The sequence below is a fragment of the Peptoniphilus hominis (ex Hitch et al. 2025) genome (assembly GCF_040096015.1).
Taxonomy (GTDB): Bacteria; Bacillota; Clostridia; order Tissierellales; family Peptoniphilaceae; genus Peptoniphilus_A; species Peptoniphilus_A hominis.
Genome location: NZ_JBBMFO010000014.1, coordinates 1 through 47,963, shown reverse-complemented (window position 1 = coordinate 47,963; position 47,963 = coordinate 1). Strand labels below are relative to the sequence as shown.

The 47,963-nt window shown below is 34.9% G+C and carries 62 protein-coding genes; 6 read left to right on the top strand and 56 right to left on the bottom strand.

Annotated elements, in window-relative coordinates; genetic code table 11:
- Positions 1-112: 112 nt before the first annotated feature.
- The 15 genes from WMO19_RS05680 to WMO19_RS05610 form a co-directional block, all read right to left on the bottom strand.
- Positions 113-1,081 carry a 2-hydroxyacid dehydrogenase gene (locus tag WMO19_RS05680; RefSeq protein ID WP_349170650.1) on the bottom strand — a complete coding sequence of 323 codons (969 nt, stop codon included), beginning with the start codon at positions 1,079-1,081 and terminating at the stop codon, positions 113-115.
- A gap of 360 nt (positions 1,082-1,441) precedes the next feature.
- The gene (locus tag WMO19_RS05675; protein WP_349170649.1) at positions 1,442-1,951 is read right to left on the bottom strand and encodes a transcription repressor NadR; all 510 of its coding nucleotides are present in this window, start codon (positions 1,949-1,951) and stop codon (positions 1,442-1,444) included.
- A 7-nt stretch (positions 1,952-1,958) separates the two neighbouring features.
- Positions 1,959-2,804, bottom strand: a complete 846-nt coding sequence (gene nadC, locus WMO19_RS05670; protein WP_349170647.1) for a carboxylating nicotinate-nucleotide diphosphorylase — start codon at positions 2,802-2,804, stop codon at positions 1,959-1,961.
- Complete coding sequence (locus WMO19_RS05665; RefSeq protein WP_349170646.1) at positions 2,776-4,038, bottom strand: L-aspartate oxidase; 1,263 nt, start codon at positions 4,036-4,038, stop codon at positions 2,776-2,778. The genes nadC and WMO19_RS05665 overlap by 29 nt, the downstream gene beginning before the upstream one ends.
- Position 4,039: 1 nt before the next feature.
- Positions 4,040-4,957, bottom strand: a complete 918-nt coding sequence (gene nadA / locus WMO19_RS05660; RefSeq protein ID WP_349170645.1) for a quinolinate synthase NadA — start codon at positions 4,955-4,957, stop codon at positions 4,040-4,042.
- Between the two features lie 217 nt (positions 4,958-5,174).
- Complete coding sequence (locus WMO19_RS05655) at positions 5,175-9,176, bottom strand: FtsX-like permease family protein (RefSeq protein WP_349170643.1); 4,002 nt, start codon at positions 9,174-9,176, stop codon at positions 5,175-5,177.
- Positions 9,177-9,183: 7 nt separating this feature from the next.
- Positions 9,184-9,885 (bottom strand): ABC transporter ATP-binding protein, encoded by a 702-nt coding sequence (locus WMO19_RS05650; protein ID WP_019124943.1) that lies wholly within the window; start codon positions 9,883-9,885, stop codon positions 9,184-9,186.
- Between the two features lie 93 nt (positions 9,886-9,978).
- Positions 9,979-10,380 carry a hypothetical protein gene (locus tag WMO19_RS05645; protein WP_288167034.1) on the bottom strand — a complete coding sequence of 134 codons (402 nt, stop codon included), beginning with the start codon at positions 10,378-10,380 and terminating at the stop codon, positions 9,979-9,981.
- Positions 10,367-10,969 (bottom strand): YhfC family glutamic-type intramembrane protease, encoded by a 603-nt coding sequence (locus WMO19_RS05640; protein ID WP_288167035.1) that lies wholly within the window; start codon positions 10,967-10,969, stop codon positions 10,367-10,369. The genes WMO19_RS05645 and WMO19_RS05640 overlap by 14 nt, the downstream gene beginning before the upstream one ends.
- A 146-nt stretch (positions 10,970-11,115) precedes the next feature.
- Positions 11,116-11,571 carry an SsrA-binding protein SmpB gene (smpB, locus tag WMO19_RS05635; protein ID WP_019124946.1) on the bottom strand — a complete coding sequence of 152 codons (456 nt, stop codon included), beginning with the start codon at positions 11,569-11,571 and terminating at the stop codon, positions 11,116-11,118.
- A complete protein-coding gene (gene rnr / locus WMO19_RS05630; protein WP_349170641.1) occupies positions 11,564-13,666 on the bottom strand; it encodes a ribonuclease R in 2,103 nt (700 codons plus the stop codon). Before rnr ends, smpB begins: the two co-directional genes overlap by 8 nt.
- Complete coding sequence (locus WMO19_RS05625) at positions 13,666-14,838, bottom strand: D-alanine--D-alanine ligase family protein (RefSeq protein WP_349170639.1); 1,173 nt, start codon at positions 14,836-14,838, stop codon at positions 13,666-13,668. Before WMO19_RS05625 ends, rnr begins: the two co-directional genes overlap by 1 nt.
- A gap of 4 nt (positions 14,839-14,842) precedes the next feature.
- Positions 14,843-16,396, bottom strand: coding sequence for a UDP-N-acetylmuramoyl-tripeptide--D-alanyl-D-alanine ligase (locus tag WMO19_RS05620; protein WP_349170637.1), 1,554 nt, complete (start codon positions 16,394-16,396; stop codon positions 14,843-14,845).
- A 9-nt stretch (positions 16,397-16,405) separates the two neighbouring features.
- A complete protein-coding gene (locus WMO19_RS05615; protein ID WP_349170636.1) occupies positions 16,406-17,176 on the bottom strand; it encodes an alpha/beta fold hydrolase in 771 nt (256 codons plus the stop codon).
- Positions 17,163-17,627, bottom strand: coding sequence for a hypothetical protein (locus WMO19_RS05610; RefSeq protein WP_349170635.1), 465 nt, complete (start codon positions 17,625-17,627; stop codon positions 17,163-17,165). Before WMO19_RS05610 ends, WMO19_RS05615 begins: the two co-directional genes overlap by 14 nt.
- 106 nt (positions 17,628-17,733) lie before the next feature.
- On the opposite strand from WMO19_RS05610, the gene WMO19_RS05605 reads away from it, so the two are divergent.
- Complete coding sequence (locus WMO19_RS05605; RefSeq protein ID WP_019124952.1) at positions 17,734-17,973, top strand: glutaredoxin family protein; 240 nt, start codon at positions 17,734-17,736, stop codon at positions 17,971-17,973.
- Positions 17,974-18,005: 32 nt separating this feature from the next.
- Here WMO19_RS05605 and WMO19_RS05600 read toward each other — a convergent pair whose 3' ends face one another.
- From WMO19_RS05600 to WMO19_RS05570, 7 genes are all read right to left on the bottom strand, one after another.
- Positions 18,006-18,911 (bottom strand): hypothetical protein, encoded by a 906-nt coding sequence (locus WMO19_RS05600; protein ID WP_349170634.1) that lies wholly within the window; start codon positions 18,909-18,911, stop codon positions 18,006-18,008.
- Between the two features lie 194 nt (positions 18,912-19,105).
- Complete coding sequence (locus tag WMO19_RS05595) at positions 19,106-20,092, bottom strand: 3D domain-containing protein (RefSeq protein WP_349170633.1); 987 nt, start codon at positions 20,090-20,092, stop codon at positions 19,106-19,108.
- Positions 20,093-20,474: 382 nt separating this feature from the next.
- Positions 20,475-21,104 (bottom strand): NUDIX hydrolase, encoded by a 630-nt coding sequence (locus WMO19_RS05590; RefSeq protein WP_349170632.1) that lies wholly within the window; start codon positions 21,102-21,104, stop codon positions 20,475-20,477.
- Positions 21,094-22,134: a patatin-like phospholipase family protein gene (locus WMO19_RS05585; protein WP_349170630.1), complete on the bottom strand. Its 1,041-nt coding sequence runs from the start codon at positions 22,132-22,134 to the stop codon at positions 21,094-21,096. Before WMO19_RS05585 ends, WMO19_RS05590 begins: the two co-directional genes overlap by 11 nt.
- A complete protein-coding gene (mscL, locus tag WMO19_RS05580) occupies positions 22,131-22,550 on the bottom strand; it encodes a large conductance mechanosensitive channel protein MscL (RefSeq protein WP_316719175.1) in 420 nt (139 codons plus the stop codon). The genes WMO19_RS05585 and mscL overlap by 4 nt, the downstream gene beginning before the upstream one ends.
- Before the next feature lie 10 nt (positions 22,551-22,560).
- Entirely contained in the window at positions 22,561-22,980 is a 420-nt protein-coding gene (locus WMO19_RS05575) for a deoxycytidylate deaminase (protein WP_019124958.1), read from the bottom strand.
- Complete coding sequence (locus WMO19_RS05570) at positions 22,977-23,555, bottom strand: ribonuclease H family protein (protein ID WP_349170629.1); 579 nt, start codon at positions 23,553-23,555, stop codon at positions 22,977-22,979. Before WMO19_RS05570 ends, WMO19_RS05575 begins: the two co-directional genes overlap by 4 nt.
- Before the next feature lie 86 nt (positions 23,556-23,641).
- Here WMO19_RS05570 and WMO19_RS05565 point away from each other — a divergent pair, with 86 nt between their 5' ends.
- The 4 genes from WMO19_RS05565 (at position 23,642) to WMO19_RS05550 (ending at position 29,072) form a co-directional block, all read left to right on the top strand.
- Entirely contained in the window at positions 23,642-24,532 is an 891-nt protein-coding gene (locus tag WMO19_RS05565) for a fructose bisphosphate aldolase (protein ID WP_349170627.1), read from the top strand.
- A gap of 732 nt (positions 24,533-25,264) precedes the next feature.
- Positions 25,265-26,908, top strand: a complete 1,644-nt coding sequence (locus WMO19_RS05560; RefSeq protein WP_332087598.1) for a tryptophanase — start codon at positions 25,265-25,267, stop codon at positions 26,906-26,908.
- Positions 26,909-26,979: 71 nt separating this feature from the next.
- On the top strand, positions 26,980-28,320 hold the full coding sequence (locus WMO19_RS05555) for a sodium-dependent transporter (protein ID WP_349170626.1): 1,341 nt from the start codon (positions 26,980-26,982) through the stop codon (positions 28,318-28,320).
- A gap of 176 nt (positions 28,321-28,496) precedes the next feature.
- Complete coding sequence (locus tag WMO19_RS05550) at positions 28,497-29,072, top strand: hypothetical protein (RefSeq protein ID WP_349170624.1); 576 nt, start codon at positions 28,497-28,499, stop codon at positions 29,070-29,072.
- Positions 29,073-29,114: 42 nt separating this feature from the next.
- Here the strand turns inward: WMO19_RS05550 and gloB are convergent, their stop codons facing one another.
- Positions 29,115-29,804: a hydroxyacylglutathione hydrolase gene (gene gloB / locus WMO19_RS05545; RefSeq protein WP_349170622.1), complete on the bottom strand. Its 690-nt coding sequence runs from the start codon at positions 29,802-29,804 to the stop codon at positions 29,115-29,117.
- A 126-nt stretch (positions 29,805-29,930) separates the two neighbouring features.
- Between gloB and WMO19_RS05540 the strand changes: the two genes are divergently transcribed.
- A complete protein-coding gene (locus tag WMO19_RS05540; protein WP_349170620.1) occupies positions 29,931-30,464 on the top strand; it encodes a hypothetical protein in 534 nt (177 codons plus the stop codon).
- Between the two features lie 442 nt (positions 30,465-30,906).
- Here the strand turns inward: WMO19_RS05540 and groL are convergent, their stop codons facing one another.
- The 33 genes from groL to rpsJ form a co-directional block, all read right to left on the bottom strand.
- Entirely contained in the window at positions 30,907-32,529 is a 1,623-nt protein-coding gene (gene groL, locus WMO19_RS05535; protein ID WP_349170618.1) for a chaperonin GroEL, read from the bottom strand.
- 11 nt (positions 32,530-32,540) lie between these two features.
- The gene (locus WMO19_RS05530; protein WP_349170616.1) at positions 32,541-32,822 is read right to left on the bottom strand and encodes a co-chaperone GroES; all 282 of its coding nucleotides are present in this window, start codon (positions 32,820-32,822) and stop codon (positions 32,541-32,543) included.
- A gap of 172 nt (positions 32,823-32,994) precedes the next feature.
- Entirely contained in the window at positions 32,995-33,618 is a 624-nt protein-coding gene (locus WMO19_RS05525) for a methylated-DNA--[protein]-cysteine S-methyltransferase (protein WP_349170614.1), read from the bottom strand.
- A gap of 45 nt (positions 33,619-33,663) precedes the next feature.
- Positions 33,664-34,005 carry a 50S ribosomal protein L17 gene (gene rplQ / locus WMO19_RS05520; RefSeq protein WP_019124971.1) on the bottom strand — a complete coding sequence of 114 codons (342 nt, stop codon included), beginning with the start codon at positions 34,003-34,005 and terminating at the stop codon, positions 33,664-33,666.
- Positions 34,006-34,015: 10 nt separating this feature from the next.
- The gene (locus WMO19_RS05515) at positions 34,016-34,963 is read right to left on the bottom strand and encodes a DNA-directed RNA polymerase subunit alpha (RefSeq protein ID WP_019124972.1); all 948 of its coding nucleotides are present in this window, start codon (positions 34,961-34,963) and stop codon (positions 34,016-34,018) included.
- Between the two features lie 26 nt (positions 34,964-34,989).
- Positions 34,990-35,385, bottom strand: a complete 396-nt coding sequence (gene rpsK / locus WMO19_RS05510) for a 30S ribosomal protein S11 (protein WP_019124973.1) — start codon at positions 35,383-35,385, stop codon at positions 34,990-34,992.
- 12 nt (positions 35,386-35,397) lie between these two features.
- Positions 35,398-35,760 carry a 30S ribosomal protein S13 gene (rpsM, locus tag WMO19_RS05505; RefSeq protein ID WP_019124974.1) on the bottom strand — a complete coding sequence of 121 codons (363 nt, stop codon included), beginning with the start codon at positions 35,758-35,760 and terminating at the stop codon, positions 35,398-35,400.
- 11 nt (positions 35,761-35,771) lie between these two features.
- Positions 35,772-35,885, bottom strand: a complete 114-nt coding sequence (gene rpmJ, locus WMO19_RS05500) for a 50S ribosomal protein L36 (protein WP_010244353.1) — start codon at positions 35,883-35,885, stop codon at positions 35,772-35,774.
- A gap of 23 nt (positions 35,886-35,908) precedes the next feature.
- The gene (infA, locus tag WMO19_RS05495; protein ID WP_005957367.1) at positions 35,909-36,127 is read right to left on the bottom strand and encodes a translation initiation factor IF-1; all 219 of its coding nucleotides are present in this window, start codon (positions 36,125-36,127) and stop codon (positions 35,909-35,911) included.
- An 18-nt stretch (positions 36,128-36,145) separates the two neighbouring features.
- Positions 36,146-36,400, bottom strand: coding sequence for a KOW domain-containing RNA-binding protein (locus WMO19_RS05490; RefSeq protein ID WP_349170610.1), 255 nt, complete (start codon positions 36,398-36,400; stop codon positions 36,146-36,148).
- Between the two features lie 3 nt (positions 36,401-36,403).
- Positions 36,404-37,045, bottom strand: a complete 642-nt coding sequence (locus WMO19_RS05485) for an adenylate kinase (protein ID WP_349170608.1) — start codon at positions 37,043-37,045, stop codon at positions 36,404-36,406.
- A 9-nt stretch (positions 37,046-37,054) separates the two neighbouring features.
- Positions 37,055-38,335, bottom strand: coding sequence for a preprotein translocase subunit SecY (gene secY, locus WMO19_RS05480; RefSeq protein ID WP_019124977.1), 1,281 nt, complete (start codon positions 38,333-38,335; stop codon positions 37,055-37,057).
- Positions 38,335-38,784, bottom strand: a complete 450-nt coding sequence (rplO, locus tag WMO19_RS05475; RefSeq protein ID WP_019107904.1) for a 50S ribosomal protein L15 — start codon at positions 38,782-38,784, stop codon at positions 38,335-38,337. Before rplO ends, secY begins: the two co-directional genes overlap by 1 nt.
- A gap of 13 nt (positions 38,785-38,797) precedes the next feature.
- On the bottom strand, positions 38,798-38,974 hold the full coding sequence (gene rpmD / locus WMO19_RS05470; RefSeq protein ID WP_019124978.1) for a 50S ribosomal protein L30: 177 nt from the start codon (positions 38,972-38,974) through the stop codon (positions 38,798-38,800).
- Between the two features lie 10 nt (positions 38,975-38,984).
- On the bottom strand, positions 38,985-39,491 hold the full coding sequence (rpsE, locus tag WMO19_RS05465) for a 30S ribosomal protein S5 (RefSeq protein ID WP_019124979.1): 507 nt from the start codon (positions 39,489-39,491) through the stop codon (positions 38,985-38,987).
- A gap of 13 nt (positions 39,492-39,504) precedes the next feature.
- Positions 39,505-39,867 (bottom strand): 50S ribosomal protein L18, encoded by a 363-nt coding sequence (gene rplR, locus WMO19_RS05460; RefSeq protein WP_070610406.1) that lies wholly within the window; start codon positions 39,865-39,867, stop codon positions 39,505-39,507.
- 15 nt (positions 39,868-39,882) lie between these two features.
- Entirely contained in the window at positions 39,883-40,419 is a 537-nt protein-coding gene (gene rplF, locus WMO19_RS05455; RefSeq protein WP_019124981.1) for a 50S ribosomal protein L6, read from the bottom strand.
- A gap of 14 nt (positions 40,420-40,433) precedes the next feature.
- Entirely contained in the window at positions 40,434-40,829 is a 396-nt protein-coding gene (gene rpsH, locus WMO19_RS05450; RefSeq protein ID WP_019124982.1) for a 30S ribosomal protein S8, read from the bottom strand.
- Between the two features lie 29 nt (positions 40,830-40,858).
- On the bottom strand, positions 40,859-41,044 hold the full coding sequence (locus WMO19_RS05445; RefSeq protein ID WP_019107910.1) for a type Z 30S ribosomal protein S14: 186 nt from the start codon (positions 41,042-41,044) through the stop codon (positions 40,859-40,861).
- Positions 41,045-41,055: 11 nt separating this feature from the next.
- Positions 41,056-41,601, bottom strand: a complete 546-nt coding sequence (rplE, locus tag WMO19_RS05440) for a 50S ribosomal protein L5 (protein ID WP_019124983.1) — start codon at positions 41,599-41,601, stop codon at positions 41,056-41,058.
- An 11-nt stretch (positions 41,602-41,612) separates the two neighbouring features.
- Entirely contained in the window at positions 41,613-41,921 is a 309-nt protein-coding gene (rplX, locus tag WMO19_RS05435; protein ID WP_019107912.1) for a 50S ribosomal protein L24, read from the bottom strand.
- Between the two features lie 14 nt (positions 41,922-41,935).
- Positions 41,936-42,304, bottom strand: coding sequence for a 50S ribosomal protein L14 (rplN, locus tag WMO19_RS05430; RefSeq protein WP_019124984.1), 369 nt, complete (start codon positions 42,302-42,304; stop codon positions 41,936-41,938).
- Between the two features lie 23 nt (positions 42,305-42,327).
- Positions 42,328-42,582 carry a 30S ribosomal protein S17 gene (gene rpsQ, locus WMO19_RS05425; RefSeq protein ID WP_019124985.1) on the bottom strand — a complete coding sequence of 85 codons (255 nt, stop codon included), beginning with the start codon at positions 42,580-42,582 and terminating at the stop codon, positions 42,328-42,330.
- A gap of 4 nt (positions 42,583-42,586) precedes the next feature.
- Positions 42,587-42,793 (bottom strand): 50S ribosomal protein L29, encoded by a 207-nt coding sequence (gene rpmC, locus WMO19_RS05420; RefSeq protein WP_070610404.1) that lies wholly within the window; start codon positions 42,791-42,793, stop codon positions 42,587-42,589.
- Positions 42,783-43,214 carry a 50S ribosomal protein L16 gene (rplP, locus tag WMO19_RS05415; RefSeq protein WP_019124987.1) on the bottom strand — a complete coding sequence of 144 codons (432 nt, stop codon included), beginning with the start codon at positions 43,212-43,214 and terminating at the stop codon, positions 42,783-42,785. Before rplP ends, rpmC begins: the two co-directional genes overlap by 11 nt.
- 17 nt (positions 43,215-43,231) lie before the next feature.
- The gene (gene rpsC, locus WMO19_RS05410) at positions 43,232-43,996 is read right to left on the bottom strand and encodes a 30S ribosomal protein S3 (protein WP_019124988.1); all 765 of its coding nucleotides are present in this window, start codon (positions 43,994-43,996) and stop codon (positions 43,232-43,234) included.
- Positions 43,997-44,007: 11 nt separating this feature from the next.
- Entirely contained in the window at positions 44,008-44,343 is a 336-nt protein-coding gene (gene rplV, locus WMO19_RS05405) for a 50S ribosomal protein L22 (RefSeq protein WP_019124989.1), read from the bottom strand.
- 11 nt (positions 44,344-44,354) lie between these two features.
- A complete protein-coding gene (rpsS, locus tag WMO19_RS05400) occupies positions 44,355-44,639 on the bottom strand; it encodes a 30S ribosomal protein S19 (protein ID WP_019107919.1) in 285 nt (94 codons plus the stop codon).
- Between the two features lie 12 nt (positions 44,640-44,651).
- Entirely contained in the window at positions 44,652-45,482 is an 831-nt protein-coding gene (gene rplB, locus WMO19_RS05395; RefSeq protein ID WP_349170604.1) for a 50S ribosomal protein L2, read from the bottom strand.
- An 18-nt stretch (positions 45,483-45,500) separates the two neighbouring features.
- Complete coding sequence (rplW, locus tag WMO19_RS05390) at positions 45,501-45,788, bottom strand: 50S ribosomal protein L23 (protein WP_019124991.1); 288 nt, start codon at positions 45,786-45,788, stop codon at positions 45,501-45,503.
- Positions 45,788-46,411, bottom strand: a complete 624-nt coding sequence (gene rplD / locus WMO19_RS05385; RefSeq protein ID WP_070610401.1) for a 50S ribosomal protein L4 — start codon at positions 46,409-46,411, stop codon at positions 45,788-45,790. The genes rplW and rplD overlap by 1 nt, the downstream gene beginning before the upstream one ends.
- 17 nt (positions 46,412-46,428) lie before the next feature.
- Positions 46,429-47,061 carry a 50S ribosomal protein L3 gene (gene rplC / locus WMO19_RS05380; RefSeq protein ID WP_019124993.1) on the bottom strand — a complete coding sequence of 211 codons (633 nt, stop codon included), beginning with the start codon at positions 47,059-47,061 and terminating at the stop codon, positions 46,429-46,431.
- Positions 47,062-47,119: 58 nt separating this feature from the next.
- Positions 47,120-47,437 carry a 30S ribosomal protein S10 gene (rpsJ, locus tag WMO19_RS05375; protein ID WP_005957385.1) on the bottom strand — a complete coding sequence of 106 codons (318 nt, stop codon included), beginning with the start codon at positions 47,435-47,437 and terminating at the stop codon, positions 47,120-47,122.
- Positions 47,438-47,963 lie beyond the last annotated feature (526 nt).

Here is a 47,963-nt window from a genome sequence, read left to right as displayed (position 1 = left end):
TTCTTTTTTAAATTCATAACTATATTTCATAAAAATACCCTCCTTACTGGTTTGTCCAGTAAAGAGGGTACATATAATTTCTTGATGGGATTTTTAATAAAATTAAATCTTATTAATTGAAAAGTTCCTTATTTACGATATGATTTATTTTTACACCTTCTATAAAATTAATAATATCTTCTGAAATCATCGGGATTATTACATCACTTATATCAGCCGTTCCTCCGCCAATATGAGGTGTTACTATTATATTAGAGTTTTTTAAAAGTTCATCGTTCTTGTCTAATGGCTCATTTTCAACAACATCTAAACCAGCACCTAGTAATTTACCTGAAGTAACAGCTTTTAATAATTCCATATCATCAATTAACCCACCTCTAGATGTATTAATTAATATAGCTCCTTTTTTCATAATATTAATTTCATCTTTTCCAATTAAATGAAAGTTGTTTTTTGTTAATGGAACATGTAAAGTTACAATATCTGATGTTTTTATTATTTCTTCAAAATTTTTAAATTCTAAATTATAAATTTTTTCTTGATCTCGGCTTAACCTATATTCATCATAGTATTGCGTCTTTGCTCCAAAAACTTGAGCATACTTAGCTACTCTTCTTCCGATATTTCCTGCTCCAATAATACCTAAAGTCTTATTATTTAATGAATAAGATTCATTTATAAATGTGTTTTTACTCCATATTCCATTTTTAAGACATTCCTGATGAGATAATAATTTTCTGCCAACTGCAAGCATTAACATTATTGTTAATTCTGCAACAGAATAAGCATTCGCTCCAGGAGTATTAGTCACTATGATTCCTTTTTTGCTTGCATAATCCACATCGACCGAATCATAGCCCGCTCCCCATCGCATAATAATTTTTAAATTTTTATTATTATCTATAATTTTTCTAGGTGCTTTAAAAACTCTTAATATAAGAATATCAGCATCTTTCATTGAATTATATTCTTCTTCATTTTCTACTTTCACAAAATCAAAAGAATCTCTATTTAGTGCAGCTTTTAATCTTTCAAAGGTCCCTTGCGGATATTTACCTGCTAAAACAACTCTGTATTTCAAACTGATTTCTCCTTTTTTAATAGCTATAATTCTTCTCCATAAAATCAATTAAACTCTACTTATTCTTAAAAATATAATTGAATAAACTTTTTCTTTTCAGCATAATAATATCAGTTTATATTTATAAAATCTAACAGACTTTTTATAGCTTTTTAACAATATTTATTTGTCATTAAATACTTTTTGCTCTATGAGATATTTATATAAATATTTAAATAAAAACCTTGTAATCAAAATGTTTTAAACTAGTCTAAAATAACTTTTAAAAACAAAAAAGCACAAGACATATATCTTGCGCTTTCTTAATAAGTTTAGTTTTTAAATTTTTTATATTGCCTTTACTGAGAGAAAAGCATATTTTTATTCCTCTATTAAAAATCCAAGTTCCTTTAAGACAAGTTCAATTTCTTCAATAACTTCTTCATTTTCACTAACAACTGTGTGGAAGTGAACTCCACCAGTAAGTACATCTAAGGGCTTTGACTTTTCTTCCTTCATTTTTTCTAAAAATATTTTTACATCTCGCCTAGAGGAGCAGTTTAAATCCTTTTTTATTTCTCCATAAACCTTGTGGTGAACTATTACATCTTTCACTCTTCCGCCAAGGTCTACAATGGCATTTAATTCTTTATTTATATCTTTATCGCTGTGTTTAACTTTAAAAACTTTTTGAGTTCTCTCTTCGTTTAAATAGTAACCCCTATTAGTTGAAACAATATCCTTTCCACTAGCTCGAAGTATGGCTATATCTTGCACTATTACTTGCCTAGTTACATCAAATTTTTCTGCCAACTTTTCTCCTGATATTGGCTTTTGATTGTCATATAAAAATTTTAATAGGTCATCTCTTCGTGTTTTTGGTTCCTTCATATCTTCCTCAATAGATTTTTAAATTTTTCATGGATAAGTCTAGGACTCCTGCCTGGTAAGTTATGGCACCAGATGAAATATAATCAATGTCTAAATCTTTATAGTCATTAATATTTTCAAGGCTAATATTTCCTGAGCACTCGATTATTGCCCTCTTATCAATAAGCTTAGCGGCTTCTTTTATTTCTTCTATATTCATGTTGTCTAACATAATTATATCAGCTTTAGCTTCTAATGCTTCTTTCACTTCATCTAAATTTTCTACTTCAACTTCAATTTTTTTGACAAAGGGATTTAGGCTTCTTACTTTTTCTATGGCATTTTTTATTCCACCAGCAGCATCTATGTGATTGTCCTTTATCATAATTCCGTCAGATAAATTATATCTGTGATTGTAGGCCCCGCCAAGAGTTACTGCATATTTTTCCAAAATTCTCATGCCTGGTGTAGTCTTTCTAGTGTCTAAAATTTTTACAGAGTCACTATTAAGGGAATCTACCATTTTTTTAGTATAAGTGGCAATACCGCTCATCCTTTGCAAATAATTTAGGGCAGTCCTTTCGCCTTCTAAGATTGCCCTAGCTTTTGCCCTTATTGTCCCCACTAAGTCAGAATTATTTACCTCATCGCCATCAGAAAAATTAAATTCAAAGCTTGCATCTTCATCTAATATTTCAAAGACTCGCTTAAATACATCAAGACCTGCAATAATTCCCCTATCCTTTGAGATTAAACTTACTTCTCCCTCTTCATCTTTTAAAATTGCATCTGTAGTGATGTCGCCACTAGTCATGTCTTCTCTTAGAGCAGAAATAATATACTTATCAATCACTATTGGCTTTAGCTCTCTCATCTTCTCTTATCCTTTCAAAAATAATAACACGATCTTTTTCTTTATCAATCTTTCCAGCATCAATTTGAAAATCTATTTTTCTATCTTCAAGTTTATTTTCATTTAAGTAATCTGCCAAAAGTCTTCCAAAAACTACACACTCTAAAAGTGAGTTGCAGGCAAGTCTATTGGAGCCATGAATACCAACATTTCCTGCTTCTCCAACTGCGAAGAGTCCCTCTATATTAGTTCTTCCCTTAATATCACATTCTATGCCGCCCATAGTGTAGTGTTGACATGGAACAACGGGAATATTTTCATATCTTGCATCTATTTGCCTATCTTTTAATTCCTTAAATATCATTGGAAATCTCTTTGGAATTTTGTCTTCACCTAGTGGTTTCATGGACAAGTATTCAAAGTCTACCTTTTCTTTTTTCATTTCCCTTAATATTGCCTTTGCCACAATGTCTCTAGGCTTCATTTCGTCGGTGAATCTCTCCTTTTTGTGGTTTAATAGGAGAGCGCCCTCACCTCTTGCAGATTCAGAAATCAAAAATTGTCTCTCTGCCCCTTCTTCATATAGGGAAGTTGGATGAAACTGAATGTAGGAAATATCCTTTAACTTGACACCATTTTTTATAGCCATGGCATATCCATCACCACATATATGAGGGAAATTTGTGCTCCTATCAAAAAGTCCGCCTAGTCCACCAGTTGCAAGAACAACATTTGTAGAAATAAAAATTTTATCTAAAGACCTTGCGCCATAGCACTTGCCCTTATTTACAATTAAATCAACAATAGGAGTGTCTTCAAATATTTCTATATTAGCTCTTTCCCTAAGCCTTTTATAAAGGACATCTAAAATCCCCTTGCCAATTTCATCATCTATGTGAAGACCTCTGGCTATCGAATGACCGCCTTCTCTTGCATAATCAAAGTCTCCATTCTTCTTTGTAAATTCAACTCCAAGGTCAAGTAAAAAATTTATTGCAGCTTGGGACATATCTACCATTTTTTCCACAGCTTGCAAGTTATTTTTGTAGTGACCTGCCTTTAATGTGTCTTCAATAAAAGTTTTTCTGTCAGACTTATCCTTTAGGACATTTATGCCACCTTGAGCCAGATATGAATTTGAATCTTCTAACTTTTTCTTAGTTACTAGGGCAATTTTATAATTTTTACTTAACTCTAAGGCTGTGCTAACGCCTGCTAGCCCAGAGCCAATTATTAAAATATCATATTTTTTCATCTTATGCACCTAGCTCCAACATTCTCTTTAGAGGAATTAAAGCTTTCTCTCTAATTTCTTTATCTACCTCAACTTGATTTTCATTGTTTTCAATTACCCTAATGACTTTATCAATATTTAATTTTTTCATGTCATTACAAATTGGACTTTTTCTCAATTTTCTAAAATTAATATTTGGATATTTTTTCTTTAGCTCAGTAAAAATTCCTTCCTCTGTAACAACTAGTACATCGTCATATTTTCCAGCTTCTTTAATAATAGCCTTTGTAGAACCTATAAAGTCAGCAAGGTCTAAGACTTCTCTTCTACATTCAGGATGAGCTAAAATTTTTACCTTGCCCTTAAAAGCTCTAACATCATCAAGGTCAATTTCATCGTGAACTGGGCAGTAACCATCATTTAAAATAACATTTTTATCAGGCAATGATTTTTTTATGTAGTCGCCAAGATTTTTATCTGGAACAAAAAATATATTTTTTTCCTTTAATTGATTTACAATTTTTGCAGCATTTGAAGATGTTACACAAATATCTGAATAAGCTTTAATTTCAGCAGTGGAGTTTATATAGGTTACAACTGCTAAATCATCATACTTTGCTCTCATCTCTTTAATTTTTTCTACACTTACCATGTGTGCCATAGGACAATCTGCTCCAAGATCTGGCATCAATACATTTTTGCTTGGATTTAAAATTTTTACACTTTCGCCCATGAAGTAAACCCCAGCCATGACTATTGTCTTTTCCTTTAACTCAGTTGCCTTTTGAGATAGGAAAAAAGAATCTCCTATGTAATCAGCTATAGCTTGTATATCCTCATTTACATAATAATGAGCAAGAATAACTGCATCCTTTTCTTCCTTTAATTTTTTTAAGATTTTCACTTTTTCATCAAAGTTTAACTTTTCTAAATTTTCCAATTTTATCCAATCTCCTAATAAATTTTAAATAAAATTATATTACAAAGAAGATGATGAGACAAGCCAAGTGTATATACACTTGCAAGGTAAAGTGACCTCTTTATTTTTTAATTTACTATAATTTAAAGGCTAAAATTTTCTTTTATCTTTAATTTTTATCAGTCCTTTTATAATTGAAGTTAAAAAAAGACCGAAGATTTTATCCTTCGGTCAAATTTTATTCATTTGATTTTAGTGCATCAAGGGCGTTAATCTTTTTTATCCTAAAGTGGAATATTATCATTATTAGTGTGTTTATAAAGGCTGTGATTATGCCTGCCAGTATAAAAGGTCTTGCCGTCAAGTCTTCTGGCAACATTGCCATAAAGGGCACTACTATTTGTAAGACTGAGTAGTGCAAAATTTTTCCAACTACCAGTCCTATTAATATTCCAATAAGGGCAAGGATGTAAGTTTCCTTATAGATGTAGGATGTGGTCTCCTTTGGATAAAAGCCCAGGACTTTTATGGTTGAGACTTCTCTTATTCTCTCTTCGATATTAATATTTGTTAGGTTGTAGAGGACTACAACTTCTAATATTGTCGTCACCATTAAAATTATTATTTCAACCTTTGTTATTGAGAATAAAAATTTATTTAAGATGTCCTTTAGGTCGTCGATGTTGGTAATGTTAAAGACTGCCTTGTTTTCTATTGTGGTCTTTGTAAATTTGTCCTTGTCAAAGTTTTGAGGCGCCTTTATTAAGTCTGTGTTTGCCACAAAGTCTGAGCCCGTCACTTTTTCAAAATAGTCTTTATCCATGTAGACATTGTGGCCGATGTAAAATTCTGTTATGCCAGCTACTTCAACTTCAAATTCGTTGCCATAGACATCTCTAAGTTCAAGTGGGTCCCCAACCTTTAATTTTTTAAGCTTGGAAAGTTTTTCTGTTATTATTACCCCTCTCTTGGAAAGCTCAAGTTCTTCGCCCCCGTCCTTGTTCCTAAGAGCCACATAGTTTTTAAATTCTTCCCTGTCCTCTGGCACAATTACATTTACAACTTGGTCGATCTCATCGTAGTCTACTGTGAATAATTCTTCATAGGTCTTTGTGTACTCTAAATTTTTACCGTCAATTTCCCTTCTGTAATCTCCATAGGCATCTTCGTCAAACTTACTGTCATATAATACTGAAAGGTCGTATTTTAAAATTTCTTTAAACTGCAAAGTTTCTACATCTTTTACGGATTCTGATATTCCAAAGCCCAAAACAAGTAGCGCCGCGCAGCCCATGACGCCAACTACTGTCATGAACATTCTCTTCTTTGACAAGAATAAATTTCTCGCCGTTACCTTGGACAAAAAGCTCATCCTGTTCCAGATGAAAGGAATTTTTTCCAGCATTATTCTGTTGCCCTTGGAAGGTGCTTTCCCTCGAAGAAGGTAGGCTGTCTTTTCCTTTAGGTTTTTGTTGACAGTAATTATTGCCGCAACTGTTGTAAATATAAATCCAATGGCTATGGCAAAAATTATCCTAAGTGGAAAGGCATTTATAATCAAGTGGTCCTGGAAAATCGTCTTTGTTGAATAGGCATTGCCTATGATGTAGGTCAATAAATAAGACCCAGTTATGGCGCCAAGACTTCCACCAATTATTGATGCCAGCGTGCCATATAGGAAAAATTTTCTCCGAATTTCTCTATTGGTGTAGCCCAGAGCCTTGTAGGTTCCAATGACCACTCTATTTTCGTCAACCATTCTCGTCATTGTCGTGAAGCATACTAAAAGTGCTATGGCAAAGAAAAATATTGGGAAGATAAAGGATAGACCGTCCACTCTCTTTGCATAGTCCAAGTAGGTGTTGATGTCACCCGAAAGGTGTCTAGCTGTAATCTTGTAGCGAGGTTGTTTTATTAGGCTAAGATACTTTCTTCCGTCGACAATTTTTTCTCTTGCGTCATAAATTTTTTCTTCAGCCTCCTTGGACTTGTCGCTGAATTCTCTTTCGCCTTTTTTCAAGTCTTTCTCCGCCTTGTAGAGCTTGCCCTTGGCATCGTCTAACTTGTCCATGCCAGTCTTTAGCTCCTTATCAAGCCTTTCCTCTCCTCTTTGGAGTTCATCAGTTCCAGACAAATATTTTTCCTTGGCTCTTGATAGTTTCTCTCTGCCCTCTACATATTGGTCGTACTTTTCCTCGTACTCCTTCTTGCCACTTTCGTAGTCGGCACTTCCCTTGTCTAGTTTTTCTTGAGACTCGTCAAGTTTCTTCTTAGCCTTATTAAGTTCTTCCTTGGCGTCTCGGAGTTTCCTCTTATTCTTTTCTATTTCATCCTTATTTTTTGCGTATTCCTCTTCGCCCTTTTCGGCTTCAGCAATTCCCTCTTCAAGCTGCTTTTTGCCCTCTTCAAGTTGCAGCTTACTTGCATCAAGAGTTGCCCTTGCCCCTACTAATTTTTTCTCGCTTTCATTTATTTTTTCAATGCCAGCCTTGCCAACCTTGACCTTGGCTTTTAAGTCATCTAAGCTTCCAGTGATTCCCCCTGGCACTTCCTTATTTATTTCCTCAAGAGCCTTGTCAATTTCAGCCTTGGAATTATTTAAAAATTCTAACTTTTTATTTAGGGCTTCCTTATTTTTTTGAAGTTCTGCCCTTTGTGCCTCTAAGCCTTGAAGTTTAGCCTCAAGTTTTATTCTGTCATCATCTGATAAATTTGGATCATTGAGAGCCGCATTTGTACTTGCAATTTCAGCCTCAACTTGCCCAAGTCCACCATCAACTTGGTCTATCTGTGCCTTTGTACTTGCAATTTCACTTTCAATAGTGGGAAGTTTATTTAAAATTTCACTGGCACTGTCCAAAATTTTATCTAGGGCATAAATTTTTTCCACTGCATCTTCATAGGAAGTGGCGCCCATTTTACTCACTAGCTCCTCTTTGCCTGCTTCAAGCTGTTTTTTGCCGCTGTCGTATTCCCTTTCGCCTTCCTCATATTTTTTCATTCCTTCAGCAAGCTTCGCCTTAGAATCTTCAATCTTTTGCCAGCCATCGTCTAATTTTTTTCTGCCTTCAAGGAGCTTGTCTTCCCCCTCTTTTAGGGCCTTTTCTGATGCTTCAGCCTGACCAAGGCCCTTTTGGTACTTTTCCTTGCCTTCAGCCAGTTGTTCCCTTCCAGAATCCAATTCAACTTTTGCATCATCAAGCTTTTTCTTGCCATCCCTTAACTTTTCGTAGCCGTCAATGAGCTTTCTCTCGCCGTCGTCAATTTCCACAGATGCCTTGTAAAGCTTGTCTCTATTTTTTGAAATTTCAGACTCTGCATCACTTTTTTCCTTGTTGTACTTGTCTAGACCCTCTTGATAATCCTTTTTGCCCTTGTTTAAGTCCTTACGACCCTTGACAAGTTTATCCTTTGCATCCGTGAGCTTGTCCTCTGCATCAGTAATCTTGTCTTCAGCATCTACTATCTTGCCAGAAATTTCATCTTGTATGGATAAAAGTCTCTCCTTAGGTCTATTTTTTAAATCGATCTTTAGGGCGCGAGTCTTCTTGTTCATGTAGTTTACATATTCCTTGTCAGAAGTCACAAGACCCTCTGTGCCCAAAAATTTTAGCTTGGCAAGAGTTGGCTCCCCAGAAAAGTTTCCATCGTCAATGTAGGCGAAATAAGAAATTTTTCCATAACCCCTTTCAGAATAAGTTCCGTTCTTGTCTTGAATGAAGTCAAGAGAATTTGCAAAGCCAACAACCTTATAGGAAAGCCTCTTTAAGTCATTGTCATCATCGTCGTCATTGTCCTCCTTAAAGGAAATGATGTCGCCAATTTTTTTGCCATCATTTTTCATTCTGGAGTCCAGGACAATTTCATCAGGACTCTTTATACTTCTTCCCTCAACAATTTCTGGCTTAGAAATTTCATAGGGCATATTCAAGACTTTTATGACAATAGAATCTCCCACTAGGAAGACATCCTTGTCAAAGCCGTATTCAAGCTCAGATATGTCCTCTTGGTCCTCGATAATAGCCTTGTCTTTATCTTCCAGACCAATAGGCACAGAAATTTTTAGGTCCTCTTGATTTAGTTTTTTTATTTTATTATCAAGGGTGTTTCGCATAACTTGCCCAGTAGAGAGCAAGCCAATTAATACAAAAACACCTAGAAAGACAATTATTAAAATAGATATAAATCTCGGAAGAGAATTTTTTATCTCTCTAAAATTATCTTTTTCGCAAGCTTTCACCCTGCACCTACCATTCTATTTCCATAATATCCCTTGGATTTTTGTTGATAAAAACATCCTTTACCCTTGCATCTGAAATCTCAATTAATCTATCTGCAGAATTTTTTATTGCCGAATTGTGAGTAATTAAAACCACTGTAGTGTCTGTTGTCCTAGTTAAATCTTGCAAGAGCTTTAAAATTTGCTTGCCTGTGTTATAGTCAAGAGCTCCCGTTGGCTCGTCGCAAAGGAGAAGTTTTGGATTCTTTGCAATTGCACGAGCAATGGATACCCTCTGCTGTTCGCCACCAGATAATTGTGATGGGAAGTTGTCCATTCTCTCGCCAAGTCCCACAGATTTTAAAACTTCCACTGGATCCTTTGCCTTCTTTACAATTTGTGTGGCAAGCTCTACATTTTCAAGAGCCGTCAAGTTTGGAATGAGATTGTAAAATTGAAAGACAAAGCCCATGTCATACCTTCTGTAATCTGTAAGCTCCCTCTCATTAAAGGAGACAATGTTTTTGCCATCAACAAAGAGTTCGCCACCAGAAGCAGTGTCCATGCCGCCAAGAATATTTAAAAAAGTTGACTTTCCAGCACCAGATGCGCCGAGAATTATTGCAAATTCATTTTTTTCTATTTCAAAATTTAATTTATCGTTAGCCATTACAGATCTCTCGCCAATATTGTAGACCTTGGAAAGATTTTTAACTTCAATAAAAGCCATAGTATCACCTGATGCTATTATATCAAAATTTCCCTATACTTTAAATTTAAAAAAACGCCCATGACTGAGCGTTTTTAAATAATTTTATTACATTTACTTGAAAAATATTCCAACTATTTTATCATCCTTATTAAAACTTACCCTAAAAAGAACATCCTTTTTTTCATACTTGACCTTTTGTAAAATAGTCGAATAAGTTGAGCCCGAATTTTTATCCTCTTCATAGATCCCCTTAGCGTCACCGAATTCTACAAATTTCCCATTTTCATCAAGATTTTTATAGGCTTCTTCCAAAATTTCTTTTTTAAATCCTAATGATTTTTCTGTTAAATCAATAAATTCATCTGTTTTTCTCTCATTGACTAAACTTATGGCAGCTTGAGATTTTTTTTGATACTTATTAAAATCCTCATCTGACATTTTTTTAGTCTTAGAACCGCAGGCAACCAAAAGTAATACAATAGCTGTTAAAGTTATAATTTTAAATTTTTTCATTTCTATTCCCTCCTAAATTAATTTTAAAAATGAAAATTAAGATAAATATACAAAGTAAAGTCCAACTTCCGTACAAAATCAAATTACTAAATCCAAAAATATTCTTTAATATTATAAAATAATCAAAAAAACCATGTAAAAAAATCGCTAGAATTAAATATCTGTATTTTTCCATTCTATTAAATCCAAGCCATATTAATAAAGTCATACCAATATGAAAAATCACCGCTAACAATCTTTCATATAATCCTAAAAAAATATCAGACCTAGTCATAAGGTTTAGACTGCTAGAACTCACAATAAGAACAAATATTACTTCTATAATTCCATGACCTAACCCAAAAATAATTGCATCTGACTTGCTATTACTTTCTTTTAAAAATTTATCCTTAAAAATAAATCTTCCACCCTCTTCAAAAAGTCCAGCACTCAGTGTGATTAAAAATCCATATAATAGTGGATAAAGACTCTGAAAGTTGTTGAGCCATAAGTTGTTGTTTAATAATTTCAAAAGAGGTAATCGAAGGCATAGCTGTGACAATACAAAACATATCATTCCTAGCAAAAATAATTTTAAGAATTTTTTCACAATTAAAACCCCTTTCTATTTAGATTATTGTCTAAATAGAATTTTATCATCATTATTTTTCTATGTCAATAAAATTCCTTTGATTTTAAATACAAAATAAAAACGCCCATGACTGAGCGTTCTCTAATAAATTTTATTTTTAATTTTTAATACATTGTAGCCTGGCGAAGTTTTTTGTCCACTTCTTTTTTCTTCATTGTCTCCCTCTTGTCCCAAAGTTTTTTACCCCTTGCCTTGGCAATTAAGACCTTTACCTTTCCACGAGTTAGGTAAACCTTTAGGGGAATAATTGTGTAGCCATCTTGGGTCTTAACTTTTTCCAAGCGGAGAATTTCATTTTTGTGCATCAAAAGTTTTCTCTTCCTCATGGGGTCAACATTGTGTATATTTCCCTGCTCATAAGGAGAGATGTGCATGCCGTAGACGAAGATTTCGCCCTTATTTATGTCGCAGTAGGAATCTTTTATATTTACCTGACCTGCTCTAATTGACTTAACTTCTGTTCCAAAAAGTTCTATGCCAGCTTCATAAGTGTCCTCGATAAAATAAAGATGGCTCGCCTTTTTGTTATTAGCTATTGCATTGTCTTTTTCTTTACTCATCTTCATCACCTACTAATTTAAAATCAATATTTCCCATATTTAAGTCCACGCTTACAACTTGGATCTCTACTTGGTCGCCTATGTGGAACTCATTTTTTGTCTCATAGTCCACAGCCTTGTAGTGGTCCACATCAAATTCGTAGTAGCCTTCCATGGACCTGTAGCTTACAAGGCCTTCTACTAAATTGTCTAGTTCCACAAAAATTCCAAAGCTTGTGATGCTAGAGACCCTGCCAGTGTATCTTTCTCCAAGACGCTCTGACATGTACTCTGCCATTTTTATGTCTTGGACTTGTCTTTCTGCCTCCTGAGCAATTTTTTCTGTCCTGGAAACTTGCTCTGCTATCTCTGGCAAGATGACCTTTAAATTTTTAATTTCTCCACCTGAGAGTTTGCCCTTTAGGTATTTTTTTATAATTCTGTGAATTGTAAGGTCAGCATATCTTCTTATGGGAGATGTGAAGTGTGAATAATAATCAAAGGCTAGGCCAAAGTGAATGTCATTTATTTCAGAATACCTTGCCTTTGTCATAGAGCGTAGGGTCATAGTTGAGATAAACATCTCTTCCTTAGAGCCCTTTGCCTTTTCAAGAACCTTTTGTACATCTTTTGGCTGAACTTTTTCGTCAAAGTTAATCATGTAACCAAGAGGTCTTAGGTAGCTATTAAGTTCAGAAATTTTTTCTTCCTTAGGTCTTTCGTGAATTCTATATAAGAAAGGAATGTGCTTGAAAAAATATTCCCTTGCCACGCAGACATTGGCTGTAAGCATAAAGTCTTCTATGAGTTTGTTTGCTGATCTTCTGTCTCTCTTGTGAATATTTTGTGGCCAACCTCTATCGTCAACTTCAATTACAACTTCTGGTATGTCAAAGTCAATGGCGCCGCCCTCTTCTCTCTTCTTTTGCAAAATTTTTGAGAGCTCATACATCTTGTCCAGTGTTTTTTCCAGTCCCACTAGAGATTCGTGATGAATTCCCTTTTCCAAGTAGTCAGACACATTTTCGTAGACCAGCCTTTTACTTGAATTTATAACAGATTCACAGATGTCATATTTTACAACATCGCCCTCTTTATTTATCTCTGCCATAACTGATAGGGTAAGCCTATCTAGACCCTCATTAAGGGAGCATATACCATTGGAAAGTTCAAAGGGTAGCATGGGTATTACCTTGTTTAACAAATAAACTGAGTTGCCCCTCTTGAAGGCCTCTTCGTCAAGAGCGCCAAACTCTTCTACATAGTGTGCCACATCGGCAATGTGAACGCCTAAAAGGTAATTGCCCTTCTTAGAAATTTCAAGAGAGATGGCATCGTCAAAGTCCTTTGAGTCTGCCCCGTCAATTGTAAAAGTAAGTAACTCTCTAAAGTCCCGTCTTCCCTTTATATCATCAGCAGAAACCTCTTGTGGCAGGCTCTTTGCCTCAGCTAGGGCTGCCCTGTTAAATTCCATGGGTAGGTCAAGACCTGCTGCCACAGACATTATGTCCACATGAGGATCATCAGGATAACCTAAAATTTCTAGGACGCGTCCTTCTGGTTTTTTATTTGCCTCTGGCCACTTCTCGATTTTTACAACTACCTTTTGACCATTTCTTGCTCCATTAATTTTTTTCTTTGGAATGTAGATGTCCATTGCCATTTTGCTCTCGTCAGTGATTACAAAACCAAAGTCCCTCTTGTCTTGAAAGATGCCCACAAATTTTGTGTTCACCCTCTTTACTATGGCAAGGACCTTGCCCTCTGGCTTGTCGCCAAAGGAATCTTTATACCTTCTCACAATGACTTCGTCGCCATTTAGTGCGAAGTTTAAATTATTTTTTGATATATAAATGTCTTCGTCAAGATTTTCAGTAATCAAAAATCCAAAACCCTTGGCATTTGTTTGAAGTTTCCCATAAAAGAATTTGTCATTGTCTACAAATCTATATTTTTTTCTGCTGTCTTCAAAAATAAGTCCCTCATTTTCTAGTTCATCAATTATTTTCAAAAACTGCTTCTTTTCTTTATTTTTAATTTTAAATAATTTAAGGAGTTCCTCTTTTGACCTTGGTTTTGTCTTTTCGATAATTTCTAAAATCTTTTCTTTAATCATTAAATCTTTGCTCCATAACTTGTCATATTAAATAAGTTTGAATCGATGGAATAGCTGTTTTCTGCCCTTTCACTGTGTCTTTCATGGCCAAGTTCAATTAATCTTGTGATTAAATCCTTAATCTTTAAGCCCTCTACTTCATAGAGGTAAAAGGCAATGGAACCTGGAAGAGTGTTGATTTCATTTACATAAGCCATATCGCCATCAACTAAAAAGTCAATTCTTGCAACGCCTGCTCCGTCAATTGCCCTAAAACTTTTCTTAGCAAGGTCTTTAATTTCTTTTTCAAGTTCTGGTGTGAGGTCAGCTGGAAGCTTTTTGTTTTGATGCTTTTGTGAAGATTTTGCTCCCTTTGAGCCAGAAACATACTTGTCTTCATACTTTAAAAGATCTTTAAAGCCAAGAGGTTCTTCTGCTGCAGAAACTTTTAAATCATCTTCATAACCTAGGACTGCCACATTTATTTCTCTTGGGTTTACCACTGCTTCTTCCACGATTAATTTTCTGTCGTAATGGGCAGCAACTTCAAGGGCCTTTGAAAGGTCAAGAGCATTTTCCACTCTTGAAATTCCAATAGAGGAACCTAAATTTGCTGGCTTTACAAATAGAGGATATTTCAAATCCTTGCACTTTTCAACAATATTTTGTAAATTTTTGAGCTCATCTTTGTAAAAATACTTGTATTTCGTCATGGGGATATTTTCTGATTCAAAAACTTTTCTCATTACAACCTTGTCCATGCCCACAGCAGCAGACATTACACCACAGCCAGTGTAAGGCATCCCCATAAGTTCAAAAAGTCCTTGAGTACATCCATCTTCGCCAAATGTTCCATGAAGGGCAAAAAATATTGCGTCAATTTTTTCAAAAACTTCTACAGAATCATATTCTGCCTTAAATAATTTCTTGTCATTGTGTTTCACGCAGTAAAGATTTCTGTCGCCATAAATTGGCTTAAAGAAAACTTCAACTCCATCGTGAAAGTCTTGGTTCTTGTAGGCTTTAAAGTTTTTTAAACTTTCGCCAGAGAGAAATTTGCCGCTCTTTGTAATATAAATTGGAATAGGATTGTACTTAGTCTTATCCATATTTTCAATAATTTGCATTCCTGTTATAACAGAAACTTCGTGTTCAACGGATCTTCCTCCGAAGATTACTCCTATATTTTCCATTTTTTCACTCCTCATTGTAGTTGTCAGGTAGGTCATTTTCAAAGAGAACGACATCTCCCGGCAAGGAAATCTTTGCTAAGACTTCAGTAGCTTCTGCTAGTGAAGACACTCTATAAATATTATCTTCATTAAAATTTTTATTTTTTAAGCCCTGGTAAATCGGCATAGTTCTCTTTTTCCCAACTAAAATTGGAAAATTTATGACATCTGCCATGACTTCGCCTATTTTTCTATTTTCTTCTTCTTCCATGTCGCCAAGTTCAACCATGCCCGGCGTAATAATAATTTTTCTGTGGTCCTTAAATTCTCTAAGGACATCAAGAGCTGCCCTAAAGCCTACAGGATTTGAATTAAAGGCATCATCAATTATTATTGTGCCATTAGTTGATGGTATAAGTGAAAGCCTGTGTTCCACTGGCTCAACTTTTTTTATTCCCCTTTGAATTTCTTCGAGGCTAAGTCCAAGGACATGGGCTGCAGTTGCTGCCGCAAGTAGGTTTGAAATATTGTGGACTCCAAGAAGCCTAGTCTCGCATTTAATTTCTCCCACATCTATAATGTGTAGGGTAAATTCGGATCCTTCCTCATTTACTTTTATTTCATGGGCATAGACATCTAGCTTGTCAAAATCTCTTGTGCCGTACCTATAGGTTTTCTTTTTAGTCTTGTCTGCAAGGGGCTTCACATAGTCGTTGTCGTAGTTAAAAATTGCAATTCCATCTTCAGGCAAGTCCTCGATTAACTCGTACTTAGTCTTTTGAATGTTTTCGATTGTCTTAAAGAGGTGCATGTGAGTTGGTCCAATAGCTGTAATTATTCCAATGTCTGGTTGGACAAGCTGTGCAACTTCGTGGATTTCTCCTGGAACCTTGGCGCCAAGCTCTGCAATAAAAACTTCCCTGTCACTTTCAAGCTCGTTATTTATAATTTTTGAAAGGCCCATAGGTGTGTTAAAGGAAGATGGCGTGTTCTTGACCCTTAGTCCCTCAGATAAAATTGTGTCAGATATAAATTTTACAGAAGTCTTGCCAAAGGAACCTGTTATGCCAAGGACCTTTAAGTCATTTTCTTTTTTGAATTTTTTTATTTTTTCTTGGGCAGAAGTGTAAAAGCCCATGTTTATCTTATCTTCAGTAGGCTTTGCCCACTTGTTAGAAAGTATCAAAAGTCTGTATTGGTAGAAATATGTCAAAAAGGAAAGGACTAAAGTCGCAAGACCTGAAATGACATAGGACTTTGTTATATCAAATAGGACCAGTGAAATAATTACTATAAGAATAAAAGTAAGGTCATTTACAAGCTTATGCTTCTTTAAAAGTCTCTTTGCCCTGTCAGTCCAAACTATGGGTGTCTTTTGATTTTTCTCAGGCTTATAGACAAGCTTATTCATCTTTTCCCTGTTGTTTTTTAAAAATGTCTTGTATTCATCATTGTCGTAGCCCTCTAATTGAAGCATGTGAATGGGAAAATTGCTCCTAATTAGAGAATAATATAGGGCCAGGCAAATAACTACAAAATCTATTAAGTAAATTGGTAATCTCGCCAAAAAATATTCCATGTAAATCTCCTAATCTAAAAATGAATTAATAACTGCGCTAAATTGCGAAAACTTGTCTAGGTAAGAATAGTGACCTGCATCTTCTAAGACCACAAGTCCAGAATTTTTTATCTCTTCTTCAAAAATCTTACCCATGTAAAGCGGCGTTGCCTCGTCCTTATCGCCCCAAATGAGAAGGGTCTCTGCCTCAATGTTTTTAAACTCTTCTCTTGTAGATTCATTTACAACTTTTACGAAGCACTTGCGCATAATTCCATCTGCTGCCTGATAGTCGTCAGAGCCGCGATTTTTGTAAAACTTTTCCAAGGCTTCTTCATTGTTACCGTGAGTCAGCATATATAATTTTTTTGCCGCCTTAAAGGAGTAGACCTTGGTGTAATAAGAAAGCTTTCTCTTGGGAAGAACTCCCGATGCATCAATTATTACAAGCTTGTCTATTAAGTCCACATTTCTTGCCCCTAGAATGGTTAATGTCTTGCCACCAAAGGAGTGACCGATAAAGGTCGCCTTCTTTATCTTAAAGATCTCCAAAAATTTTAAGAGAAATTCATAATAATCGTAGGTCCCCATGACTTCTTTTGGGTTATCAGAATCGCCAAAGCCTGGCGCATCATAGGCATAGACTGTGTAGGATTCTGGAATGGCATTAAAAATCGGCATAATTGATTCAATATATGCGCCCCATCCGTGGAGAATTACAGCCACTTTGTCGCCGCCCTCTCTCTTAATATATGCAGTTTTAATTCCATCTATATCAATAAATTTTTTATCTATTTTCATCTTCATCTTCTTCTATAAAAATTATGGATCCCTCATCACTTTTTGAATTATTTTCTTTTCCAAAATCTTTTTCAATATAAAGTCCAGAAAAGTCATCTTCGCCGAAATTTTTATCTAGCTTACTTTCAGAATCACTTGTAAAAATAAGACCTGAACTGTCTCTTGTATCAAGACCCATTTTTAGGGAAGAGATCCTTGCACTGTGCCTTTCAATTTCTCTCAAGGTCTCGTCAACATCAAGCTCTGACTGAAGACCCTTTAAAAGATTATATTCATGGCGACCAAGGGTTTCAAAGAGTTCAGATAACTTTCTCTCTTCATTTAAAATTTCGTACTTTAGCCTTGCCGTCTTCTTAATTTCCTGTGATTCACTTACAATTTTTTTCTTCAAATAGTTTAAATTTTCCATAATTTCATCTACATTGCCATCGAGACTGTCAAAAAATCCCACAATATCACCTCGAATCTATGTTATTATATCAAAAAATGGCTGTTTTTTAAATACTGCCCTTGTTTTCTTTGCCATTAATTGGGTAAATCTATTTTGGAGGGATATTATGGAAAAATTAACACTTTATGTAGGAACAGTTTGTCCTTTCTGCAAAAAAGTTGAATCCTTTATGGCAGATAATGGCATTGACTCTGTAGAAATAAAAAATATCGACAAGGACAAGGAAGCTCGAGAGTATTTAATTGAAAAGGGTGGCAAAAAACAAGTGCCATGTCTATTCATTGGTGAAGAGCCTCTTTATGAATCACTAGATATTATTAAATATTTAAAGGAAAACCTAGCATAATATTTATTTAAAGAAAAAAAGACAGGGAGACTCTAAGAGTTTTCTCTGTCTTTTTTATTTCTTCTCTTGTACTTATTTTTCTTTCTCTTTTTTCGCGATAACAAAATATTTTTGCTCTTAGAAATATTGTAAGTGTTTAAAATTAAATTAATTAGGCTCATTAGCATTATTACCTTTATGATAAATACCTTTGGAATAAAGTGATTTGTCATAATAATAAAACTGATGATTGTAAAAATATCTACAAAGTATTCCAGATACATTACCTTTGAGACTATGGTGTTTTCTGAAAGCTTTAAGTTGTCACTAAGCACATTTATAAAAAATAAAAACATTATAAAGGTGTAAGTGACAATGGAAATATTTATGCTGGCAGTGATTATATAAGTCTGAAGCATAAAATACATTGAAAAAGTCACTAAGTGTAGTGCAATTTTATACTTTTCAATTTTAAAATCCTTAGTCTCATAAAGATTATCTATGTCCCAATCCTCTGTAAGTGCCTTTAAAATTTTTTTGGTCTTAATTTTTTCACAAATCCATGAGGGAAGTAGGCTCAAGATAAAAATGCTAATGACTAGACTCTTTAGTAGGTCAAATAAATTTGCGCTGACAAATCTGTTGAAGTAATTGAAAATAAATAAAATTATTCCAATTAGGGCTGAAACAGAAAGCATCTTCAAGAAGGCGACAAAAATTTCATAATTCTTGCCACTTATAAGAAAGTTTCCCCCCTCAGTATAAGCACTAGCAAATTCGTAGGGATTACCCATTCTATTTAATTCTTTTTTTATGTCATCTTCCCTATAAATTTCGGGAAGTCTATCTTTTAAAATTTCTAAAAAATCATCCCTGGCATCCTTTTGCTTGTCATAGGGGATGTATCTTTGCAAATAATAAATATATCTATCGACGAGTTCATGTTCAATTAATTTCATAAAATCATCCTCATATATATTATAAGGTAAATAAAAGTTCTTTTAAATGGTGAAGCTTTATTTTTTAAAATTTTATTTTTTCTTAGCTTTTTAATTTCGGTGAAAATTTTCGACAAGTTCTAAGTAAAAGTCTCACAAATTTTTTAAAAACAAAAAATTTCCCAATAAAAAAAGTCCTGTTGCCAGGACCTTAATTAGTCTAATACATAAACTTTTACATTTCTTCTGCCGAACCTATTAGCTTCAGCATTTGAGTTGTAAAATAAATCAATTCTGTTGCCCTTAATTGCTCCACCAGTATCTTCTGCTGTTGCATATCCATAACTTGCGAAACCATCCATTGATTCTATATAAAGTTTTGAACCAAGGGGAATAACCTTAGGGTCAACGGCAACTGCGCCAACTCTTGCACGAGTTCCCATGGCAGTTTTTGAGCCAGCTGTTGGATCATAAGCTGTAGCTTGCATTACTATTACTCTTTTTGCATTTTTTCCATTAGGAGCTACTGTTCCCTTTTTAGTTCCAACTTCTACAACTTCCTTAACTGGATCCTTTGTGATTTCACTTTTTAAAACTTCAGTTGTTTCAAGAACGCCATTTACATAAGTGTTCTTTAGGCTTTCAGTCTTTTGTCCAACTTCGCCTTTAGTGATTACATTTTTTTCTCCTTCAAACATGTCTTTGTTTTCGCGACTTTCTGTTTCAAAAGGAATTTCTATTTTGTTTTCAAGGTTTTCAACTACAACTCTATCAATTTTAATTTCCATGCCCTCTTTTGCAATTTCGTCAAGAGGAAGAGAAACTCTGTCAAGTTTGTTTAACTTAATGTCTAGGTTGTCAAGAACATCGGCAACTGTGTAACCACTTGCTTCAGCTATAAGAGTCTTTTTGCCGTCTTTAATGTGATAAGATTTTGGAGAAGAAATAACAATCTTCATATCCTTATCAATTGCTTTATCAAGGCTTGGACTAACTAGGTCCTTATTTTTAAGTACAATGCCTTCCTTTTCTAGGAAGTCACCTACAGTCTTTTCATATGTAAAAACTGTCTTTGTCTTTCCATTAATATTTAATTCTACATCATTTCCTAGAGCTGTGCTAAAACCCATTGTGAGTACAGACACAAGAGCTAGGACAATCAAAATAAATTTCGCATTTCGAAAAATGTTTTTTCTATTCAACTATATTACCTCCATAACGTTACAAAGTTGTAAATATTGTTACGATTTTGTAACCTCTTCTAACCTCATAAAAGTATAATAGAAAAAACTTGATTTGTCAATTTTTTGTAACCAATTTGTAATTCTTGTCCTAAGTCTTAATATTTAGCCATTTCTAAATTTATATTATTTGTATATATTTTCCAACAAAAATAAAAAAAGCTCTAAAGCTTGAAATTTAGAGCTTGAAAAAGAAATATTACATTTGTGCTACAAATTTATTTTACTTTTTTATCCTTTTTTATAAAAAATCCCTTAAATTTTTCATTTTTTGTGAAAAATTTTTTCTTTTGTTGTGCTTAATAAAATTTTTTAACATTATATGTACAAAATTTTATTAAATCTAAAGGCTTATCCTTTCCACAAACCTTCTCGCCATTTTTGCAGTAAAGCCCCAGATGATTTGACCCTTATAATCATAGAAAAGTACTTCTTCCCTTCCCCTTTTAAATTTATAATTTTCGCCATTGGGGATCAAGTGGTAGGGGAAGTCCTCGCTTCTATTGACCTTTAAATTTATGGTGTAGGTTTTTGGCTCAGTCTCCATAAAAAATCTTAGTGGCACTGTAAAAATACTTTCCACTTCTGCACTTGATGGACTGATTTCGAAAAAATCTTTTTTAATTTCGCCTATGAAGGTGTAGATAATTGCAGCATAGGGATTGACCAAAAAGTCGCCCTCTGCATAGATTTCCAGGTCTTTTTCTTCTATTAAAAGCTCCTCGCAAGTTTCTCTAAGGGCAGCCTCCCAGGGAGTCTCATTTTTTTCTATGCGACCCCCTGGAAAGGAAATTTCTCCAGGCTGATTCCTAAGAGTTAAGGCTCTCTTCTCAAACAAGAGGTGAATTTCTCCCTTTCTCTTTATTAGAGGAATCATGACAGCAAATCTATTTTTCACATCTACAGGCATGGGACTTTTCTTCTGAAGTTTAGCTTTAATTTTCATCAAGTCAAAATCAGCATTAAAATCCATTTTCTATTTCCCTCATTAGTTCATCAACTGTATAAATTTTAAATCTGTCCACTTTCTTCTTTTCTGCCTCATCTTCCAAAAGCTTGTAGAGAAGTTCGTCATATTTAAAAGTTTCTGGCAAGTCTAATTCCTCTGCAAGCTTTGGAACATGTTCCTCAAATACCTTTCTCACAAGTTCATTTTCAGAATTTTCAAACTTGTCTTTTAAAATTCTGTAAATATATTTTAAACTTTCCTCTTCCTCCACTGGATGTATATAATAATCTTCTCCCCTTAATCCTTTAACCTCTCTAAAGGCGTCGAAGTAACCAGTTTTTATGAGCTTATCAGCCTTTTCTTTGTTAAAATCCATGCTTGAACCAAGCTTCTTATTTGGCTTTATTATATATTTTGCCTTTATTTCAGTTTTAGGAGGAGTGTTGTGCAGTCTTATAACTACAGCGTCCCTGCCTGTCTGGTCAACCATGTCCACTGGCAATTGTGATGCAAAGCCACCATCTAAATAATACTTTCCGTGAAGGGGCTTCATTTTAAATACAGGCAAGTAACAAGATGCGATTATATAATCCTTCAAAAGTCCCTTTTCTATGTCATTCTTAAATAATTTTTCAACCTTAAAATCAGAAATATTGACAGTACACAAGCCAAAATCAACATCAGACTTTCTTATTTTTTCTTCATCAATATATTCGTCAACTAACCTAAATAGTGGGTCTGGGGATTTCTTTATCTCAGGAATTTTTATATCGCGATTCCTTAACAATTGACTTATCTTGTCCAACAAGTCATCATCTTCATTATTATCAATTTCTTCCATTTCATTTTCAAAGGAAGATAAATCTAAACTTTTCCAAGCTTTAAAACACTCATAGGCATCACCTTGGCAGAACATAGCACCGTTAATAGCGCCAATGCTTGTGCCAACGATTTTTGAAAAATTAAATCCCATTTCCATGAGGGCGAAATAGGCACCAACTTGGTAAGCACCCTTTGCTCCGCCGCCTTCAAGGACTAAATCCCACTTTTTCATTTTACACTTCCAAGTTCAGATGTGCAGTGTGGACATCTAGTAGCATCAATGGCAATAGTTGACTTGCAGAAAGGGCACACCTTTTCTGTAGGCTCAGCTTCTTCTTCCTCTTTTTTAAATTTGTCAGTAACCTTTGAGATTTGTTTGATCATAATAAAAATAACAAGTGCGATAATCAAAAAATCAAAAACAGCTTGCAAAAATACGCCGTATTTAACTTCAGCATTTCCTACAGTTGCGCTCAAATCAGAAAAATTAACGCCGCCAAGTAAAATTCCAATAAGTGGCATCAAAATATTTTCCACAAGACTTGACACGATTTTGCCAAAGGCGCCACCTATAATGACACCCACAGCCATGTCCATGACATTGCCCTTGGAAATAAAGTCCTTAAACTCTTCCATAAATCCTTTCATCTTTAACCTCCTATATTTGTTTTAATCTTATATTGTTTTTTTCGATTAACTCCATTGCATAATCGTCAACCCTATAGGCTTCGTGGTAGTAAATGGCGCAGATGCCTGCTTGTATAAGTGCCTTTGTGCAGTTTAGGCAAGGAAAATGTGTAACATAAGCCTTGGCGCCCTTGACAGAAATCCCTTCCTTTGCACAGTAAAGGAGGGCATTCATCTCTGCGTGGATAGTTGCTATGCAGTGGCCGTCACGCATAGTGTGACCAACTTCGTCGCAGTGAGGGTTTCCCGTTACTGATCCGTTGTAGCCCGTGGAAATTATTCTGTTGTCAGAATTTACCAGGACGCAGCCCACAAAGGCGCGGTCGCAAGTAGATCTAGTCGCTACCATTTCAGTTATTTCCATAAAATATTCATCCCAAGATTTTCTCATTTTGCCTCCTTTGCAAGCTTGTCCACAAGTTCGTTGTACTTGACACCAGTATGTGCCTCTACCTTTATAAACTTCACTTGAAGCCTATCCTTAATGTCGTCGTAAAATTTTTTATAGGCTATGGTTCCCTCTTTATTTGTCTTCCAAAAGCCAAGAGCCCATGACCTTATGCCTTCGTAATCGTAATGAAGATAAATTTTTCTCTTTCCAAGGGCAAGTGCCTCTTCCATGGCACGCATGGCGCCCTTTATTTCTCCAGAAACATTTCTCATGTCCGAATCCTTGAAAAATCTCTTGGAAAAGGAATATTCCTCCTCATCATTGTACATATATACCCCATAGGAATGACTCTTATCAGAATTTCTATAAGAACCGTCTACATAAACTATGAGTTCATCTTTTTCTGCCTGGTCCTTTTTTTCTTCTTCAACTTCATTAATAAAGGCCTCTGCATCTTCAAGAGAGGAGAATTTTTTAAAGCTTGCTCCCTTAAAGCCCATGGTTTCTTTTTTGCATTCGTCCCAAGTTTTATATATGCCAGGATTTCTCCCAACTCTAACTGCGTAATAATTCATATTCACCTCAAAATTTGTCATTTGTCAACTATGTCTACTTATTATATAATTAGAAGTAATTAGAAGTCTAGACTTTGGAGGTAAAAATGAATAGAGAACAATTTGATAGAATGAAAAATGGCAAAGGCTTTATAGCTGCCCTTGACCAATCAGGTGGCTCAACACCTAAGGCACTTTTAAATTATGGGGTTACAGAAGACAAGTATTCCAACGATGAAGAAATGTTTAATCTCGTTCACGAAATGAGAAAGAGAATTATAACAAACGAAGCTTTCACATCAGACAGAATTTTGGCTGCAATTTTATTTAAGGTTACTATGAATTCAAAAGTTGGCGACAAGTATACTGGCGACTACCTTTGGGAAGAAAAGGGTATAGTTCCAATCCTAAAAATTGACGAAGGTCTTGATGAAGAAAAAGATGGCGCTCAACTTATGAAGCCTTTCAAAGGCCTTGACGAACTTCTTGAAAATGCAAAGGAAAGAAATATTTTTGGAACTAAGATGCGTTCTGTTGTAAAGGAACTCAATGAAGAATCAATTAAAAAAGTTGTTGACCAACAATTTGACTACGCAGTAAAAATATCAAATGCAGGCTTCGTTCCTATTATCGAGCCAGAAGTTGACATCCACGCTAAGGACAAGGCTGAAATCGAAGAAGTCCTAAAAAAATATTTAATCGAAGGACTAAAAAAACTTGGCAAGGAAAATTATGTTATGTTTAAGTTGACTCTTCCTGAAAAAGAAAATCTTTACGAAGATCTTTATGACTTTGACCAAACAGTTAGAGTTGTTGCCCTTTCTGGCGGCTACTCAAGAGAAGAAGCTAACGAAAAACTTAGAAAAAATAGGGGCGTAATTGCATCTTATTCAAGAGCCTTAACTGAAGGACTTAATGTAAATCAAAGCGACGAAGAATTTACAAAGATGCTTGATGACTCCATAGAAAAAAATTATTCAGCTTCAGTTGAAAAATAAATATAAGAAAGCAAAAAACCTCTGAATTCAGAGGTTTTTCTTTGTCTATATTATTAAAATTATTGATTTTCAATTATCAAACTAAATCTTTTTTTATAAAATAAGTTAATATAAATACACTGATAAATGCCACAACATAACTAAATAAAATATATAAAAAAAATAAAACACTTCCCTTATTATCATCAAACTTTTGTATAGTCAAAAGTGTTGGAAGAAAACATAAAAAACTAATATATGTATATAAGAGAAGTATAGCCTTTATGAATATATTATTTAAATCAATATCAAAAATAATATATCCCCAACCTAATGTTAAAAATATTATAAAAGCGTGAATTAAAATCCTATATATTATGTTTGATTTATCCGTAGACTGCCAAAAAAGTAATTGAAAAAATTTTTTCACATGTATTCTCCTTTTTAAAGATTTACAAAAATTTTGTCCAAATTTCTCTTAGTTATTTTAACTTTTTTAATTTAATATTTCAAATTATTAGCGTCCTTAAAAATTTATTTACCACTAAACTTCTATTATTGACTTTGATAAATTGGTAATGTAAACTATTTCTTAGATAATACATATTATCTTGGAGTTCTGACCGCTCATCAATAAAGAAAATTTAAAATTTTGATAACCGGGGTTCTCTATGGGATACTGTCCGCTAGTCGATTTTTGTCGATGACCGGGGTTCCTCTATAACTTTTTTTATTTTTATATGGAGGTTTTTTATGAAAAAGTATCAATTAGATGTACCTACACCACATTCCTACACTTATGTTACAAAGAATATTCCTAATGTAACTGTGGAACAAAGAGAAAGAGCTCTTAAGGCTACTCACTACAATGAATTTGCCTTCCCTGCAGGAATGTTAACTATCGATATGTTATCTGACTCAGGAACTACTGCCATGACAGATGTTCAATGGTCTGCAATGTTTTTGGGTGATGAATCTTATGGAAGAAACAAGGGCTACTATGTTCTCTTAGATACCTTTAGAGATGTCTTCGAAAGAGGCGACGATCAAAAGAGAATTATTGACCTTGTAAGAACTGACTGCGACGATGTTGAAAAGATGATGAACGAAGTTTACCTTTGTGAATACGAAGGTGGACTATTTAACGGTGGATCTGCTCAAATGGAAAGACCTAATACTTTTATCATCCAACAAGGTCGTGCAGCTGAATCAGTTTTATTTGAACTTGTTAGAAATATTTTAAATGGAAGAGAACCTGGAAAGACTTACACAATTCCTTCTAATGGACACTTTGACACAACTGAAGGAAATATCAAGCAAATGGGTTCTATACCAAGAAATTTATACAATAAAGAACTTTTGTGGGAAGTTCCTGAAAATGGTCACTATGAAAAGAATCCATTTAAGGGCAACATGGACACAGAAAAGTTGGAAGAATTAATTGAAAAATTGGGACCAGAAAATGTTCCTCTAATTTATACAACTATTACTAACAACACAGTTTGTGGTCAACCAGTTTCCATGGCAAACATGAGAGAATGTTCAAGAATTGCTCACAAATATGAAATTCCTTATATGTTTGATGCTGCAAGATGGGCAGAAAATGCTTACTTCATAAAAGTTAATGAAGAAGGCTATGCTGATAAATCAATCCCAGAAATTGCAAAGGAAATGTTCTCTTATTGCGACGGTTTTACTGCATCTCTTAAAAAAGACGGACACGCAAACATGGGTGGCGTTCTTGCCTTTAGAGATAAGGGATTATTCTGGAAGAAATTCTCTGACTTTAACGAAGATGGATCAGTTAAAACTGATGTAGGAATTCTTTTAAAGGTTAAACAAATTTCTTCTTACGGCAATGACTCCTACGGTGGAATGAGTGGTAGAGATATTATGGCACTTGCTGCTGGACTTTATGAAGCAGCTAAGTTTGATTATCTTGATGCCCGTGTTAAACAATGTGAATACCTTGCACAAGGCTTCTACAAGGCTGGCGTAAAGGGCGTTGTACTTCCTGCTGGTGGTCACGGTGTTTACATCAACATGGACGAATTTTTCGACAACAAGAGAGGACCAGAAACTTTTGCTGGTCAAGGTTTCTCTGTTGAATTAATTAGACGTTATGGAATTAGAACTGCAGAACTAGGCAACTATTCAATGGAATATGACCTAAAGACTCCAGAACAACAAGCTGAAGTAGCCAATGTAGTTCGTTTCGCAGTAAACAGAAGTCAACTTTCAAAGGAACACATGGATTATGTAATTGCAGCTGTAAAGGCTCTTTACGAAGACCGTGCTACTATTCCTAATATTAGAATAGTAAAAGGCAAGAACCTTCCAATGCGTCACTTCCACGCCTTCCTTGAAACTTATGAACCTTCTGAAGATGAAAAATAAGTTTTAATTTTTTAATTTAACATTAAGAAAAGCTCCTTGCAAGAGGGGCTAGCCTATTAAGGAGAATGACTATGGATAATAACTTAAAAGCTCGTGATGGTTTTAAAAGTAAATGGGGTTTTATACTTGCTTGTATAGGCTCTGCAGTTGGTATGGGTAATATTTGGCGATTCCCTATAATGGTTTCTACCTATGGTGGAATGACTTTTTTAATTCCATATATAATATTTGTAACTCTTATAGGCTCAACTGGAGTAATTTCTGAAATGGCACTGGGAAGATCAGCTGAAGCTGGTCCCGTTGGCGCCTTTGGAAAATGCACAGAATTAAGATGGAATAATAGAAAACTTGGCGAAATAATTGGACTTATACCAGTATTAGGCTCCCTTGCCCTAGCCATAGGTTACACTTGTGTAATGGGTTGGATTTTTAAGTACACTTTCCTTTCATTATCAGGCGGACTTTATGCTATGGGTCAAGACATGGATGTAATTGGCGGAACTTTTGGACAAACAGCCTCTGCCTTTGGCGCAAATATTTGGGTCGTTATAGCAATTATTGCAAGCTTTGCCATTATGGTAATGGGAGTATCTGGTGGAATCGAAAAGGCAAACAAAATTATGATGCCTGTCCTCTTTGTTTTATTTGTAGGACTTGCAATTTACATCTTCACCCTTCCAGGTGCAAGCAATGGATATAAATACATCTTCACAGTAAACCCTGAAGGCTTAAAGGATCCTAAAGTTTGGATTTTTGCCTTTGGACAAGCCTTCTTCTCCCTATCAGTTGCTGGAAATGGAACAGTAATTTACGGCTCCTATTTACCTAAAAACGAAAGCATTCCATCCTCTGCAAGAAATGTTGCAGTCTTTGATACTCTAGCAGCTCTACTTGCAGCCTTTGTAATTATCCCTGCCATGGCAACAGCAAATGCACCCCTTGATACTGGTGGTCCTGGACTAATGTTTATTTACCTAGTAAATGTATTTAATGGCATGGCTGTTGGTAGAATCATTGGTATTATTTTCTACATCTGTGTACTTTTCGCAGGCGTATCTTCAATAATAAATCTTTACGAAGCACCAGTTGCCTATTTGCAAGAACAATTTAATTTTTCAAGACCAATTGCAACTACAACTATTCATATAATTGGTTGTATCGTAGCTATATTTATTCAAGCTATAGTCGGCGGTTGGATGGATGTAGTTTCCATTTACATCTGCCCACTTGGAGCAGCCCTTGCAGGCATAATGTTCTTATGGGTTGCAGGAAAAGATTATGTAATCTCTGCAGTTAGTCAAGGTCATGGAAAAGAAATCGGCGGATGGTATTATCCACTTGCAAAATATGTATATGTAACAGCTGCCATAATCGCCCTAATAGCAGGCGCAAAATTTGGCGGTATCGGTTGATATAATTTAATAAAAAAATTAAGTGTTGGCATTTTTGCCAGCACTTTTTTTGCCCTACAATTTATTTTATATTCTCTAAAATTTTAAATTTTAAAAAATATCCTCTTGCGTGTTTTTTTTGTGTGATATTATGTTATTATAGTAAAGTATAGTTTGTGAGTTTAGGAGGTAAGATTATGAAAAAGAAATATCTCATTATTTTATTGACGATTCCCTTAATTTTTAGTGGTTGTAAAAAAACAAATAGCGAAAGTGCAAATTCTAACCAAGAAGCACCGGAAAATTCTATTCAAAATGAAAAAGTTGAAAAAGAGGAATCTTCAGCAAAGGAAAATCAAGATAATCAAATTGAGGAAAAGTATAATATTGTCCCACTAACAAAAAATATTGCTATTATCTTAAAAGAAATTGGCTACGAAAATGTTGGTGGAACAGTAGAAGAAGCAAAGGATCTTTATCCAGATGCAAAAATTGTTGGAAGCGAAAAAAATCCAGATACAGATGTAATTTTTGAAGTCTATCCAGACTTAATTATTACAGATTCCTCTAACCAAAGTAATATTTTATCAAAAATACATGATTATAATTTTAAGAAACAATGTCGCTCTATTACTAACCCTCTTTCTTCTGCACCTAGTTTAGAAGAATATATTTACGTTTTCTGCAAGGATATAGATTATCCTAAGTATAGTGAAGAAAACCCTATACCAGAAGATTTGTTAAATAAAATAGAAAAAGAATTAAATAAATAAAAAATTAAGCTCTGGATCAGCTTATGACCCAGAGCTTTCTCTTTAAAAATTATCCTTTTTATTTCTATATTGTATAAATTCATCTAAGTCCCTTGCCAAGAAGAAGGGATTTATTTTTTTCTCCTTGCCTATGCTTGATGGAAGGGTGATCTTATCTTCTTCACGCAGTTTTTTTACTCTTTCATATTCTCTGTCTAAGTCCTCATTTGAAATGACAGACCTTGCAAATTTTAAATTGGCAAGAGAATATTCGTGAGCTGGGTAAACTAAAGTGTCTTCATCTAAGCCCTTTAACTTATTTAGTCCCTCATAGGCTTTTTTGTAGTCCTTAGTAAAGACTCTGCCGCAGCCTGCAAGGAAAAGGGCATCTCCACAAAATAATTTGTCTTCAACTAAATAGGAAATATGGTCTTCTGTGTGTCCTCCAGTTAAAATAACTTTAAAGTTTTCACTCATGACTTCAAATTCATCAGCCTCACTTAAAGTAAAGTCGTTATATTCTTTTGTTTCAAGGGGGCCGTAGACTTTCGCACCGTATTTATTTTTAAGTTCTTTAACGCCGCCCACATGGTCCATGTGCTTGTGAGTTAAAAGAATGTAGTCGAGATTTTTATCCTTCAAATAATCTATGACAGGGCCAGCATCGCCAGGATCCACAACAAGGACCTTGCCATTCTTTTCCATAACCCAGATATAATTGTCATTAAAAGCTTTAATATAATTAATAAACATAAAACACCTCTTAATATACATACTCTTATTGGTGTGATTTAAACAATGATATGGTGATAAAGAAATTTTGCTAAAGATTTATTTGCCTGCTATAATAAAATTAATAAAGGATATTAGGAGGTCAATATGAAAAAATTTTTAATAGTTTTTCTTGCAATATTTTTAATTGGCGGGCTAATATATTTTTCACAAAATAACAATTTAAAAGAAAATTCAACAAGTCCGAGAAAACTAAGTTCCGACACGAGAATATATAAAAGTGATGACAAGGGCGACTTTAAAATATACAAGGAAAAAAATTACCAAGATGGTTACTACTTATTGAAAAAAAGAATATTTTCTGAGAGTAAGTCTAATGAATTTGATTTGTGCTTGATTTTTGATATAGAAAACCAGAAAATAGGTCCTTTAAAAGATGTCTCCATAGAAACTGAAGGTGAAGGCTTCCAAGGAATTGTTCATGTAAAAATCGAAAGTGATGGAAAAAGTTTGGTCTACGATATTTTAGGAAACTTAAATGAGGGGCCTTTGGAAAGACCAAATTTGGATATAAAGGATATGGGAAGAATGATTGATGCATCTTTTTCCTCTTTAAGTGAATCTAAATCCCTTGATCATGTGGAAAAAGTTGGGGCTATATTTTTACCTTGGATGTTTTAAAATTTATATGAAAGATAAAGAAAGTAGTCTTGTGGTTTTAAGACTACTTTTTGTTTTTTATTCAATTTGTTTTAAGATATCCGACTAGCTTGGTTTCAGTGTGAGGACAAAAGAAAAAGACAGCCGCTTTTTGTGACTGTCTTTTTTTAGGTTGTTTCTTGATTTACAATCCGACTCGCTTGAAAATGCTCCCTATTCGGTCGCATCGTCTTCGTTCGCTGGATAAGCTTCAGTGTGAAGATAAAAAAAGGCAGTCAACTTTATGACTGCCTTTTTAGGTTTTTTCTATATATCCAACTCCGACTCACTCAAAAATGTTCCCTATTCGGTCACATTTTTTCGTTCGCTGGATAAGGTTCTTCATAGCTTCAGGCTCCTTTCAGTCGCCTTCAGCTTGAAGACCGTCTCAATCGTGACTCGTCGCGATTGAGACTACCATTAATTACATCATACCCATGCCTGGATTCATTGGAGGCATTGCTGGTGCGTCTTCTTTTATGTTTGCTACTGCTGCTTCTGTTGTCAAGATCATTGATGCTACGCTTGCTGCGTTTTGTAGGGCTGATCTTGTTACTTTTGTTGGGTCAACAATTCCAGCCTTTTTCATGTCTACATATTCTGACCTATATGCGTCAAAGCCAATGCCAGCTTCTTTTGTCTTTACATGTTCTACTATTACTGAACCTTCTAGTCCTGCGTTTTCTGCTATTTGTCTTAGTGGTTCTTCTAATGCCTTAAGGATTATATTGGCGCCAGTTTTTTCGTCGCCTTCTAATTCGTCAACTACTTTTGCTACTGCGTCTATTGAGTCGATTAGTACTGTTCCACCGCCAGCTACAATTCCTTCTTCTACTGCTGCTCTTGTTGCTGCAAGGGCATCTTCGATTCTTAGCTTTCTTTCTTTAAGTTCAACTTCTGTTGCTGCTCCTACTTGGATTACTGCAACTCCGCCAGAAAGTTTTGCAAGTCTTTCTTGTAATTTTTCCTTGTCAAATTCTGAATCTGATTCTTCTATTTGATTTTTAATGTGGGAAATTCTGTTTTCAAGTTCAGATTTTTCCCCTGCACCATTTACTATAACTGTAAGATCTTTTTCTACTCTTACCTTTGATGCAGAGCCAAGCATATCAATTGTTGCATCTTTAAGGTCTTGACCTAAATCAGATGATACAACTTGTCCACCAGTTAAAATTGCTATATCTTGTAGCATATCTTTTCTTCTGTCGCCATAGCCTGGAGCCTTTACTCCAACTACATTTAGTGTTCCTCTTAGAGAGTTTACAACTAGAGTTGCTAGGGCTTCGCCATCAATGTCATCTGCTATGATAAGAAGTGGTTTTGATGATTGAAGAACTTGTTCAAGTAGTGGCAAAATTTCTTGTATATTTGAAATCTTTTTGTCTGTAATTAAAATGTATGGGTCTTCTAATTCTGCAACCATTTTGTCAGAATCTGTCACCATGTATGGAGAAAGGTATCCCCTGTCAAATTGCATACCTTCAACTACATCAAGACTTGTCCCCATTGATTTTGATTCTTCAACAGTGATTACACCGTCGTTGCCAACTTTTTCCATTGCTTCAGAGATGAGCTTTCCAACTTGTTCATTGGCAGCTGAAATTGATGCAACTTGTTCAATTGCTTCCTTTGAAGAAACTTCTGTAGAGAAGTTTTTGATTTCTTCAACAGTTTTTTCCACTGCCTTTTCAATTCCCTTTTGTAGAACCATTGGGTTTGCACCTGCTGCAAGGTTTCTCATTCCTTCTCTAATAATTGCTTGAGCAAGTAGAGTAGCTGTTGTTGTGCCGTCACCTGCAACATCATTAGTCTTTGTAGCAACTTCCTTTAAAAGTTGTGCCCCCATGTTTTCAAATTTATCTTCACATTCAATTTCTCTTGCAATAGTAACACCATCATTTGTAATAAGTGGTGTGCCATATTCCTTGTCTAAAATTACATTTCTGCCCTTAGGTCCAAGTGTAACCTTAACTGTATCAGCAAGAGTATTTATTCCTTTTATTAAGCCTTTTCTAGCATCTTCTGAAAATTTAATTTCCTTTGCCATGTTATCACTCCTTATTCAATAACTGCCAAGATATCTTGGAATTTTATAATTGTGTACTTTTCCTTGTCAAGTTCGATGTCATTTCCTGCATACTTTGAGAAAATAATCTTGTCTCCAACTTTTACAAGACCCTTCATGTCTTCGTCTGTATCTAACTTATTTCCCGTTGCAACAACTTCTGCAATGTTTGATTCTTCCTTGGCTGATGATGGAAGAACTATGCCTGAAGCAGTTGTTTCTTCTTTTTCAATTTTCTTGATGACGATTTTATCGTCAAGTGGTCTAAGTTTCATCTATATTAACCTCCTTAAATTTAGCACTCACTAATGTCTTCTGCTAATACTTATATGATAATACATTAGAAAAATTTTTTCAAGCTTAAAAGTAACAAAATATTATAAAATTTTCTTGAAGTAATTTGCGGAGAGAATTTTTTAAACTCTCCTTAAAATTTTTTAATAAAAATTATTTGTGATTTTTTGGCATGAAAAATTTATTTACATCTATGCCTTCAAGTTCTAGGAGCCTTACCTTTCTACCAAGCCCTCCTGCATAGCCAGTAAGAGATCCACTTGTCCCAACAACCCTGTGGCAAGGGATGATTATAGAAAGAGGATTGTGCCCTACTGCACCGCCCACTGCCTGTGCCGACATTCTCTCGTACTTGCCACTTGCTATAAGTTTATTTGCAATGTCTTTATAGGTAAGAGTTTCGCCATAGAGGATCTCCAACAAAATTTTCCACACATCTTTTCTAAATTCTGTGCCTTCCAGTTTTAACTTAGGTGTAAAATTTGGGTCCTCGCCAGAAAAATATAGGTCCAACCATTTTTTAGTATCTCCTAAAATTTTATCGTCACAAAATTTTTCTCCAGACACTTTATTTTTATCATAATCAAGACTCTCACCCCTAAGATTTTTATCTTTTATCTCAAAATCCTTCCCATCATCAAAATTTTTTACCTCTTCATCCTTCATAATGTCATTAAATTCTTTTTGCCCTTCAAAATAAAGTCCAAGAAGAGTGCCCTCATGGAAAAGGATTAAAATTTTCCCCAGGGGAGAACTATAAATACTTCTATAAAGCATAGAACCTCCAAAAGTATAAAAAAAAGGAAACCCCATTGGATTTCCTTATACTAATTCTATAATTGAAATTTCTGCACCGTCTCCACGTCTTGGACCCATCTTCAATACTCTAGTGTATCCACCATTTCTATCTGCATACTTTTCAGCGTATTCGTCAAATAATTTTGTAACAACATCTTCTGAATAAATATATGCTAAAGCTTGTCTTCTTGCGTGAAGGTCGCCTCTTTTTCCAAGTGTAATCATACGATCAGCAATCTTTTGAACTTCCTTAGCTCTTGTGTGAGTAGTTTGAATTCTACCTTCACGCAAAAGAGAAGTAACAAGGTTTCTAAGCATTGCCTTTCTATGACTTGAATTACGGCCAAGTTTTCTGTTTTTTGCCATAATGTCCTCCTTAATCTTCTTCAGCTTTGAGGCCAAGTCCTAATTCTTCAAGTTTTTCAGTTACTTCTAGTAGGGATTTTCTACCAAGATTTCTAACCTTCATCATTTCACTTTCAGTCTTATTAGTAAGTTCCTCAACGCTGTTTATTCCAGCTCTCTTTAGGCAGTTAAAAGACCTAACAGATAGATCTAATTCTTCAACTGTCATTTCGAGAACTTTTTCTTTTTGATCCTCTTCTTTTTCAACCATCAAATTTATTTCACTGACATGTTCTTTAAGGCCAATGAAGAGTTCAAGATGTTCTGTCAAGATTTTTGCTGCAAGAGATGTAGCTTCATCAGCTTTCATAGAGCCATCTGTTGTAACTTCAAGGATTAATCTATCATAATCAGTTCTTTGTCCCACTCTTGTGTTTTCAACTTTCCAGTTTACTTTTTCCACAGGAGTGAAGTTAGAATCCATTGGAATAATTCCAATTTCAGTTATTTCATCCTTTTTAAGTTCAGAAGGTTCGTAGCCTCTTCCCTTTTCAACCATCATTTCAAGATAAAAATCAGCATCTTCATTTAGAGTCGCTATATGTTGATCTGGATTGATAATAGTTACATGAGGTTGAAGTTCAATGTCAGAGGCTTTAATTTCTCCCTTGCCCTTCTTTTCTATAATTAGTTTTACAGGTTCATCTTCAGTCATCTTTAAAACTATAGATTTAATATTTAAAACTATTTCAGGTACATCTTCCAATACCCCTGGAATTGTATCAAATTCATGTTCAACGCCGCGAATATTTATGAAAGATACAGCTGCGCCTGGTAGAGAGGAAAGTAGCACTCTTCTTAAGGAATTTCCAATAGTGATACCAAATCCAGCTTCTAGTGGTTCAACGACAAATTTGCCATATAAACCTGACTCATCTAATTCTTCAATACTAATCCTAGGTTTTTCAATTTCAATCATGGGTACCCTCCTTCTCGATAAATAGCTTAGACTCTTCTACGTTTTGGTGGCCTACATCCATTGTGAGGAATTGGAGTAACATCTTTAATCATAGTTACTTCAAGACCTGATGCTTGAAGAGATCTAATTGCAGCTTCTCTTCCTGAACCTGGACCCTTTACATATACATCAACGCTTTTTAATCCATGTTCTTTAGCCTTTTCAGCTGCTTCTTGTGCTGCTTCTTGTGCTGCAAAAGGAGTTGACTTTCTTGAACCTCTAAATCCAAGTTGTCCAGCACTTGCCCAAGATATAACATTACCGTTAATATCAGTAAGAGTAACCATAGTGTTGTTAAATGTTGAAGCTATGTGAGCTTCACCCTTTTCAATATTTTTACGAACACGTCTTCTTGAACGTGTAACTTTTTGTTTTTTAGCCATTAAAGTCCCCCCTTACTTACTTTTACTAACAAGTTTCTTAGGACCTTTTCTTGTCCTAGCATTAGTCTTAGTTTTTTGTCCTCTTACAGGAAGACCCATTTTATGCCTTCTTCCACGATAACAGTTGATTTCACGAAGTCTCTTGATGCTCATTGCAACATCACGACGCAAATCACCTTCTACGTGGTATTTATCTATTTCATCTCTGATTTTAGCAAGTTCAGCTTCAGTCAAATCTTTAACTCTTGTATCAAAATCAACGCCTGCAGCAGTTAAAATTGCTTGAGATCTAGGTTTTCCAATACCATAAATATAAGTGAGTCCGATTTCAACTCTCTTTTCTCTAGGTAAATCTACACCGGAAATTCTAGCCATAATTACCTCCCTTATCCTTGTCTTTGTTTATGTTTCGGATTTTCACAGATTACCATTACTTTTCCGTTTCTCTTAATAATTTTGCACTTTTCGCACATCTTTTTTACAGATGGTCTTACTTTCATTTAAATGCCTCCTAACCTTAGGATTATTTCTTTCTCCAAGTTATTCTTCCTCTTGTAAGATCATAAGGTGAAAGCTCAACTGTCACCTTATCACCAGGAAGAATTCTAATATAATTCATTCTCAATTTACCTGAAATATGAGCAAGTATGATATGTCCGTTTTCAAGTTCTACCTTGAAATGAGTGTTTGGAAGAGCGTCTACAACAACGCCTTCAACTTCGATTACATCTTCTTTAGCCATATTATTAAGGATCCTCCTTTAGCTATAAGGTAATAGTTTCTTCCTAATATAAGAATCACTTAGATCTTTAAGGTCAAGATCAATGATGTCCTTATATATATAAAGATGTTTTACCTTTTTTTTCTTTGGTCGATCTAGCTTTCTCAGTTTTCCATCAACAAGATAAAGGTAGTCTTTGTCAATAATATCAATTACCACAAAAACTTTTCCCTCATCTCTACCTTTTTTGGATCTTACAACTTGTCCCTTTAAAAGACTAAATGTATTATCCATGAACTATTCGAGACCATTAACTATATCTTCAAATACCTTGTCAATATCCTTGGCACCATCGATATCTACAAGAAGATTTTGTGCCCTGTAGTAATCAATAAGAGGTGCAGTTTGATCAAAGTAAACTGAAATTCTAGTTTTTACAGTTTCTTCAATATCGTCATCTCTTTGAATAAGCTTAGTGCCATCCTTATCACAAATTCCTTCTTCCTTTGGAGGATTGAATTTAACATGATAAGTCATTCCACAAGTTTTACAAACTCGTCTTCCAACAGCTCTTTCTATTAAAATTTCAGGGTCAACTGAAATATTAATAACCTTAGTTAATTTGTCATTGTTCTTGTCTAAAATAGAGTCAAGACTGACAGCTTGAGCCACAGTTCTTGGAAAACCATCTAATAGAAATCCTTCTTTAGCATCAGCCTTGTTAAGTCTGTCTTCAACAAGGGCGATTACAAGATCATCAGGAACTAAAAGACCCTTGTCCATATAAGACTTAGCTTCTTTACCAAGTTCTGTATTGTTCTTAATATTTTCTCTAAAGATATCTCCAGTTGAAATGTGTGGAATATTGTATCTTTCAACAATATATTCAGCTTGTGTGCCTTTGCCGGCCCCTGGAGGTCCCAATATAACTAATTTCATAAATGCCTCCTATTTATTCTTCAAGAAACCACGATAATTTCTCATGATTAATTGTTGTTCTAATACTCTATGAATTTCAAGTACAACACCAACTACGATGATAATTGATGTACCACCATAATTAAATTGTAGACCTGAAATAAGTGTTAGTATAGTTGGAAGAACTGCAAGTATAGAAAGTGCAATTGCTCCCGGCATAACCAATCTATTTAAAGTTCTGCCTAAATAATCGCTTGTAGGTTTTCCTGGTCTAATACCACTAATAAAACCACCATTAGCTTGAAGGTTTTTAGAGTATTCAACAGTGTTGAATTGGATTGTAGTGTAGAAGAATGTGAAGAATACAATAAGAATAACAGTAAATATTATATAAATCACAGCTCCAGGTCCTCCAGCAGGAGTTAACCATTTTTGAATCCAATTTCTAGTTGATTCACTTGTAAACATAGCAATAGTTGCTGGAATAGCAAGAAGTGAGTTGGCAAAGATAATTGGCATAACACCAGTCATCAAAACCTTAATTGGAATATGAGTAGCTTGTCCGCCATACATCTTTCTTCCTACAACTCTCTTAGCATATTGCACAGGGATTCTTCTCTCACCTTCCGTAAGTGTTACTACAAATACAACAATTGCAATAGCAATTATTACAAATAGCACTAAGAAGATTGGGCTAGATTTGCCTGCCTTTACAAGAGCAATAGATTGAGCTATATCAATTGGAAATCTTGAAACAATACCTGCAAAAATTAAAATTGAAATACCATTTCCGATTCCATGTTCAGTTATTTGTTCACCTATCCAAACAAGTATAGAAGTACCTGCTACTATTGATAGGATTATAGTTGTGTATTCAAGAGCACTTGTAGCATCAATTGCCTTTCTAAAGAAACCAAAAGTATAACCAATTGCTTGAACAAGAGCTATAGCAGTAGAAAGATATCTAGTATATTTAGCTATTGCCTTTCTACCAGTTTCCCCTTCCTTTGCAAGAGATTCCAATGAAGGAATGGCAATTGTCAAAAGTTGAAGAATGATTGATGCAGTAACATATGGATAAATGTTAGCAGCAAAAATTGTAAATCGTCTAAAGTTACCTCCTGCCATTAAATCTAGGAAGGAGAAAATTGATCCGCCTGCTCCACTCATAAGTTGTGAAATAACTTGTGAGTTCATGTATGGAACGGCAATGTGTGATCCAAGTCTATAAAGTAGAAGCATGAATAAAGTGAATAACATCTTCTTACGAAGAGATTCAATCTTCCATGCACTCTTAAAAGTTGATAGCATTAAATCACCTCGGCCTTTCCTCCGCAAGCCTCAATTTTTTCTTTAGCAGATTTTGAGAAATGCTGAGCTTTTACAGTAAGTTTTACATTTAATTCACCATCTCCCAAAATTCTAATTCCGTCTTTAGCTTTTCCAGCTTTGATAAATTTGTTTTCTATTAAGAATTCAGGAGTGATTTCAGTTCCTTCTTCAAATACGTTAAGATCTGCTACGTTAATAACTGCATATTCTTTCTTGAAGATGTTTGTAAATCCTCTCTTTGGAAGACGTCTAAATAGTGGCATTTGTCCACCTTCAAATCCAGGTCTTACTCCTCCGCCACTTCTAGCATTTTGTCCCTTGTGACCCTTGCCAGATGTTTTGCCAGTACCGGAACCTATTCCACGACCTACTCTTTTTCTAGCTTTAACTCCGCCGCCTTCATTAGGTCTTAAGTCATGTAACTTCATTAGGTACACCTCCTTATTCTACTACTTCGATCATATAATCGACTTGCTTTAACATACCCCTGATTTGAGGTGTATCATTTTTTTCAATAACTTGGTTTAACTTAGTAAATCCAAGTGCTTTTATTGTTTTTCTGTGTTTAGGTACTTTGCCGATAGGACTTTTAACAAGTTTAATTTTAATAGTACTCATGATTTTCCTCCTATCCTAAAATTTCATCCGCTGATTTATTTCTAAGTCTTGCAACAGATTCAACAGTTTTAAGTTGTTTTAAACCTTCAATAGTTGCATTAACTGTGTTTCTTGGATTGTTTGTACCAATGTTCTTAGTACGAATATCTGAAATACCTGCAAGTTCACATACAGCACGAACTGCACCGCCTGCGATAACTCCTGTACCTTCTCTTGCTGGTTTTAAGAAAACTCTACCTGCACCATAAATTCCAGTAACTTGATGAGGAATAGAAGTGTTTAGTAGGTTTACTTTAATAAGATGTTTTTTAGCATCTTGTGTTGCTTTTCTTATAGCTTCAGGAACTTCAAGAGCCTTACCTGTACCTACACCAACGTGTCCGTTTCTGTCGCCAACTACTACAAGAGCTGAGAATCTAAAGTTTCTACCACCCTTAACTACTTTGGCAACTCTGTTTATAGATACAACTCTTTCTTCAAGATCAAGTTCTGCCGCATTTATTAATGAACGCTCCATTACTTCCTCCTTCTTAGAATTTTAGTCCGGCTTCTCTAGCTGCGTCAGCAAGTGCCTTGATTTTTCCATGATATACATAACCACTTCTATCAAAAACAACTTCTTCGATACCCTTTTCTTTTGCCTTATTAGCAATAGAAGTACCAACAGCCTTTGCCGCTTCAATATTTCCAGTGTTTTCTAAATTCAATGACTTATCAAGAGTTGATGCACTTAATAAAGTGTTACCAGCCTCATCATCAATAAGTTGAGCATAAATATGCTTTGATGATCTGTAAACTGAAAGTCTTGGTTTCATAGCAGTACCGGAGATATGATTTCTAAGTCTTTTGTGTCTTTTTATTCTGTTTTCATTTTTATTAATCTTTTTTAACACTTAAATTCTCCTCTCTTACTTACCAGTCTTACCAACTTTACGTCTTACATGTTCATCAGTGTATCTGATACCCTTACCCTTATATGGTTCAGGTTCTCTGAAGCTTCTAATGAAAGCAGCATAAGCGCCAACTTGTTGTTTGTCATTGCCTCTTACGATAATTGAGTTTGGAGCAGGAACTTCAACTTCAATACCTTCTGGATCTTCAAGATCAAGAGGATGTGAGAAACCTAAGTTAAGAGAAAGAACCTTTCCCTTCTTAGCAGCTCTGTATCCAGTTCCGATTATTTCAAGAGATTTTGTATAACCTTCTGTAACGCCAATTATCATATTGTAGATTAGAGTTCTAGTTAAACCGTGAAGTGCCTTAATTCTTTTAATTTCATTTGGTCTTTCTACAGTGAGAACTCCGTCATTTAATTCTATTTTTAAATCTTTATCGAAAGATTGTGTTAGTTCACCCTTTGGTCCCTTAACAGTAACTGTTTGACCGTCAACTTTAACATCAACGCCCTTTGGGATTTCAATAGGTTTTTTGCCAATTCTTGACATTTTTCACCTCCAAATTACCAAACGTAGCAGATTACCTCTCCGCCAACTTTATCTTGTCTTGCTTTTTTATCTGTAATTATTCCCTTAGATGTAGAGATAATTGCAATTCCTAGTCCTCCAAGAACTTTAGGAACATCTTCGCACTTAACATAAACTCTAAGTCCCGGTTTAGATATTCTCTTTAAGCCAGAGATAACTTTTTCTCCGTCCTCTGAATACTTAAGATCAATCTTGATCATTCCTTGTTTGTCGTCTTCAACAACATCGAATCCTTTAATATAGCCTTCATCAAGAAGAATTTGAGCTATTTCTCTTTTAATTTTAGAGCAAGGAATATCAACAGATTTGTGTCTTGCATTATTTGCATTTCTAATTCTTGATAGCATATCTGCAATTGGGTCTGTCATCATATCAGTTTGCCTCCTTTCATCTAAGGCTTTTACCAGCTAGCTTTTCTTACGCCAGGAATTTGTCCCTTGTACGCAAGTTCTCTAAAGCATATTCTACATATTCCATATTTTTGTAAAACAGCATGTGGTCTTCCACAGATTTTACATCTAGTATATTCACGAGAAGAATACTTTTGTTTCCTCTTTTGTTTTGCAATCATTGATTTTTTTGCCACAATGTACCTCCTTAAGCCTTAGCAAAAGGCATTCCCATTTTGTCTAGGAATTCTTTAGCTTCTTCATCAGTATTAGCAGTAGTTACAATAACAATGTCCATTCCTCTAATAGCGTCAACCTTATCATATTCAATTTCAGGGAAGATAAGTTGTTCTTTAAGACCAAGGGCATAGTTTCCTCTACCATCAAAAGCAGTAGGCTTAACGCCTCTAAAGTCTCTAACTCTTGGAAGTGCAACATTCATTAATTTATCTAAGAATTCATACATTCTTTGTCCTCTTAGAGTAACCTTAACACCAACATTTTGTCCTGCACGAAGTTTAAAGTTGGCAATTGATTTTCTTGCTTTAGTAACAACAGCCTTTTGACCAGCTATAGTAGTAAGTTCTTCTACTGCTGATTCAAGAGCCTTGTGATTATCCTTAGCTTCACCAATACCTATGTTAATAGTGATTTTTTCAAGTTTCGGTACTTCCATAACATTTCTATAGTTGAAATGTTCCATTAGGTGGCCCACAACTTCTGTCTTATATTTTTCTTGTAATCTTGAAGTCATTATTCTACCCCCTATTTAATGTTCTTTCCGCTAGACTTTGCATATCTAACTTTTTTTCCGTCTTCAAATTTATAGCCAATTCTTGTAGCCTTTCCTGATGCACTGTCAAAGTACATAACATTAGATACATGAATTGGAGCTTCCATTTTTTCTATTCCACCTGGGTTTTGAGGTCCTCTAGGTTTAATGTGTTTAGTAACAATATTTACCTTTTCAACAACTACTAAATCTTTTTTAGGAATTGTTCTTAGGACTTTACCAGTTTTGCCTTTATCTTTTCCGGCTATAACTTTTACGATGTCATCTTTTTTAATTTTCATATTACACCTCCAAATTATAGTACTTCCGGAGCTAGAGAAATAATCTTCATAAAGTTTCCAGCTCTTAGTTCTCTAGTTACAGGTCCAAAAATACGAGTGCCAACAGGGCTTCTATCATCTTTAATTACAACAGCAGCATTATCATCGAAGCTAATGTAAGATCCGTCTTTTCTGCTGATGCCCTTGTTTGTTCTAACAATAACTGCTTTTACAACAGCACCTTTTTTGACAACGCCACCGGGTGTTGCATTCTTTACAGAACACACTACAATATCTCCGATAGAAGCTGTCTTTCTATTAGTTCCACCAAGGACTTTAATTACAGATAGTTCTCTTGCACCTGAATTGTCAGCAACACGCAATCTTGTTTCTTGTTGAATCATGTTATTCTCCTTTCAAGTTAAAATTATTGAGCCTTTTCAATAATTTCTACAAGTCTCCATCTTTTATCTTTACTTAGTGGTCTAGTTTCCATAAGTTTTACGCGATCACCAATACCACATTCATTATTTTCATCATGAGCCTTGAATTTAGTAGTCTTCTTAAATCTCTTTTTGTAAATTGGATGAGTTTTTAAAGTTTCAGTTTGAACTACAATAGTCTTATCCATTTTATCGCTTACTACAATTCCTGTTATAGTTTTTCTTGAATTTCTTTCCATGAGATTAAGCCTCCTTTCCAACTTCAAGTTCACGTTCTCTAATGATCGTTTTAACTCTTGCTATATCTCTTTTAACACTTTTAATACTTGATGGATTGTCAAGTTGACCAGTGGCCAATCTGAATCTCAAATTAAAAAGTTCATTTTTAAGTTCATTAACTTTCTTATTTAAATCTTCGCTTGACATCTTGCGAATTTCATTAGCCTTCATTTGAGTCACCATCCTTATCTTTCATAACGAATTTAGTTCTCACAGGGAGTTTCATAGATGCAAGTCTCATAGCTTCTCTTGCAACATCTTCAGAAACACCGCCCATTTCAAATAAAATTCTTCCTGGTTTAACTACTGCAACCCAATACTCTGGAGCACCTTTACCGGAACCCATACGAGTTTCAGCAGGTTTTTCAGTAACAGGTTTGTCTGGGAAAATCTTAATCCAGATATTTCCACCTCTACGAATATATCTTGTCATAGCACGACGTGCTGCTTCTATTTGATTTGAAGTTATCCAACAAGGTTCTAAAGCTTTTATACCATATTCGCCGTATGCAAGCTCATTACCACGCATAGCCTTGCCCTTCATTCTGCCTCTGTGAACTTTACGATATTTTACTCTCTTAGGCATCAACATGACTATTCCTCCCTTCTTTAAGACTCTTTATTTTTATTGTCTCTTCTATTATTTCTATTGAAATTATTGTTTCTATTATCGCGTCTCTTGCGGTTTCTGTTATCTCTATTGTCTCTATTGTCTCTAGGTTTTCTTCTTGAATCTTCTCTTAGTTCAGGAAGAACTTCGCCCTTATAAAGCCAAACTTTAACGCCAAGCTTACCATAAGTAGTATCAGCTTCAGCGAAACCGTAGTCGATATCAGCTCTTAATGTTTGAAGAGGAATAGTTCCTTCAGAATAACCTTCAGTTCTTGCCATATCTGCACCGCCAACACGGCCTGATACAGAAGTCTTAATACCAAGAGCTCCTTGACGCATAGTTCTTTGGATAGCTTGTTTCATTGCACGTCTAAATGCAACTCTTCTTTCAAGAGATTCAGCAATAGCTTCAGCAACGATTTGTGCGTCTAAATCTTGGTTCTTAATTTCTTCAACATTTATTACAACAGATTTATTTGTTAGCTTTTCAATTTCAGCTCTAAGTTCTTCAACTCCAGCGCCACCACGGCCAATAACCATACCTGGTTTAGCTGTGTGAATTGAAACTTTAACTCTGTTAGCAGCTCTTTCGATTTCAATTTTAGAAATACCTGCAGTATAGAGTTTTTTCTTAACATATTTTCTAATATTGTTGTCTTCAACTAAAAGATCGGCAAAATTTTTCTTGTCTGCATACCATTTTGAATCCCAATCTTTGATTACTCCAACACGAAGTCCATGTGGGTTTACTTTTTGGCCCATTCTCTACCTCCTTACTCTCTTTCTGCTACTACAACGCCAATGTGACTTGATCTTTTAAGGATTGGATAAGCCATACCCTTAGCCTTAGGACGAAATCTCTTCATAGTAGGTCCGTCATTAGCGTATGCTTTCTTCACATAAAGATCGCTTCTGTCTAAATTAAGGTTGTTTTCAGCATTAGCTACAGCTGATTTTAATACCTTATAGAGTTCATGAGCTCCCCTCTTATTAGTAAACTTTAAAATAGAGAGGGCCTCATCAACGCTTTTGCCGCGTATTTCAGCGCAAATATAATTCACCTTAAGAGGTGATATTCTTACATATTTTGCAATTGCTTGTGCTTGCATTTTAACCCTCCTTATTTAACTGTTGTGCTCTTTTCGCTCTTGCCGCCGTGGCCTCTATATGTTCTTGTTGGAACAAATTCACCTAATTTATGTCCTACCATGTCTTCAGTAATATATACTGGCACATGTTTTCTGCCGTCATGAACAGCAATTGTGTGTGAAACAAATTCAGGGAAAATAGTTGAGCGACGAGACCAAGTTTTAATTACTTTCTTTTCATTTTTTTCATTAAGCTCGTCAACCTTCTTTAGAAGGTGTTCATCAGCAAATGGTCCTTTTTTTATTGATCTACTCATTATACCCTCCGATTACTTAGTTCTTCTTCTTACTATATACATATCAGATTTTTTAGATTTCTTTCTAGTCTTAAGTCCTAGAGCTTTCTTGCCCCAAGGAGTCATAGGTGAAGGTCTACCTACTGGAGTTCTACCTTCTCCACCACCATGAGGGTGATCAACAGGGTTCATTGCAGATCCTCTAACATGAGGTCTGTTTCCAAGATATCTGCTCTTACCTGCCTTACCTAAAGTGATAAGTTCATGAGAAATATTTCCAACTTGTCCAATAGTTGCCTTACATCTTTGGCTAACTAATCTAAATTCACCTGAAGGAAGTCTAAGTTGAGCATATTTTCCTTCTTTTGCCATAAGTTGAGCTGATGATCCAGCACTTCTTGCAATTTGACCGCCCTTTCCAGGAGTCATTTCGATGTTGTGAACAGTAGTACCAACAGGGATATCAGCAAGCATTAGTGCATTACCAACTTTGATATCTGCATCTGTACCTGATTCTACAATATCGCCAACTTTAAGTCCGTTAGGTTGAATGATGTATCTCTTTTCACCATCAGCATAAGATAAAAGTGCAATGTAAGCAGTTCTATATGGATCATATTCAATAGCTTGTACTTTTGCAGGAATATTGTCTTTATCTCTTTTTAAATCTATAATTCTATATTTTCTCTTAACTCCGCCGCCTCTATGTCTACTAGTAATTCTACCTTGTGAATTTCTACCGGCAGTTTTATTGAAGCTAACTAAAAGAGATTTTTCAGGTGTAGTCTTTGTAATCTCTTCGAATGTAGCAACAGTCATCTTTCTACGGGCAGGAGTTGTAGGTTTAAATCCTCTAATCGCCATTTTAATACCTCCTACTTATCAAATAGAATCAAAAAATTCTATTGGTTCTGAGTCATCAGTAAGTTTAACTATAGCCTTTTTCCATGAAGGACGTCTTCCTTGATGAACTCCTTGTCTCTTTAATTTTCCACGCATATTCATTGTATATACTTTTTCAACCTTAACGCCGAAGATTTCTTCAACAGCTGCTCTGATTTCAGGCTTAGTGGCATCCTTTGGCACTTCAAAAGTGTACTTATTTTCTGCCATCATGTCCATACTTTGTTCAGTAACTAAAGGTCTTTTAATAATGTCAAATTTATTCATCAGTTAAAAACCTCCTCAACAACATCAAGTGCAGCCTTAGTGATAATTAAGTTATCGTATTTTAATAACTCATAAACATTAATATCAGTAGCTCTTGATGTCTTTACACCAGCGATATTTCTTGCAGCTCTTTGAACATCTTTTTCGTCGTCATTAACAACTACAAGAGCCTTTCCTTCTGCCTTAATATCCTTTAAGATGTTGGCGAAAATCTTTGTCTTTGGTTCTTCCATAGTTAATTTGTCAACAAGGATTATTTCACCATCTTGTAATTTTGTAGTAAGAACTGATCTAAGAGCAGCTCTTCTAGTTTTCTTAGGAGTTGTGTATGAGTAATCTCTTGGTTTCTTAGCGAAAACAACTCCGCCGCCTCTCCATTGAGGTGATCTAATGGAACCTTGTCTTGCACGACCAGTTCCCTTTTGTCTCCAAGGTTTTCTTCCGCCACCACGCACTTCAGCACGAGTCTTAGCAGAGTGAGTACCTTGTCTTTTATTAGCCAAAATATTTTTAACAACTAAATAAACAGCATGAGTGCTTACAGGAGCATCAAATAGCCCTTCACTTAGTTCGACTTCTTCAACAGGATTTCCCTTAATGTCAATCATTTGAATTTTAGGCATTTCTTTACCTCCCTATCTTATTTAGTCATTTTAGTAGTGCTTTTAATTCTAACAGTTCCCTTCTTAGGTCCTGGAATAGCACCCTTAACTAAAATTAAATTTTTATCTGTATCTATTCTAACAATTTCAAGGTTTTGAACAGTAACTCTTTCGTTACCCATTTTTCCAGCCATTCTGTGGTTCTTGAATACTTTTCCTGGATAAGAAGCAGCACCCATACCACCTGGCATTCTGTGGAACTTAGAACCGTGAGTTTCTCTACCACGACCGAAGTTGTGGCGTTTAATAATACCAGCAGTTCCTTTACCCTTTGAAGTACCGATAACATCAACGTGTTCTCCAACTTCAAATAAATCTACCTTTATTTCATCGCCAAGATTGTAAGACTCAACATCATCAGTTCTAAATTCAGAAAGATGTTTTCTATATCCTACGCCTGCCTTGTCGAAATGTCCCTTCTCAGGTTTGTTAAGTTTCTTTTCCTTAACTTCATGTGTTGCAACTTGGATAGCATTATAACCATCGCTTTCAATAGTTTTCTTTTGCACAACAACATTTGGTTCTACTTCAATAACTGAGACAGGAGTGACAATACCCTCTTCATCAAAAATTTGGGTCATGCCAATTTTTTTACCTACTAAATATTTCATGTTGCACCTCCTAATATTTACAGCGGACTTCTATTTAGAAGTCATATAAAGCAAAGTTTTAAAGTTTAATTTCTATATCTACACCAGCTGGTAGATTTAACTTCATAAGTGAATCTACAGTCTTTTGTGTAGGATTAAGTATATCAATTAGACGCTTGTGAGTTCTTTGCTCAAATTGTTCTCTTGAATCCTTATACTTGTGTACAGCTCTTATAATTGTGATGATTTCCTTTTCTGTTGGAAGAGGAATTGGTCCAGAAACTTCTGCACCGCTCTTTTTAGCAGCATCAACAATTCTTAGTGCTGAATTATCAAGTAATTCGTGATCATAAGCTTTAAGTTTAATTCTGATTTTTTGTTTGCCTTTGTTAGACATATTTACCTCCTATTCGCTAAAGCCTTACTTGCGAATGGGGTTATCGATAAACGCACCCTTGTGTATCAAGGGGTCCGTCTGAAAAAAATAACCCGCGCCCAAGTCCAGCTTGGACTTCTCTGTCATAATTACCTCGAAACTCCTTTTTTTCAACAAAATCTCAAGCAACTTATGACTTCATCGCAACTTTCTTTTTTAAACGCTCTGGTATTATATAACAAATAAAGCCACTTGTAAAGGAAATTTACACATTTTTTTTAAATTTTTTAGAAAAATTTTATTTTTCTCCTAGACAAATTTTTTCCATATAAAAATAAATAATTTTGCTAGAAAAATTTCCTTTGACAAAAATTTTTACAAATATTTTTTATTTTTTCTATTATATAAGATTTTTTTCTATTATATAAGATTTTTTTCTATTATATATAAAGAATCTTAGAAAATTTTTTGGCTCTATAATATCTGTTGGGGAGTAAATCTCTAACAGATATTTTTATATAAAAAAATTGCACTTATACGCATTTAG

Excerpts from the sequence above, each read along its gene's own strand:
- WMO19_RS05675 (WP_349170649.1), bottom strand. The coding sequence starts at position 1,951 with ATGAAGGAACCAAAAACACGAAGAGATGACCTATTAAAATTTTTATAT.
- nadC (WP_349170647.1), bottom strand. The coding sequence starts at position 2,804 with ATGAGAGAGCTAAAGCCAATAGTGATTGATAAGTATATTATTTCTGCT.
- WMO19_RS05665 (WP_349170646.1), bottom strand. The coding sequence starts at position 4,038 with ATGAAAAAATATGATATTTTAATAATTGGCTCTGGGCTAGCAGGCGTT.
- WMO19_RS05650 (WP_019124943.1), bottom strand. The coding sequence starts at position 9,885 with ATGGCTTTTATTGAAGTTAAAAATCTTTCCAAGGTCTACAATATTGGC.
- WMO19_RS05645 (WP_288167034.1), bottom strand. The coding sequence starts at position 10,380 with ATGAAAAAATTTAAAATTATAACTTTAACAGCTATTGTATTACTTTTG.
- smpB (WP_019124946.1), bottom strand. The coding sequence starts at position 11,571 with ATGAGTAAAGAAAAAGACAATGCAATAGCTAATAACAAAAAGGCGAGC.
- rnr (WP_349170641.1), bottom strand. The coding sequence starts at position 13,666 with ATGATTAAAGAAAAGATTTTAGAAATTATCGAAAAGACAAAACCAAGG.
- WMO19_RS05625 (WP_349170639.1), bottom strand. The coding sequence starts at position 14,838 with ATGGAAAATATAGGAGTAATCTTCGGAGGAAGATCCGTTGAACACGAA.
- WMO19_RS05620 (WP_349170637.1), bottom strand. The coding sequence starts at position 16,396 with ATGGAATATTTTTTGGCGAGATTACCAATTTACTTAATAGATTTTGTA.
- WMO19_RS05615 (WP_349170636.1), bottom strand. The coding sequence starts at position 17,176 with ATGAAAATAGATAAAAAATTTATTGATATAGATGGAATTAAAACTGCA.
- WMO19_RS05605 (WP_019124952.1), top strand. The coding sequence starts at position 17,734 with ATGGAAAAATTAACACTTTATGTAGGAACAGTTTGTCCTTTCTGCAAA.
- WMO19_RS05600 (WP_349170634.1), bottom strand. The coding sequence starts at position 18,911 with ATGAAATTAATTGAACATGAACTCGTCGATAGATATATTTATTATTTG.
- WMO19_RS05590 (WP_349170632.1), bottom strand. The coding sequence starts at position 21,104 with ATGGATTTTAATGCTGATTTTGACTTGATGAAAATTAAAGCTAAACTT.
- WMO19_RS05585 (WP_349170630.1), bottom strand. The coding sequence starts at position 22,134 with ATGAAAAAGTGGGATTTAGTCCTTGAAGGCGGCGGAGCAAAGGGTGCT.
- mscL (WP_316719175.1), bottom strand. The coding sequence starts at position 22,550 with ATGAAAGGATTTATGGAAGAGTTTAAGGACTTTATTTCCAAGGGCAAT.
- WMO19_RS05575 (WP_019124958.1), bottom strand. The coding sequence starts at position 22,980 with ATGAGAAAATCTTGGGATGAATATTTTATGGAAATAACTGAAATGGTA.
- WMO19_RS05570 (WP_349170629.1), bottom strand. The coding sequence starts at position 23,555 with ATGAATTATTACGCAGTTAGAGTTGGGAGAAATCCTGGCATATATAAA.
- WMO19_RS05565 (WP_349170627.1), top strand. The coding sequence starts at position 23,642 with ATGAATAGAGAACAATTTGATAGAATGAAAAATGGCAAAGGCTTTATA.
- WMO19_RS05560 (WP_332087598.1), top strand. The coding sequence starts at position 25,265 with ATGAAAAAGTATCAATTAGATGTACCTACACCACATTCCTACACTTAT.
- WMO19_RS05555 (WP_349170626.1), top strand. The coding sequence starts at position 26,980 with ATGGATAATAACTTAAAAGCTCGTGATGGTTTTAAAAGTAAATGGGGT.
- WMO19_RS05550 (WP_349170624.1), top strand. The coding sequence starts at position 28,497 with ATGAAAAAGAAATATCTCATTATTTTATTGACGATTCCCTTAATTTTT.
- gloB (WP_349170622.1), bottom strand. The coding sequence starts at position 29,804 with ATGTTTATTAATTATATTAAAGCTTTTAATGACAATTATATCTGGGTT.
- WMO19_RS05540 (WP_349170620.1), top strand. The coding sequence starts at position 29,931 with ATGAAAAAATTTTTAATAGTTTTTCTTGCAATATTTTTAATTGGCGGG.
- groL (WP_349170618.1), bottom strand. The coding sequence starts at position 32,529 with ATGGCAAAGGAAATTAAATTTTCAGAAGATGCTAGAAAAGGCTTAATA.
- WMO19_RS05530 (WP_349170616.1), bottom strand. The coding sequence starts at position 32,822 with ATGAAACTTAGACCACTTGACGATAAAATCGTCATCAAGAAAATTGAA.
- WMO19_RS05525 (WP_349170614.1), bottom strand. The coding sequence starts at position 33,618 with ATGCTTTATAGAAGTATTTATAGTTCTCCCCTGGGGAAAATTTTAATC.
- rplQ (WP_019124971.1), bottom strand. The coding sequence starts at position 34,005 with ATGGCAAAAAACAGAAAACTTGGCCGTAATTCAAGTCATAGAAAGGCA.
- WMO19_RS05515 (WP_019124972.1), bottom strand. The coding sequence starts at position 34,963 with ATGATTGAAATTGAAAAACCTAGGATTAGTATTGAAGAATTAGATGAG.
- rpsK (WP_019124973.1), bottom strand. The coding sequence starts at position 35,385 with ATGGCTAAAAAACAAAAAGTTACACGTTCAAGAAGACGTGTTCGTAAA.
- rpsM (WP_019124974.1), bottom strand. The coding sequence starts at position 35,760 with ATGGCTAGAATTTCCGGTGTAGATTTACCTAGAGAAAAGAGAGTTGAA.
- rpmJ (WP_010244353.1), bottom strand. The coding sequence starts at position 35,885 with ATGAAAGTAAGACCATCTGTAAAAAAGATGTGCGAAAAGTGCAAAATT.
- infA (WP_005957367.1), bottom strand. The coding sequence starts at position 36,127 with ATGGCTAAAGAAGATGTAATCGAAGTTGAAGGCGTTGTTGTAGACGCT.
- WMO19_RS05490 (WP_349170610.1), bottom strand. The coding sequence starts at position 36,400 with ATGGATAATACATTTAGTCTTTTAAAGGGACAAGTTGTAAGATCCAAA.
- WMO19_RS05485 (WP_349170608.1), bottom strand. The coding sequence starts at position 37,045 with ATGAAATTAGTTATATTGGGACCTCCAGGGGCCGGCAAAGGCACACAA.
- secY (WP_019124977.1), bottom strand. The coding sequence starts at position 38,335 with ATGCTATCAACTTTTAAGAGTGCATGGAAGATTGAATCTCTTCGTAAG.
- rplO (WP_019107904.1), bottom strand. The coding sequence starts at position 38,784 with ATGAAGTTACATGACTTAAGACCTAATGAAGGCGGCGGAGTTAAAGCT.
- rpmD (WP_019124978.1), bottom strand. The coding sequence starts at position 38,974 with ATGAGTACTATTAAAATTAAACTTGTTAAAAGTCCTATCGGCAAAGTA.
- rpsE (WP_019124979.1), bottom strand. The coding sequence starts at position 39,491 with ATGGAGCGTTCATTAATAAATGCGGCAGAACTTGATCTTGAAGAAAGA.
- rplF (WP_019124981.1), bottom strand. The coding sequence starts at position 40,419 with ATGTCAAGAATTGGCAAAAAACCTATTGAAATCCCAAAGGGCGTTGAT.
- rpsH (WP_019124982.1), bottom strand. The coding sequence starts at position 40,829 with ATGATGACAGACCCAATTGCAGATATGCTATCAAGAATTAGAAATGCA.
- rplE (WP_019124983.1), bottom strand. The coding sequence starts at position 41,601 with ATGACTTCAAGATTACAAGAAAAATATAAGACAGAAGTTGTGGGCCAC.
- rplX (WP_019107912.1), bottom strand. The coding sequence starts at position 41,921 with ATGAAAATTAAAAAAGATGACATCGTAAAAGTTATAGCCGGAAAAGAT.
- rplN (WP_019124984.1), bottom strand. The coding sequence starts at position 42,304 with ATGATTCAACAAGAAACAAGATTGCGTGTTGCTGACAATTCAGGTGCA.
- rpsQ (WP_019124985.1), bottom strand. The coding sequence starts at position 42,582 with ATGGAAAGAAATTCAAGAAAAACTATAACAGGAATTGTAGTAAGCGAT.
- rpmC (WP_070610404.1), bottom strand. The coding sequence starts at position 42,793 with ATGAAGGCTAATGAAATTCGCAAGATGTCAAGCGAAGATTTAAATAAG.
- rplP (WP_019124987.1), bottom strand. The coding sequence starts at position 43,214 with ATGTTGATGCCTAAGAGAGTAAAATATCGTAAAGTTCACAGAGGCAGA.
- rpsC (WP_019124988.1), bottom strand. The coding sequence starts at position 43,996 with ATGGGCCAAAAAGTAAACCCACATGGACTTCGTGTTGGAGTAATCAAA.
- rplV (WP_019124989.1), bottom strand. The coding sequence starts at position 44,343 with ATGCAAGCACAAGCAATTGCAAAATATGTAAGAATATCACCTCTTAAG.
- rpsS (WP_019107919.1), bottom strand. The coding sequence starts at position 44,639 with ATGAGTAGATCAATAAAAAAAGGACCATTTGCTGATGAACACCTTCTA.
- rplB (WP_349170604.1), bottom strand. The coding sequence starts at position 45,482 with ATGGCGATTAGAGGATTTAAACCTACAACTCCTGCCCGTAGAAAGATG.
- rplW (WP_019124991.1), bottom strand. The coding sequence starts at position 45,788 with ATGAATAAATTTGACATTATTAAAAGACCTTTAGTTACTGAACAAAGT.
- rplD (WP_070610401.1), bottom strand. The coding sequence starts at position 46,411 with ATGCCTAAAATTCAAATGATTGACATTAAGGGAAATCCTGTTGAAGAA.
- rplC (WP_019124993.1), bottom strand. The coding sequence starts at position 47,061 with ATGAAATATTTAGTAGGTAAAAAAATTGGCATGACCCAAATTTTTGAT.
- rpsJ (WP_005957385.1), bottom strand. The coding sequence starts at position 47,437 with ATGTCTAACAAAGGCAAACAAAAAATCAGAATTAAACTTAAAGCTTAT.